We start from the raw sequence: 51,341 nt of genomic DNA, 5'->3' as shown, positions 1-51,341 counted from the left end.
GCTGAATCCTTCGCCTGAAGATCAGGCCTCTCAGGAGGTGAAATTAGAGGCAGCGTAATCGAGTGATCGCGACATCTTCTTTGACAAACACCGGGTCTGCGGTACCTGCAGCTCCAGCTCTCCCACACGGGTACGCATGCGCTTGGGCTTGAAGCCGTTGGCGTGGCCTCTACGCCCCTCTGAGCGCTCGTAGGCAGCGGCACCCAAGTACTGCTCTCGCTCTATCAGCATCAGCTCGTTGAGCAGCACTTCCAGAGCTGAAGCCAGGCCATCAAATCCTTGCTCGGATAGGATTTCAGCCATAGCGGTAATTGCGGTATTCTCATTGTCGCAGGTCACGGTTATTTCCTTTTGTGGACTGAACGTTTGGCGACAATCAGTCTAACCGTGGCCTGCTCCTAAATCATGTACAGGCGAATTTACAGAAGGGATGGTGCACTACCTATTTGGTGCCGCCCACCACGTATTCGGCGAACGCCTTGATAACGGCCGCTCTCTCGGTTGATTGGTGCCACCCCGACTAGCGCGGCGATCTCTTTGTTGTTCAGGGTGCCCAGTTCTGGTAGGTCGCTGAGCAGCGTGTAGGCCATAACTTTACCGACACCGGGTACGCTTTGGAGAATTTCGTTTTTCTCTCTCCACTCGTCGGTTTGGGCGATCATGCCATCAAGGGCTTCGTCGATTTTTTCGATCTGCGCTTTGATGGTTTTCAGCATGGCGTTGATACTGACACGCAGCTCTTTAGGCATGATGGATAGACGATTTTTCTCCATTGTCTGCATCTCCATCAGCTGCCGGCGGCGAGCCAGTAAGTCACTGATTTTTCTCTCGTTTTCTGGTGCGATAGAAGTTTGCCCGGGCTTAATGCTGTCGCCAAAATGGGTGATCAGCTGAGCATCGATTTTGTCTGTTTTCGCGAGCTGCCCAATGGCGCCAGCAAACCGTCGTACATGAAGAGGATTGGCGACCACTACAGGTAAATTCTGTTTGGCTGCGGCGAACACGAAGGTGTGTTCCAGGCGACCTGTGGCTTCAATAACGATACGTGTCGGCTGATGTGCTTTGATTCGCTTGATGGCTTCACGAACCCCCTTCGCATCATTGCTGACGGTAAAGTATTCGCCGACAGGGCGGATATAGATATCGAGCTGGGTCTTGCCGGTATCAATGCCGACATTGATTTCATTGTCTTGTGAGATATTCATTGGTAAGTTAACTCTTGCTTGCTATACGAGCTCGAGGCCCTGATGACTATTCGAGTTGTTACTTAGAGTTTATGCGGCGTTCCCACTTGTTAACGGTCTCTCGACAGAGGAGCCAGGCAGGCATCGAACTACCGCATAAAAGGCCTCTGGTTGCAGCCAGAGGTGGGCCTCAATTTTGCCCGTTTTGGGGAGCATGTACACCATACAAGCCGGGCAGTTTGCTCCAGGCCTTCGGCCCTCCGCGGGACAGCTTACCTTATGCATGTTTTGCGCAGGTCGCTGCGCTCCCATTTTTGCGCAAAACACGCACAAGGCAAGCTGCCCCTGCCGGCGGCGTTACGTGCCACTGAGAATCGAGCATGGAAGTAAAATTAGTTTCTGTAAGTGATGCAGCTCTGCTTTCAAAATTTTACGAGGAAAATGAAGCGCACTTGAGCGCTTGGGAACCTAGCAGAGAGGGTGGCTATCATTCCGTAACGGCTTGGGAGCAGCGCTTGGAGGAGTGGAGTTCGGAGAAACTAAATGGAAATTCGGCACATTTTGTTTTAACCGAACCAAATCAGCTCAAAATTATTGCTATTTGTTCCCTCACAAATATTGTGAAAGGTCCGTTTATGGCATGCAATATGGGTTACGCAGTAGCCCAGAAATATGAAGGCAAAGGTTTCATGAAGTTCCTGTGCCAAAAAACCATAGATTATGCGTTCAAAGAACTATCGCTAAATCGCATAATGGCAAACTATATGCCTAGCAATTATAGATCCGCCAAGTTACTAGAAAGTCTTGGCTTCACTAAAGAGGGTGAGGCTAAGCGGTATCTAAAAATAAATGGGTGCTGGGAGGATCATGTTCTTACATCTCTCCTCAGTCCCGGCAACACGTAACAAAGCGCTGCAGGCCGACGGCCAACTTTGTGGTGCGCCGAGCAAAGCTCAGGCGCAGGGGATGTTGATCGACAAGGAGGATGATTAACGGAAACTGTGCGTTGGTTTCCCGTGGGTGCAAGTCCCACCCGGGCAAGGCTGGTCCCCACCCGGAAGCGAGTCTTGGACTGCGCACGGCGACGTTCGCGGTTAAGCGTAGACAGCGAGTCAGTAGGCCACGGTGATTGAGCACCGAAATAGGCAAATCGTGGGAGCCGACGTTTTCACAAAGACGGAAGGCTATAACCATACTCTGTATCGACCTGGAGTATTGGCTCACCGGTGTCGAAGAGCCTGGCATGCTGGCAAGGAAACCCTGGGAACTCGGGAGGTCTGTTTTGTTCCTTGGTGACAACCACCTATGGCCGGTGGTTAATAAATTGGCCCATCGCAGTCAGGTGCCGGATTGTGATAACGGAATTTCAGGCACCAAACCAAGGTACCGCGGCCGAACGATAAAAAGGACGTCCGCGAGAAGATAAAGCAGAAATCGGAGCTTTCCATAGTACCGTTGAAGTGGGCGAACCGACATCCGCCGGGATGTCCGTACAAAACCAACAAAACCTTGAGTGAATGTTCTGTCAAAAATGCTATGAGTTGGAGAGAGTATTTTCGTAGGGTATTTTCGCTTCGGTCTATGTTCAGTTTTGGCTCTTCGTTCGGGCCTTCGGACCTCCGCAGGACGCCCAGCGCTATGCATGTTTTGTGCGGGTCGCTGCGCTCCCAGTTTCGCACAAAATGTGCATAACATTGGCCGCTCTGCTGTGGGCGTTAAGTATCACAAGGAGTTCAGGTGATCGAGACAGTTTCAAAGGAAAATTTGAATGAGGTTTTACCTCTCTTTAGGGCATATCAAGAGTTCTATAAAGTCCAGGATATATGTGACAAAAGGAATGAGGGGTTTCTTTCGAAGTTCTTCCAACCATCAGAGCTTGGTGGTCAATTTCTATTCCGTAAAGAAAATAAAGCAGTGGGCTTCGCCACTGTGTATTTCACGTTCACGTCAACAATTATTTCTAAGGTCGCTATACTGAATGACCTTTACACTCAGCCTGAAAACCGTGGAGAGGGTATTGGGCGTGAGTTAATCGAGCATTGCCGTGAATTCGCAAAGGATAAAGGTGCAGCAAGGTTACAGTGGGTGACTGCTCCAGAAAACAACGCCGCCCAAAAACTATATGATTCAATGGGCCTCGCTAAGAGTTCGTGGTTCTTCTACACCTACAACACTTAACAAGCGAGTACGTGCACAATCGGTTTAAATCCCAGGCGAGTTGAACTGCCATTGCAGTTTTCTGTCGGGAATTGACAGTAACTCGGGAAGAAATTGAGTTTATGAAGTTGGCGGATTCTAGTTTCTGATTCGGGTCGGCGCTGGCGTGAGGCGCCCGCGCTGATTTTTATGCTGCCAGCGGGCATGGCATGAATAGCTGGCAGAATGATCTGTATCGGATTCTTTGTGGTGGCTCAAGTAATTTCTTTTGGTTTAGTTCTTTAGAAATTTGAAAAATGCTTTGATGTAGCGGTCGAAGGATTCATATTGCGGTACATGGCCGACATTTTCTAGCTCTACCAGTTTCGCGTTTGGTATTGCCGTGGCGGCTTGCTTACCTAGCAGGTCGTAGCGACCGAGCGTTGGCTGTGCTGACTTCGGTGCTCGGTTGCGACCGATGGCAGTTTTGTCACGGGTTCCGATAATCAGCAGTGTGGGTACTCTGATGTCGGATAATTCGTACACCACCGGTTGTGTGAATACCATGTCTGATGTGCGTGCGTCGATAATGGCGATCTTCTCGGCATCCTCTCCTATTGTCCAGCCGCCCTGGATATCCAATAGCGAATTGTATTCTGGCTTCCAATTGCCTGCGAAGTAGGCCTTGGTCATGTAATTTTTGACGCTGTTCGGCGTCTGCAGTTTCTCCGCTGCTATGGCGTCTTCAATGGGTTGATAGGGCACAATCTGCTTCCAATCTTCGAGGCCGATCGGGTTGATCAGAATGAGCTTTTCTACTTGTTGCGGATACATGAGAGCGAAACGGGTGGCGAGCATGCCGCCCATGGAGTGGCCGGCGACCAGCACTTTATGAATGCCCAGGTGCTTTAGTAGGGCGTTGGTGTGGTTCGCGAGGGCCTGGAAGCTATATTGGAAAGTAAGCGGTTTGCTGGATTTCCCGAAACCTATCTGATCCGGGACAATGACCCGGTAACCTTGCTCTCTCAGCGCTTCAATGGTTGTCTGCCAGTAGGCGCCGGAAAAATTTTTTCCGTGTAATAGCAGGATGTTTCCTTTGGAATGATCTCCGCTTGGTGTTATGTCCATATACGCCATGCGCAGCTTATCTTGGGCGTTGTTGGTCGGTTGCTGCGCTGGCAGTGTGAAGAAATTCACCGGGTAAGGATAGGGATAGTTGCTGAGCAGGGCATCGCGAGGTTGTACCTGATAATCCTGTGTTTCGCTCGCCAGGCAAAACGGTGCCTGGAAACTGAGAATGGCACACAATGCGCTGCAGATTCCGAATAGAAACTTTCGGCCTTTCATCTTTTTCACTATTTCGTTCGCGACGACTCGGGACGGAATCAATGGGTGCCGGCGCTCAACATGCCTGCACTCTGATCTGGCAGTGGCAATTGGGGCAGGTCGGATACCGCTTGCATCAATCCCTGCTCATAGAGGCGTGCGGCCTGGTCTTTTTCGCCGAGGGCATACAGCAACCGCGCGAGTTCCGCGGAAGTGGCGGGATCGGAGCGCAGCAGCAGGCTCTTTTCAAAATACTGCCGGGCCTTGCCCCAGATTTCGTTGCGCAGACACAGGCGGCCAAGACAGGTGAGGAGGTCGGCATTTTCACCGTATTCTTTCTGCCAGCCGTCGGCGACGCCCAGTTGCTGGCTGGCATCGGCACCGGTGAGATTGCCGTACAGGCGCACTGTATCGCCGCGCCATTCACGATTGAGAATCCAGCGCAGGTGTTTTTCTGCTTCCATGTCGTCGCCGACTTTGTGCAGCATTTCGCCGTAGAGGTTGCGTAGCTCGATATTGCGCTGCCAGCGGCCATTGAGGCTCTGCCAGATTTCCCGCAATTTTTCCGCATCCTTCCGATTCGCCGCATCCCGCAGTAGGTTCTGGTACACCTCGAGTTCGAGTTGTTGCAGCTGGGATTCCGGCATGGTGCCGTATTTTTCCAACCGTGGCAGCAGTTCGCGCAGGCCGTTCCATTCGCCGATGTGGTAGTAGGCTTGGCGCAGCAGTTGCAACAGTGCGGGGTGATTGGGCTCCTGCTGCATGGCGCGCTGCAGGCTGGCGATGCATTGCTCGTAGTGCTTGTCGAGCAGTTGCATACGCGCCTGGCTGATGGCGACGGCGAGCTGGGTGTCGTCGCCGGTGGCCTCTGCTTTCGCGAGCAGTTCGTTGGCTTCGTCGCGGTAACCCAGCTCGAAGGCGCTGCGCGCGGCGGCGAGGTAATTGATGATTGGCGCATCGGAGCGAGCGGCGCTTTTCAGCAGCAAGCGGCGCGCGCGCGCCCAGTTGCCTTCCATGTATTCGACGAGGCCGTTGGTGAGGCGGCGTCGCGCGGTGCGACTGCGGCCAAAGCGGATCCGACTGACGCTGCCCTCAATGACGCGCGCAATGCTGCGCAACAGCCAGATGAACAGGAACAGTGCGAGGATTGCCAGTGCAAGTCCGCCCACGGCAACCCAAAGGTTCATTTCAATGCGTTTGCCGCTTTCACCGCCCACCATCAATAGCAGATAGCCAGGGTAGGAGCGCATGGCTTCTGCCAGCAGCGCGCCACCCAGCAACAGAATCAGGGTGAAAAATAAAAAGCGTTTCACGGTTGAATGCCTCCGTTACTGCTGTCCGGTAATTGCCCGGAGGAGACCTTGTGCATTCTGTCGATGTAATTGCGCAGAGCGCTCTGTGAGGCACTGAGATTTGGCAGGTCGGTTGTGATTTTTTCCTGGGCCAGTGACTCCAGTTCGCCCAGAATCACCTGGCGCTGAGGGTTGTCGACACCGTAGTCGAGCAGTAACTGGCGGGCGTGGTTGAGAGAGTCCTTGTACACGGCTTCGTCGGCGCGCAGCACCGCGAGTTCCGCTTGTTCCATGTTCAGGCGCAGGCTCTGGCGGAAGCGGGTTTCGCTTTGGGGCGACAGCAACACCGGGTCCACCTCGCCATCGCGAATGCGCACGGAGCCCTTGAGAAAATCGACGAAGTTGCTCCAGCTGGAGCGGAAGTGATTTTCGCCCACATCCTTGTTTTCCGCCTGATATTGCGCGGCGGCGGCGTCGTGTTGGGCGAGATCGAACTGGGGCTGGATATTCAGTTTGGTCATCTGCTCTTCCAGCGCGCGCAGGCGCAGATATATGCCTTCGCGGTCGACATTTTCCGCGAGCTTGAGCGCGGTGATGTCGCGAGCGAGCTGCTGGCGCACGCCGTACAGATCCGGAAGGTCCACATTCCGCACGATGGTATCCACTTCCTGCAGCAGGCCGAGGGCGGCGCGACTGTCTTGTTCCAGCATCAGGCGCTGGTTGGCGAGCCGCAGCAGGTAATCGGCCTCCGCCAGCTGCCAGTCCTCGCGGCTGGCATTGCCCAGTTGGCTGAGGCGGTTGCCCTGGGCGGTGACGTTGCGCTGTAGTCCCGCGAGCTGCTGCTGCAGTTGTTGAATGGTCTGAGCTTGCTGCGCGAGCTGCTGGCGTAATTCACCGATTAGCTGTGCGCTGTGGTCCTGGGGAGGAACCGGTGCCGTTGCCGTAGGGGGTGTGGGGCGGGGGGTGTCTGGCTGCGGTATCGGTTGCTCTGGTGTCGATTGTGCGGTGGCAGGTGCGTCGGCGTTGGGCTGGTCGGTGGTTGGCGGTGTCACCGGCGCGCTTTCGGTCTGGGCCGTTGGATTGGTGCCCGACACACTACGCGCGTCGCTGGTGCTCGCGGTGCGTTCATTTGTCGTTAAGTAGCGGCCGATCACGGGCAGGGTTTGCAGTTGCTGGCTGACCTGTTGACGCATGCCGGGAAGCAGGTACCAGGCGGCGACCGCGGCGGCGATCAGGGTGAGCAGCAGCAACCACAGCCAGAGCCAGCCGCTGCGTTTTTTTGCGGTGCGCGTTTTCGAAGAGGTCTCCGTCGTTTTCCCGCTGTCGGCTTTGGCGAAATTACTTTTGGGTTCGGCCTTGCGGGTGACCAGCGGAATCTCTTGCCTGGCATCCGGGGTGCCGCTGCTTGCGCCGGTGTCCGTACGGGAGGAGGGCGGGACTTTTTTATCGCTCATGTCTATCGCTCAAAGACTTGTCTGCTCAGGGTGGGCGCCGGAAGGCGCGAACTTATGCCGGATGTGTCACAGGCGGCGCGGATGCCGAAGAAATTTTGTCGCCAAATTATAGCGACTGAAGCCAGTCTTTATACGAAGTCTGGCGCGGAAATGAAATTTTTTACCGAGGATGGCGCGAAACCGGGAATCGCGGGCGGGCTGTTAGACGGGGTGCCCAGCGGCGAGCACCGATTCCAGCGCTGCCAGCATGGCGTTGTCGCCGGCATTGGTGGCCGCGTGGGCGCTGGCGAAGCCCAGTTCTCGGGCGCATGTGGCGACACGCTGACTGGGGCAAATTAGCGGGCACTGCAGCAATGTCTGACGGCCGGTGGCGCTGAGGGCGGCGGCGAAGTTGTCGAGGGTTTCGCCACTGTGTACGGCGATGGCGTCGGGCAGATGCGCATAGGCGCGCAGTTGTTCTACGGCGTCGGCGGGGAGCAGGCGCTGGTACAGCTCGCAGTATTCGAGGCGCGCGCCGCGGGCCTTCAGGGTATCGCCCATCAAGGTGCGCCCGCCCTGGCCGCGGAAAATCACGACACGCTGGCCCTGCGGATTCCGCAGCGCGGGCAGATCCAGCAGCGCTTCCGAATCCATCGGGCTTGCGTCCGCTTCGAGCGGGTCGCTCTCCGGCTCGGCGCCGCGCGCGCGGATGGCGCGGGCGGTGGCGGCGCCGATGGCGTAGTAGCGCGGTCCCTGGGGCAGCTGCGGCCAGAAGTCATCCAGCCAGTCGAAGGCGTACTGCACCGCGTTCTGGGATACGAAGATAGCGTGTTCGAACTGGTCGAAATCCATCACCAGATTGCGGATCGCCTGGGCCTCGTCGCCGCCGGTAATCGGCGCAATTTCCAGCAGCGGAATGGAATCCACCCGGGCGCCGCGCGCCCGCAGCAGATCGCGAAAGCCATCGCTCTGGTGGGCGGGGCGGGTGATCAGGATGCGCCGGTCGGCGAGTGGGCTGGTCACGGGGGCGCAATCAGATCGCGGCGAGTATTTCGTCGGCGCCGGCCTGCAGTAGTTGCTCGGCGAGGCGGATGCCGAGGGCTTCGGCCTCTGTCGCATCGCCGTGCACTTCCGCATGCAGCATGGTGGTGCCATCGGGGCTGCCCACCAGGCCGCGCAGGTGGAGGCCGCCGTTGCCGTCGAGCAGCGCGTAACTGCCGATGGGCACCTGGCAGCCACCGTTCAGGCGGCGCACTACGGCGCGCTCGGCGGTTAGGCGGATGCTGGTGTCGGCGCAGTGCAGGGGGGCGAGCAGCGCTTCCAGCGCCGGGTCGCGGCGGGATTCGATGCCCACGGCGCCTTGGCCGCCGGCGGGCAGCAGCACTTCCGGTTCGATATAGGCGGCGATCCGCGCGCGCATTTCCAGGCGCAGCAGGCCGGCAGCTGCGAGGATGATGGCGTCGTAATCGCCGGCATCCAGTTTGGCCAGGCGGGTGTTGACGTTGCCGCGCAGGAACTTCACATGCAGGTCCGGACGCACCGCCAGCAGCTGGCACTGGCGACGCAGGCTGGAGGTTCCAACCACCGCACCCTGCGGCAGCGCTTCGATAGAGTCGAAGTGATTGCTCACAAAGGCATCGCGGGGATCTTCCCGTTCACAGATGACCGGCAGGTGCAGGCCTGCGGGGAACTCCATCGGCACATCCTTCATTGAGTGCACGGCGATGTCGGCCTGGCCGTCGAGCATGGCTTTCTCAAGTTCTTTTACAAACAGGCCCTTGCCACCCACCTTGTTGAGGGGAATATCCAGCAGCTGGTCGCCGCGGCTGGTCAATGGCAGCAGTTCCACGCTGAGCTCGGGGTGGTGCAGCTCCAGCTGTTGTTTGACGTAGTTGGCCTGCCACAGGGCGAGGGCGCTCTCGCGGGTGGCGATGCGGATCTTGCGGATGGTGTGGTTTGCGGGGGAATCGGACATGCGCGGGACTGTCGTGGTTGGGAATTCGCGCGCAAGTTTACCAGTTTGCGCGCGGGATTACTGACCGCTGTACTGGCGCAGCCAGTCCTCGAGGAAGATGCGCGCGGCGATGGAGTCCACCGGGTCGCTGGCGTAATGGCCGCGGTGGCCGCGCCCGCGGGCCTCCTCCTTGGCGGCGTGGGTGCTGAGGCGTTCGTCGGCGTACTCGACCGGCAGCCCGAGGCGGCCGTGCAGGCGCTGGCCGAACTTGCGCGCGCGCGCGCCGATTTCGCTCTCGCTGCCGTCCATGTTGAGCGGCAGACCCACCAGCAGTAGTCGCGGCTGCCATTCGTCCACCAGGCGTTGCACCTTGTTCCAGTCTGGTTGGCCGTCCTTGGCGCGCAGCGGATCCAGCTCGCGGGCGCTGCCGGTGAGGCTCTGGCCGTAGGCGACGCCAATGGAGCTGGTGCCAAAATCGAAGGCGAGGACGGTGAAGGGTTTGCTCATGGGAAAGAGGCTTGTCGGGTGCGTTTGTTGTCGGTCTTCAGGTGATGTCGGTGTTCAGGTGATGTCGGTGTTCAGGCGTGACCAGACTGGGAGCTTATTCCAGACAGATCGATTCCATGGCGTGCGGCGGCGGTGTGCCAGCGCTTTTCCATGGGCGTGGCGAACAGAATTTCCGGTTCCGCCGGCAGCGTCAGCCAGGCGTTCTCGGCGATTTCCTGCTCCAGTTGCCCGGGGCCCCAGCCGGCGTAGCCCAGTGCCAACAGCACATCGTCCGGGCCGCGGCCGGCGGCGAGGGATTCGATGATGTCTTTTGACGCGGTGAGGCTGATGTCGTCGGAAACCTCGGCGGTGGAAGCGAATTGCATACCGCGCCCATGCAGTACAAATCCTTGTTCCTGTGCCACGGGGCCGCCCACCAGTACCGGTTCCTGACCGCGCAGGCTGGCGTCTTCCAGCTCCAGCTGGCTGAACACCTCGCGCCAGGTAATGCGGCTCGGTGCGTTGACGACGATGCCCATGGTGCCTTCGCTGCTGTGCTCACAGATGAACGTCACCGCCTGCTTGAATCGCGGGTCCTGCATGCCGGGCATGGCGATGAGGAACTGGCCGCGCAGGCTGTTGTGGGTGAGATCGCTGTCGAGGTTCTGCGGATGTTTAAAATGCATGGGGCTTAGTTTAGCTGTTTCGCTGCCGCGGGTGCGGCGAATATGCGTGAAGGTCGCGGATCAGCCGCGGCCGGGGGTGTCCTCGGCGGCGGTGGAAAATCCAGTCATTTCAAAGCGCCAGGTGCGGATGATCTCAAGACGGTCGGCCTGTTTGCGGATTTCCGGTGGGAAGGGCGCGAAGGGCGCGGCGAGACGCACGATTTGTTGGGCGGCGTCGTCGAGGATGCGTTCGCCGGAGGATTCAAGGATTACCACTTCCTCCACCGCGCCGGAAGGCAGTAGTCGCACCATCATGCGCAGGTCTCCGGTGATCTGGCGCGCCAGCGCTTCTTCGGGAAAGTTGTCGTTGCCTATGGCCTCCACTTTCTGGCGCCAGTCGTGCAGATACGCTGCGTCTGCCGCGGCCTTGGTGGCGACCGAAGTGAGTCTGCGCACCCGCGGGCGCTGGGCGATGGTCTGGCGAATTTTATCGAGGCGCGCCTGCAGGCTGGCGATTTCGGGGTTGGTGGGTGGCAGGTCGCTGGGGGCGTCGCCGCGCTTTTCTTCCGAGCGCTTGTCTTCCGCCGGCAGTTCCGGCGCCTGCTCGGGGCTGTCGTCGACAGTGGTGATCAGCTGGCGCAGTTGGTCCGCAGGGCGCGCGGCTTGCTGTTGGGGCAGCGGGTTGACCTGGCGGATGCTGGTGTCGGCCATTTCCGCCTGGCGGTCGGTGGAAAGTTCTTTAGGGGCTTCGGCGGTGCCGCTCGCCTGCTGATTGTGCTGGGCCAGATAGTCGGCGTCTTCTGGGGCATCCAGGGAGCGATGCTGGGCGAGAGTGACCTCAAGGGTAGGCGGGGCCTCTTTCGCTTCGGGTGCGCTAAAGGCCACGCCAAAGATCACCAGTGCGTGCAGCGCGCAGGCCAGAAACAGGGCAAAGGTAAAGCGGTCGCCCTGGCTGGGGGGCGTCGTGCTGACGCCCGGATTGGTATGGAGTTGGCTGGCGGCTGCGGTCATTGTGGTTATTGCTTTACTGCTGCTTTGTTATCGGAGGCTGCGGTCGTTGCTACCGTGCGTGACGACAGGCGCCAGTTTATCCCTTTTTGGCCAGCCGGTCTGTGATGGCGCGCATCAACAGTCCGCCGATGTCGGTGCCGTAGGCGGTGTCGATTTCGCGCACACAGGTTGGGCTGGTGACATTGACTTCGGTCAGGTAGTCGCCGATCACATCCAGGCCCACAAACAACAGACCTTTTTCCTTTAGCGTGGGGCCGACTTTGCGGGCGATTTCAAGATCGCGCGCGGTCAGTGGGCGCGCCTCGCCGCGGCCTCCGGCGGCCAGGTTGCCGCGGGTCTCCCCCGCTTGGGGGATGCGCGCCAGACAGTAAGGTACCGGCTCTCCATCCACCATCAGGATGCGCTTGTCGCCGTCCTTGATTTCGGGAATATACCGCTGGCCCATGATCTGGCGCTTGCCGTTGTCGGTGAGGGTTTCCAGGATCGCCCCTAAATTGCCGCCTTCTGGTTTGACATGAAAAATGCCGGTGCCGCCCATGCCGTCGAGGGGTTTGAAAATGGCGTCCTTGTGCTCGGTGTGGAAGGCGCGCAGTTGTTGCATGTCGCGGCTGACGATCAGCGGCGGAATGCAGTCCGCGAAGTGGGTGGCGAAGATTTTCTCGTTGCAGTCGCGCAGCGACTGGGGCTTGTTGGCCACCAGGGCGCCGGCGCGCTCGGCGGCTTCGAGAATATACGTGGAATAGATGTACTCATTGTCGAAGGGTGGATCGACCCGCATCAGAATTACATCAAGTTCGCCCAGTTCCACCGGCCGGCGCTCACCGAGTGTGAACCAGTTTTGCGGGTCTTCGAACACTTGTAGTGGCGAACCGTTACCCATGGGCTTGCCGCCGTCGAGATACAGGTCGGACTGCAAAAAATACTGCAATTCAAAGCCTGCGCGCTGGGCTGCCAGCAGCAGGGCGAGGGTGGTGTCTTTTTTGTAGGTGATGTTGGCGATGGGGTCCATGACCACGCCGAGAGTCTGGCTCATACCGGTTTCCGTATGCTGAATCTGCTGTGATGAATCCGAAGCGACCGGATTGCCAAGCCTGGAGAAAATGCCGGCGGTCGCGGGGGAGAATTCAGAGTCTGCCTCTGAATGTGTCTGGTGGCAAAGGTAAGAGCAGCGGGCGAGGTCTGCAAGCTCGTGTGTGGCAATGTCATCGGGTGGAACTGCGGTCTTGCTCACAAATTAATCATTGCCTGCCGTACACCCCGGCCGTCGCTAGATTCACTGTGGTATCTGTGATAAAAGTTTCCCCCTGATCTGCGCCCGCCGGCCGCGGCCATACGCAGCGACGATCGGACCCCGTCAAGAGGTTGCACATAAAGGCATGAATGCATCAGCAGCGTGTCTTAAAAATAAGTAAAGGGGACTTGGGAACACACTATGGAGCTCAACTGGGAAAGTCTCACCGTGATGGTGATCGACGACAGTAAAACCATTCGTCGCACCGCGGAGACGCTGCTGCAGAAAGCGGGCTGTACGGTGGTTACCGCCACTGACGGCTTCGACGCCCTGGCAAAGATCGCGGATTCGCGTCCGGACATCATTTTTGTAGACATCATGATGCCGCGACTCGACGGCTATCAGACCTGTGCGCTGATCAAGAACAACAGCGAATTCCGCAGCACGCCTGTCATTATGCTGTCGAGCAAGGATGGCCTTTTCGACAAAGCCAAGGGACGCGTGGTGGGCTGTGATCAGTACCTCACCAAGCCGTTCAGCAAGAGTGAGCTGCTGGGCGCGATTTCTGCACACGCCAAACCGCACCACGCTGCCTGAGAGATGGATCTCTCCGCGAGTGTGATACTTTCCGCGAAAATGGCGTAGACTATCGCGTCTGCCCTTCTTGATGTGCTGCGCACTCATAGAAGGGCAGGAAAGTTAAGAAAGTTAGCACCAAATAACAAAGTGTGTGGTCGCGCCCGATAGTTTTGAGCGCGATCGGTACCAACAACAACCGCCGGGCAAAAGAGCGATGCCGCAGGCGGAAACACCATCTCGGGGGAAATGATGGCCACTGTGCTTATCGTCGATGATTCGCCAACTGAAACTCACAAGCTGACCACAATTCTTGAGAAGAATGGCCACTCCGTACTGACCGCCACCAACGGCGAAGCCGGTGTTGGCGTTGCCCGCGAACAGCGTCCCGACGTAATCCTGATGGATATCGTCATGCCGGGGCTGAATGGGTTCCAGGCCACCCGCCAGCTGAGTAAGCACGGGGAAACCAGTGGTATTCCCATCGTTATTGTGACCACCAAGGATCAGGATACCGACCGTGTGTGGGGCATGCGCCAGGGCGCGCGTGCGTATCTGACCAAGCCTGTGGACGAGAGCAAACTGCTCGGCACTATTGAGGAGGTGTTGGCCTGAGGCCGACGTTGAGTGCCCGTGCAACCAACACTTACCCCCTATCTTGCGCTGGTTGATATTGCCAACCGTGCAAAAGCACAGTCAAAGGGGCTGCCCGCCCGCCAGGAGGTCAAGCCCTACTGGACGGGCATCGGATTTTCGATCCTGGGGCAGCGCTTCGTTGCCTCCATGGAAGACGTGGTGGAACTGCTGGAAGTACCTCAGTACACCTTTATTCCCGGAGTTCAGCCCTGGGTACGCGGGGTCGCCAACGTGCGCGGGCGCCTGCTTCCGCTGATCGATCTGGCGGCATTCTTCGGCGGACACCTGACCAGTCCGCGTCAGCGCCGCCGGGTGCTGGTGCTGGAGCAGGAAAAACTCTATGTCGGCCTGATTGTCGACGAGCTTCACGGTATGCAACACCTCGCGTTGGAATTCGGCAAACTGCCCCCGGCAGATCTCACCGACTCCTTTGCGCCCATGATCAGCGGCCAGTTTGAATTGCAGCAGGGGCGCTGGCTGGTATTTGACCTGCAGGCCCTGGTCAACGATTTTCAATTTGCGGATGCCGCGGCTCACTGAGCGGCGGTTTTCTGTTTTCGGGCACTCCTGTTTCAGACCGCTCTGGATCCGGGTGCCACTGAGGTGGGGCGCAATGTGTGCGCCAAACCGGTTGCAGTGGGTGGCTCAGGCTACTCAACCGCACAAAACCCGTCGTCGGCAAGCGCCGTTTTGGGGTACCCACAACGTTGGGTGAAAGGGGATGTGAGGCCGCGAGGTCTCGAAAGTGGTAATAACAAGAATTTGGCCTTGGGCACAGGTCCGCCAGGAGTAAATTATGAAAACAGGCTCCCAGAGTTCATTTTCCGCGCTGCGCAGTAACCCTGCCGCGCTGTTTATGGGTTTGCTGGTACTCGCCACACTGGCGGGACTGATCGTCAGCATCTACTTGGTGCAGAGCTACGGCGACCGGGACCAGAGTTACCAGGAAGATGTGGCGGAACTGCGCGCTCTATCCTACCAGATGGTGTCCTACGCACCGGCCGCTACTGCCGGTGATGAGCAGGCCTTCGCCGACCTGGAAAAAGTAGTCAACCAGATGGCCGCGACATGGAACGAGCTGCAGGGTATGGATCAGGGCAGTAAGCGCGCCCTGGAGCAGGAGCTGGCGGTCTACGGCCAGGTGTGGCGGCAGATGCGCGAGCAGGCCGACACCATTATCGGCAACAAGGATTCGATCATCTTCCTGAACGATGTGGCGAGCACCCTGAACGACTCGCTGCCGGAGCTGCAGGCGGAGCACAACAATATCGTGGAAATCCTGCTGGCCAACAATGCCCCGGCCAACCAGGTGGAGCAGGCCCAGCTGCAGGTATGGCGTGCCGAGCGTATCGGCCGGAACATCGACAAGATGCTGCGCGGTGGTGACGACGCGGAATCTGCCGCGGACCAGTTCAACACCGATGCCAGTCTGTTCGGTAAAGTGGTTGAAGGCATGAAGGGCGGTGACGTGGTGATGGGTATTTCCCGCGTAACCGACACTGAGGCGCGCGAGTCGCTGGATGAAATTACCGAGCTGTTTGAGTTCGTAAGCTCCTCCGTGCGCGAAATCTTCGAAGCCACTCCGGCACTGTTCGCCACCCGCCAGGCGGCGGATGGTATTGCGGCCTCCTCGCCGCAATTGCTGGAAGCCCTGTCTGTACTGAACGACCGTATCGGCGGCCTGTCCGGCGAGCGCCAGCCCAACAACCAGACCATCTTTATCGTTGCCGCCGTCTTCGTACTGTTGATCTTCGTGATGATGATCCAGGCGTTCTCCGGCACCCGCCGCAGCCTGCGCGCAGAATCCGAGACCAACGAGCGCAACCAGCAGGCGATTATGCAGCTGCTGGACGAACTGGCGGACCTGGCGGACGGTGACCTGACCACGTCCGCCACCGTAACCGAGGCCTTCACCGGTGCGATTGCGGACTCCATCAACTACACCATCGACCAGCTGCGCGTACTGGTAAGCCGAATCAACGGCGCGGCGCAGGAAGTGTCGTCCCTGTCCCAGGAAACCCAGCAGACCGCCCTGCATCTGGCCGAGGCATCCGAACACCAGGCCCAGGAAATTGCCGGCGCCTCCGCGGCGGTGAACGAAATGGCCGTGACCATTGACCAGGTATCTGCCAACGCCGCCGAATCTGCCCAGGTAGCGGAGCGCTCGGTACAGATCGCGAGCAACGGCGCCAAGGTGGTACAGAACACCATCAAGGGCATGGATACCATTCGCGAGCAGATTCAGGACACGTCCAAGCGGATCAAGCGACTGGGTGAATCTTCCCAGGAGATCGGTGACATCGTAAGCCTGATTAACGACATTGCCGACCAGACCAACATTCTGGCTCTTAACGCGGCGATCCAGGCCTCTATGGCGGGCGACGCGGGCCGCGGTTTCGCGGTGGTTGCGGACGAGGTTCAGCGCCTCGCGGAACGCTCCGCAGCGGCTACCAAGCAGATTGAAGGCCTGGTAAAAGCGATTCAGTCCGATACCAACGAAGCGGTTGTGTCGATGGAATCCACCACCACCGAGGTGGTGCGCGGTGCCCGTCTGGCGCAGGACGCGGGTGTTGCCCTGGAAGAGATCGAAACGGTATCCACCAACCTCGCGTCGTTGATTCAGAACATTTCCAACGCGGCACGCCAGCAGGCCTCTTCCGCAGGTCACATCTCCAACACGATGAACGTGATTCAGGAGATTACCTCGCAAACCTCCGCCGGTACCCAGGCCACCGCCCAGTCCATTGGTAATCTGGCCCAGACCGCTTCCGCTCTGCGCGACTCCGTTGCCGGCTTCAAACTGCCGAGCAGTGACGAAGTGGAGGCTGATGGTGAGCTGTACGATGGCGACCTGGCCCAGCTCTCGGAGGAGTTCCCGATGCTGGACGACGAGGCCGCAGATGACGAGCTCGATATGCTCACCGCGGAAGAGCGCAGCGACCGGGCGATGGCCTGAGCGACCGCAGATACTGATAACGCAAAGCGGACCTCCCCGCGGCCCGCAGGTGCGGGGGAGGTGCAGAGCAGCAGGCGCGCAGAGTAAGCAATTTCTAGCCCCTGCCAGCGAGCAAACTGAATTACCGAGGACCTGGCGTGAGTCGCGACAATCCCAATTTTGTGGCCCTGGATTGGCTGATAGGCGAAATCAACGAGACGCTGGCCCTCGCGCGCCAGCAACTGGAAACTTTTGCCTCGGATTCCTCTGCAACTGACGCCTCTGCCGACGGTTCAGCGCTGCTGAAAAATTGCCTGGGCCTTATCCACCAGGTTCACGGCAGCCTGCACATGGCGGAGCTCTCCGGCGCTGCCATGCTTGCCGAAGAAATGGAGCAGCTGGTACACGCCCTCGCCAGTGGCGATGTGGAAAACAGCGATGAAACCCGCGAGTTCCTCATGCGCGCGCTGTTGGAACTGCCGCTCTATCTGGAAAAAATCGCCTTCCAGCGCCGGGACAACGCAGTGCTGTTATTGCCCCTGCTGAACGACCTGCGTGCGGTACGCCGCGAGCGCCTGATCACCGAAGGTGCGCTGTTCGCACCGGATCTGTCCGCACTGGCCATTGCCGAGGGTGCGCGGCAGCCGCTGCTTGGCAATAACGCCAAATTGCAGGAGCTGGTGGCCAAGCTGCGCAAGATGTACCACGTGGCCGCCGCATCCCTGATTCGCGACGTCAACAGCGGCGAGAGCATCGCCTATCTCAATAAAGTGTGCGAAAAGATGGCGCTGCTCTACAGCGGCAGCCAGCGCCAGCACCTGTGGGAAATCCTGCGCGGCCTGCTCGAAGGCATTGCCGACCACCGACTCACCGTATTGCCGGCGCTGCGCCAGCTGCTGCGCCGCATCGACGTGGAGTTCCGGTTGCTCAGCGGTCAGGGCGCACGGGTGCTGGATGCCCGTCCGGATCAGGATCTGATTCGCAACCTGCTGTTCTACGTCTATCTCTCCGGCCCCAATGGCCCGCGCGCCACCGCGCTGTATCGGAAATTTGCCCTCGACCGCGCGGTGCCGGGCACCCCGCGCCCGGATACCGAGGACGCGCTGGCCATGGGCCCCGAAGCCATGGGCACTGCCGTGGCAGCCCTGCGCGAAGAGCTCGCCAATGTACGCGAAGCATTAGACCCGAGCATTGCCAATGGTGAGCGTGCGTCGCTGTCGGATACCGCCATCGTTGCCAAGCGCATCGCGGACACGTTGGGCGTGCTGGGTCTGGAAAACCAGCGCACCCGCGCCCGTGCCATCTACGAACATCTGCGCGACGCCTCGCGCAGTGCTGACCCCGACGAACTGCTGATGCAGGCCGCCGCGGAGCTGGTGCAGCTGGATTCCGGTCTCGCCGCCGTGGTGGAGCGCGATCGACGCAACGACAGTGAATCGCCGCTGATGGGGGAGGCCACTGCCCGTGTGCTGCGCGAGGCCCGTATCGGTCTCGAAACCGTGAAGGAAGCCGTGGTCGAGTACATCGCCAGCCACTGGGATGCCGGGCATCTGTCGCTGGTGCCAAAGCGTCTGCAGGAGGTTTGTGGTGGCCTGGATATGGTGGGCTACCAGCGTGCGGCGGAAATTGTCGGGGCGTGCAAAAACTATATCGACGAGCGCTTGATAGGCGCCGGTGACCAACCCGATTGGAAGCTGCTGGACACTCTCGCCGACGCGGTGACCAGCGTTGAGTACTACCTTGAGCGCCGCGCCGATGGCATAGAGGACGCGGACATGTTGCTGGCGCTGGCGGAAGACAGTGTAGCGACACTTGGCTACGCGGTCGCCAATGGCGAGGGCGCGATTGAGTCGCAAGACGCGGTTGTACAAGACGGTACCGCTGAAGGCGCTGCAGAGCTGGTATTCGAAGACACCGATACCGCGGTGTACGGTTCCGGTGCCACTTCGTTCGATGAGCATTCGGTTGACGACGCTGCGGCCACTGTGCCGCCGGATCTACCGGCAAATGAAGAACCGGCTGCGCCCGATCATATTGAATTCAGTCTCGATCTCGACGATGTCGAATCCGTAAAAGACGACATTCCCGCAGCCGAACCTGCCTCTGTGGACACCGCCGAAGATCCCCTTGCGGGGCTCTCCGCGTCGCTGCTCGCAGAGACCGGCGCAGAGCCCGCCATCGCGCCCGGCGAGGATTCTTCGCTGCTGCTGGAAGAGAGCTGGTTTGCGACCGGCGAATCCGCCGACGTTTCTGACGTTTCTGAGCACGCCACTGAGGAAACCGCCGCAGTAGCAGCCGCGCCCGAAATTCCTGCGGCCGCCTCCGCGGTGCTGGAAGACGACGATGACACCAGCATTATCGACGAGGAAATTCTTGAGATCTTCCTCGAAGAAGCCGGTGAGGTGCTCGAAACCATCGATCACTACTTCCCGCTGTGGGCGGCGAACTTTGACAATCGCGACGCGCTGGTGGAATTCCGCCGCGGCTTCCATACCCTGAAGGGCTCGGGTCGTATGGTGGAGGCGCTGGAGATCGGCGAGCTGGCGTGGGCGGTGGAGAACATGCTGAACCGGGTGCTCGACGAAACCGTTTCCCCCGGGCGCGCGCACGTACTGCTGATTCAACAGGTCATAGCCAAGCTGCCATCCATGGTGGAGGGCTTCCGCACCCAGAGTGGGGATCCCGAGCCGGCGCGCACCGCCGAACTCGAAGGTTGGGCCGCGCAGTTGTCTCAGGGAGAGGTGCCCGAGGCGCTGCTGGCGGAACCGGGCATCGCGGTGCCCGAAATCGCCGAATCCATTGACGATGCCGACGACAATATCGACGACAACGTCCAACTGTGGGAAATCTTCGCCCAGGAGGCGGAGACCCATTTGTCCACGGTGGCTGAATTCCTGAGTGAAATGGAGCGTGCCGCGCCAGTCTACGGTATTCCCTCTGATCCGCTGCACCGCGCACTGCACACTCTGAAAGGCTCCGCACACATGGCGGAAGTCACCCCGGTGGCAGAGTTGATGGCACCGCTTGAGCGCTTCGTGAAGGAGTTGCGTACCTATCAGGTGGCGATCGACAGCGACATCTTCGAGCTGATCAGCGACGCCGCCAGCTATGTAAAAAGCGTGCTCAACCAGATCTACTGTGGTGAACCGCTGTTTGTGGAGCGCAGCGAGCAGTACCTCGCGCGGGTCGCCGAGCTGCAGGAGCGCGCGGTGGGGCACCTGATCCGCGAGCGCGAAGCCAACGAGCCGAAAGCGGTCGATCCGCAGTTGCTGGCGGTCATCATGGCCGACGGTATGAAGGTGCTGCTGGATGCGGACCAGATGCTGAATCAATGGCGCCAGCATCCAGGTGACAAATCCATTCTGCTGCCGGTGGCAGAGGAGCTGGATGTGCTGCAGCAGGCTGCCGGTCAGGCGCAGCTGCCCGCATTGCAGGAACTGTCGCAGTTATTGCTGGCGGTATACCGCCAGGTGATTGAAGGCCACCTGGAGGAGGAGCCCGCGCTGTGGGCGGCACTGGAGCAGGGGCACAATGAATTGCTGGATCTGGTGGATGCGGTAGCCGCGTCTACGGATCTGCCGCCAGTGAGCGAGGTAGTGGGTGAAGCGCTGCGCTATCTCGCGCAGGGCGACGACGGTGTCAGTGACGAGGATATTGACCTCGCGGAATACGGCATCGACAGCAGCGAGTTCAGCTTCGGCGACGAGGATGTTGTCGTCGCGGACGCCGCTATTGCCACCGAAGCTAACGTTGAGACCGAAGTCGAAACTGAAGTTGAAACCCAGGCCGAAATTGATGTGACGGCAGTGACTGCCGCCGGTGAAGATGACGAACTGCTGCTTGCGGATCTGAACTTTGACGATCTGCTGGCAGCAGAAATGGATATTGCGGCTCCGCTGGCGGCAGAAGAGATTGCCCTTGCGACACCCGCCGACAGCGAGAGCGAGTTTGACGACAGTGTGTCCGCTGCTGCGGGCGGTATCGAATTCGCCGATGTGGAGGCAGATGTCAGCAGCGAGGTCGCGGAGTCTGAATTCGCGCCTGCGGTAGAAACTGCGCCGACTCCGCACGCTCCGGAAACCGTCGTGCTGGAGGCGGGCGACGATGCCAATGCGGCCATGCTCGCCGATGTCGATCCGGACGTGGTGGAAGTCTTCCTTGAGGAGGCCGGCGATCTGATGGACGAACTGGAGGAGCTGATCCAGAACTGGGAGCAGTCGCCAGAAGACCAAACGGCGCCGGAGGCGCTCAAGCGGGTGCTGCACACGTTCAAGGGCGGCGCGCGTATGGCGGCGCTGATGGGACTCGGCGAAGTGGCGCACCGCTTTGAAACCGTGATCGAAAATCTTCCGAGCGGCAGCTCGCCGTCTACGGCCTTTTTCGTCGATGCTCATCGCATTTACGACCGCTTGGCAGCCGGTGTGGACACCGTGCGCGGCTGGATGGGCGGTGAGGCGCTCGAGCCTTTCTGTGCACTGCTGGAAACCCGCTGGGCGGACGGGCAGATTGCGGAGGACGCGGCCCCGGCGGAAGAGCCGCTCCCGATGGTAGCGGTTGCCGAAGAGAGCACACCGATCGAGATAGAAGACGCACAAGAGGCCTCCGCCGACGACAGTTATGCACCGCCGGTGGAAGTGATCGAAAAAGCCTCTGTACCGGTACCTGTCGAGGCTCCTGCCAGCAATGTGCTGCCGTTTGTACGCAAGTCGAAAAACGTCGGTGAACACGGCGGTGGGCAGCCCCGCAACCAACCCCAGGAAATGGTGCGGGTCGCGTCCGAATTACTGGAAGAGCTGGTCAACCTCGCCGGGGAAACGTCGATTTCCCGCGGGCGCCTGGAAGAGCAGGTGTCGGAGTTCGGTCTTGCCCTCGATGAGATGGACTCGACCCTGAGCCGTCTAAACGAGCAGTTGCGTCGCCTCGACAAGGAAACCGAAGCTCAGATCCATTTCCGCCAGGAGCAGTTGGCGGAACAGGACGTGGACTTCGACCCGCTGGAAATGGACCGCTACTCGTCTATTCAGCAATTGTCGCGCTCGCTGCTGGAATCGACCTCGGATTTACTGGAATTGCGCCAGACTCTGGGCAACAAGGCGCGGGATACGGAAACGCTGTTGCTGCAGCAGTCGCGTGTAAACACGGAATTGCAGGAAGGCCTGATGCGCAGCCGCATGGTGCCTTTCTCGCGCCTGGTGCCGCGGCTGCGCCGTATCGTGCGTCAGGTAAGCGCCGAACTCGGCAAACAAGTGGATCTGGTGTTCTCCAACGTGGAGGGCGAACTGGACCGCTCGATGCTGGAGCGCATGGTGGCGCCGCTTGAACATATGCTGCGCAACGCCGTTGACCACGGTATTGAGCCGCCGCGGCAACGTCGCGACGCTGGCAAACCGGAGCGCGGTCGCATTGCCGTGGCGCTGGCGCGGGAAGGCAGTGAGGTGGTCATTACCATCAGCGACGACGGCGCCGGCATCAATCTGATGCGGGTGCGTGAAAAGGCCATTGAGAGCGGTCTGATGCGCGCGGATGCCGAGTTGTCCAACAACGAGATCATGCAGTTCATCTTGCAGGCGGGATTCAGTACTGCGGAAAAAGTGACGCAGATTTCCGGCCGTGGTGTGGGCATGGACGTGGTATCTGCAGAGATCAAACAGATTGGCGGCAGCGTTACCATCGGCTCTCAGGTCGGCAAGGGCACGGAATTTGTGGTGCGCCTGCCGTTCACCGTGTCGGTCAATCGCGCGCTGATGGTAAAAGTGGGGGACGACCTGTTCGCCCTACCGTTGAACACCATTGAGGGTATCGTGCGGCTCAGCCCGTTTGAGCTGGAGCACTACTATCGCACCCCGGAGGCGCGCTTCGAGTACGCCGGTGAACCCTATCAGGTGAACTATTTCGGTAGTCTTTTGCAGTCCAGTGCGCAGCCGCGGCTGGCGGTGGAAGATATGCAGATGCCGGTACTGCTGGTGCGTTCAGAAAACACCGCGATGGCACTGCAGGTTGACGCGATCATGGGCAGTCGCGAGATTGTGGTAAAAAGTCTCGGACCGCAGTTTGCGACGGTGCAGGGGGTATCCGGTGCCACCGTGACCGGTGACGGTACTGTGGTGGTCATTCTCGACGCCCATGCGTTGTTGCGTAAGCACGCCGCGCTGCTGGCGCGCCCGGAGACACCGCTGCTGCAGGAAATTACCGCCACCGGTGGCCGTGAAGAACCGCAGGCGCAGAAGCTGGTGATGGTGGTGGACGACTCGGTAACCGTGCGCAAGGTGACCACCCGCTTCCTCGAGCGGGAGGGTTACCGGGTGATCACCGCCAAAGACGGCCAGGATGCCATTATTCAGCTGCAGGACGTGATTCCGGATGTGATGTTGCTGGATATCGAGATGCCGCGTATGGATGGCTTCGAGGTGGCGCGCAACATCCGCGGCAGTCATCGCCTGCGGGAGATTCCGATCATCATGATCACCTCGCGTACCGGCAAGAAGCACCGCGACCATGCGCTGTCACTGGGGGTAAACCACTATCTGGGCAAGCCCTACCAGGAAGAAATTCTGCTTGGCGCAATCCGCGACTACACCGAAGCAGGGGTGAGCGCCTGATGCCGGTGCCTGTCATTTACGAACCTGTTGAAGCCCGAGTGCGTGGCGGAGAGTACACAGCATGAGCGGACCAGACGCCCTGCCAACCACTGAACTGCCGCAGGAAGTCAGCAGCCTGTTGTTGCCTCTGGCGGACGGCCACCTGTTGGTGCCGGTGGATACCCTGTCTGAAATCATCGCCCTGCAGAGCCCGGTATCTGCCTTCGACGCGCCGGACTGGTATATGGGGGAGCTGCACTGGCGGGAGCTGCGCCTGCCGTTGGTATCGTTCGAGGTGATGCGTGGCAATCCCATGCCGGTGCTGCGCAGTAACTGCCGTATCGCAGTGCTGAGCAGCGGTAACGGTGAGGGCGACCTGCCGTTTTTTGCCGTAGTGCTGCAGGGAACACCCCGTCTGGTGCGGGTCACTCCGGAAGAGCTTGCAGCCCGTGAGGGCGAATGCGCCATGGGTGAATTGATGCATGTGGCGCTGTCTGGTGAGGTGGCGGTGATTCCGGATCTGCTGGCGATCGAAGAGGCCTGTCTCGAGTACCGCAACCGCCGCTGATTGTATCCACTGAATACCAGCCACAAAAAAACCGCCGGAAGGGCGGTTTTTTTGTGGCTGGTATTCCATTGGCCGGTGTTGGCGGGGCACATTCGCCTCAGAAGATTTCCTCTGGCAACCCTTCCTGGGTCTGCTGTTCACCGGCTGCGGGCGCCTCAGCCCCATTGGAGTATATGGATGGGTAATTACTGTAGGTCTCGCGTCCCGGCACCTTGTCGGCACGAAAAATCTCGAAAATACCGCCGCTAGAGGTGCGCAGCCCAGTGCGCGGGTTGATGCGCATGGTGACGATGGTGTCCGGCTGCGCCAGGTGCCGCTCCGGCTGGCCTTCGAGCGCGGTACTCATGAAGTCGATCCAGATTGGCAGCGCTGCAGAGCCGCCATACTCGTTGCGTCCGATGGTGGAGTTATCGTCAAACCCGACCCAGGCGCTGGTGGCCAGGTGGGGGCTGTAGCCGGAGAACCAGGCGTCGCGCGGACCGTTGGTGGTACCGGTCTTGCCGGCGATATCGCCGCGCTTCATTACCAGCGCCTTGCGCCCGGTGCCGCGCTTGATGACGTCTTTCAGCATGGAATCCATGATATACGCAGTTTCCGCAGACATGGCCCGGGGGGCGCGCGGCCGTGCCTGTTCGTCGGCCTGCAGCGGCGCCACTGGCAGAGTGCGCAGTTCGATGGGCTCGCGCTCTGTTGCCGTTGAGGTGTCCTGCTGCAGAGCCTGCAGGTCGATGGGCTCGGGCTCCGGGCCGTACACCTCGCTCTCTTGTCCGATTTCCGGGCACTCCTGGCAAACAGTCAGCGGCAGCGCCTGGTAGACGGTATCGCCGTGCACATCCAGCACTTGGTCCACCAGATAGGGTTCTACGCGGAAACCGCCGTTGGCAAAGGCGGCGTAGCCGCGCACCATTTCCAGCGGAGTGAGCGCGGAGCTACCGAGGGCGATGGACAGGTTGCGCGCCAGTTTGTCGCGCTCAAAGCCGAAGCCCTCGACAAAGGTGAGCGCGCGGTCCAGGCCCAGCGACTGCAGCAGGCGGATGGAGACCATGTTGCGCGACATGTACAGCGCCTTGCGCAGGCGGGTTGGGCCGAGGAAGTCACCGCCGTCGTTCTCCGGGCGCCACACATCCTGCAGGTTGGTCTGTTCGAAGATGATGGGTGCGTCGTTGATGATGCTGGCGGCGGTGTAGCCGCGTTCGATGGCGGCCGAGTAGATAAAGGGTTTGAAGCTGGAGCCGGGCTGGCGCGCGGCCTGGGTGACGCGGTTGAAGTGGCTCTGGCGGAAGTCGTAGCCGCCAACGAGCGCGCGGATGGCGCCGTCTTCCGGTTGCAGTGACACCAGTGCACCCTGTGCGGTGGGCACCTGGGTCAGGTGCCACTCCTCGCGGGCCTGGGGTGCCTCGAGCGCCTCCTCTTCCGTCAGACCTTCCGGTGTGGAAAAGGGGTCATCGGTGATTTCGGTGCCGGCAAGACTCTCGGCGGCATTTTCTATCGCTGCGGCACGGGCCTTTTCCCGCTCCTCCGCAACTTGATCGGCGGAGATCACTACGCGGCGCAGCCGCACCACATCGCCGGGGGCGAACATTTCGCCGGCAGACTTAATGGTCGCTCCGCGGGCGTTCTCGGAGATGTAGGGGCGGATGCTGCTGAGGCCGTGATCCCATGGGATCTCGATCACGCGACGGTCGCGCAGCTGCACGCTGATGCTGCGGTCGGCGACCGCGGTGACGACGGCCGGCTGCAGGCCGCCAAGCACTGGAATTTCCTGCAGCAGGTCCACCAGCTGGTCGTTGTCGGCCAGCAGCTCCGGGGCCAGGCGCTGTTCGGGACCGCGGTAGCCGTGACGGCTATCGTAGGTCTCCAGTCCTTTCTGCAGGGCCTTGCGCGCGGCATCCTGCAGCTTGCTGTCGACGGTAGTAATGACCTGGTAGCCGTCGGTATAGGCTGCATCACCGAAGAGCTCCACGGCTTCCTTGCGCGCCATTTCCGCCACATAGGGCGCGCTCATATCCAGATCGCGGCCGTGATAGCGGGCCGTGACCGGTGCGGTAATAGAATTCTTGTACTCGTCCTGGCCGATATAGCCCAGGTCCAACATGCGCTTCAGGATCCAGTTGCGCCGCACCAGCGCGCGCGACGGGTTGGCCAGCGGGTTGTAGGTGGATGGTGCCTTGGGCAGGCCGGCCATCATGGCCCACTGGGCCAGGTTCAGTTCGTTGATGTCCTTGCCGTAGTACACATGGGCCGCGGCCTGGAAGCCGTAGGCGCGGTTGCCGAGAAAGATCTTGTTGATATACAGCGCGAGGATTTCGTCTTTGCTGAGTTCCTGCTCGATCTGCAGCGACAGCAGGATTTCGTTGAACTTGCGGATAAAGCGCTGTTCCCGGGTCAGGAAGAAGTTGCGCGCCACCTGCATGGTGAGGGTGCTGCCGCCGGACTGGATGGAACCGCTCGCCACCAGTTGCCGGAAGGCGCGCATCAGGCCCTTGATGGATACGCCGCTGTGGGAGTAGAAGCTGTCATCTTCCGCTGCCAGGATCGCCTTGATGAACATCTCCGGCGTCTGCTCGATAGTGACCGGGCTGCGGCGCTTCTCGCCGAACTCGCCAATCAGTTTCATGTCCCGCGAATAGATGCGCAGCGGCGTTTGCAGGCGGATATCGCGCAGGCTTTCCACCGAGGGCAGGCCCGGCTTGAGGTACATATAGATGCTGGAGAGTGCCATGGCGCCAGCGGCGGCACCGGCCAGAGCCAGCCACAACAGAGACAGCAGGCGGTTGCGGGCTTTTTCGGTCATGGAAATGCTTCTGTTTACGTCTTGATCAAAATTGTCGGCACTGTTCGACAATTATACGAAGAATGTGCGCTGTTACCTATGCAAAAGGCGGTTGCGACGGTAATTTAAAGTGCTATACCATCAAACCTCCATAACCCACGGAAAAGATAAGAAAAATGGGGATGCTCCCTTTTCTCAACAAGGGCCCGAAAGCCATGCTTGGGCTCGATATTAGCTCCACCTCGGTAAAGTTGCTTGAACTGAGTCGCAGCGGCGACAAATACCGCGTGGAAAGCTATGCAACCGAGCCTCTGCCTCCGAATGCGGTAGTGGATAAGAATATCAATGACGTGGGTGCAATCGCCGAGGCCATTCGCAAGGTGGTGCGCCGCTCCAAGACCCGCCTGCGCCAGGCTGCAGTGGCGGTATCGGGCTCCGCGGTCATTACCAAGACCCTGGAAATGCCGGCGGACCTCTCCGACGACGCGCTGGAAGCGCAGATTGCGCTGGAAGCCGACCAGTACATTCCCTACCCGCTGGATGAAGTGAATCTCGATTTCGAAGTTCAGGGACCTTCCGAAAGAGGCGAAGGCCAGGTCGAGGTATTGCTGGCGGCATGCCGCAGTGAAAACGTTGAGCAGCGTGTTTCCGCGCTGACCCAGGCGGAGCTGCAGCCGGGCGTGGTGGATGTGGAGGCCTACGCCATCGAGCGGGCCTACACCCTGATGGAAAACCAGTTTCCCGCGCAGGAACAGCTGGTGGTGGCGGTTGTGGATATCGGCGCCACCATGAGTGCGCTGTCGGTGATGGTCGATGGCCGTATCGTCTACACCCGCGAGCAGCTGTTCGGCGGGCGCCAGCTCACCGACGAGATCCAGCGGCGCTACGGTCTGTCGTCGGAAGAGGCTGCATTGGCCAAGCGCCAGGGCGGTAGCGGCCTGCCGGATGATTACTATCCCGAAGTTCTGGAGCCGTTCCGCGACGCGGTGGTGCAGCAGGTCACCCGCTCCCTGCAGTTTTTCTATTCCTCCACCTCCTACAGCGATGTGGATTACATCCTCCTCGGTGGCGGTGTTGCCGCGATGGATGGTCTCGCCGAACTGGTGGGGCAGAAACTGAACAAACCCACCCTGGTGGCCAATCCCTTCCGGGATATGAGTGTCGCGTCCCGGGTCAATCGCCAGTCGCTGGCCGGCGAGGCGCCGTCGCTGATGATCGCCGCCGGCCTCGCGATGCGCGAGAGGGAATTCTAAAACATGGCAAAGATCAACCTACTCCCCTGGCGCCAGGAATACCGGGCGCAGAAACAGAAAGAATTCCAGCAGGTTGCGGCGCTGGTGGTTATTGCCGCCGGCTTTTCCGTGTTCATGTGGATGAAAACCGTGGACGCGCAGATTGCCAATCAGAATGAGCGCAACCAGCTGCTGACCACGGAAATCGCCGCTCTCGACAAGCAAGTGCGCGAGATCAAAGACCTCAAGAAGCGACGCCAGGAGCTGATCGACCGCATGCGGGTGATCCAGGAGCTGCAGGGCAACCGCCCGCTGTCGGTGCGCTACTTCGACGAGATGGTGCGCGCGGCGCCGGAGGGGTTGTGGCTCACCAACCTGAAGCGCACCGGCAAAACCCTGAAAATCTCCGGTGTGGCGGAATCCAACAACCGGGTTTCTTCCTTTATGCGCAGCCTCGACCAGTCCGAGTGGTTTGAGTCGCCCAATCTGACCGGGGTAACCGCCAAGCCGGAGTTTGGTGAGCAGGCGAGCGCATTTGAAATGACGGTCAGCGTCAGCAGCCGCAAAAAAGAAGATGGCGACTCCGCCAACAATGGAGCGTAACCGTGGCGCTTGAAGATACTCTCAAACAGCTGAATCAGCTGGATATCAACGATATCGACTTTTCCCGTGTCGGTGTCTGGCCGCTGGCCGGGCGTGTGGCACTGTTGATCGTGATCGCCGCCGTGCTGGTGGGTGGTGGCTACTTCTTTATGATCAAAGATCGCTACAGCGAGCTGGAGTTCGCCGCCAACAAGGAGCGTGAGCTGTTTACCCAGTTTGAGCGCAAATCCTTTGAAGCGGCCAACCTGGATGCCTATCGCGAACAACTGGCGGAAATGGAAGAGACCTTCGGTGCACTGTTGAAACAGTTGCCGAAAGACACCGAAGTGCCCGGTCTCTTGGAAGATATCGACGAGTTCGGTCGCGGCAGCGGCCTGACCATCCAAAAAGTGGCCCTTGAAGGTGAACAGGTGGGTGAGTTCTACGTGGAGCTTCCCATCCGCATCGAGGTGCAGGGTGGATATCACGAATTCGGTGCCTTCATCAGCGGCATCGCCGGTATGCCCCGTATCGTCACCCTGCACGACTTTGACATCCAGACCGGCAAGGATGGGGCGGCACTGTTGAACATGGTGATTAACGCAAAAACCTATCGCTACAAGGATCAGGGAGAAGAAGGATGAAAAAATACTTCGCTCTGACCGCGGCGCTGCTGGCACTTGCCGGCTGCAGCCTGGACGGCACTCACGGTGACCTGCGCGACAAGATGGCAGCGGTCAAACACAAGCCCAAGGGGCAGATTGAACCGATTCCGACCTTTACCCCCTACAGCCCTTACGTATACAGTGCGGCCGCCCTGCGCAGCCCGTTCCTGCGCCCGGTGCTGGAGGCGGACCAGCGTCTTGTCGGTCGCAAGCTCGACGTGGCGCCGGACCTGAACCGGCAGAAAGAATTGCTCGAACGCTATCCCTTTGACGCTCTCTCCATGGTGGGCACCCTGTCCCGCGGCGGCCAGCTGTGGGCACTGATCAACGATAGTGAAGGCGGTATTCACCGCATCACCATCGGCAACTACATGGGCAAAAATCATGGGCGTGTGGTCAACGCCTCATCGTCACAGATCGATGTACTGGAAATTGTGCCGGATGGCACCGGTGGCTGGATTGAGCGGCCGCGGGCTCTGACTTTGGAAGAGAAGGACAACTAAAAATGATCACCAAGCAACTCACCAGCGTATTGGCGCCGGTCGCCAAGGCACTGCCGCGCGCCACAGCGCTGCTGCTGGGCCTGCTGATTCTTCCGCTGGCAGCGCCGTCTCTGGCCAGTCAGCTGAACGATATCCAGTTCTCCGAGCTGCCGGGCAGCCGCCTGCAGCTGCGCCTGACCTTCAGCGATGTACCTCCGGAACCCACCGGCTACACCATCGAGCAGCCCGCGCGCATCGTCATGGACTTTGCCGGTGTGGAGAGCGTGCTGCCGGAGAAAAAATACAGCCTGGATATCGGCGCCGCGCGCAGTGCGGTGATCGTCTCCGGTGAAGATCGCACCCGCCTGATCCTGAACCTGGATGAACTGCCGGTATACACCAGTGAGCGCATCGGCAATCAGGTGGTACTGGAAGTAGGCGCTGACAGTGCGGCTACCGCCAGCGCGGCGGCCGCGCCGGTGCACAGCAGCACCAATATCGGCGGCAGCACCCAGTTCAAGGCGGCGAGTGGTGTAAGTATCAACAACGTGGACTTCCGGCGCGGCCAGGGTGGTGAGGGCAAAGTCATTGTCAGCCTGACCGACCCAGCGGTAAATATCGACGTGGAGCGCACCAAGGGCAAGATCGTGCTGACGTTCCTCGGCGCCGAGCTGCCGCCGGCGCTGCGCCAGCGTCTGGATGTGACCGATTTCGCCACACCGGTTAATGCCATCAGTGTGGACTACGACGGCCGCAACACCGTCATCACAGTTGATCCGCACGACGGCGACTACGACTATCTCGCCTACCAGGCAGACACCGAGTACGTACTGAGCGTCAAGCCGCTGACCGTGGCACAAGTGCGTGAGAAGCAGAAGGAATTCCAGTTCAGTGGCGAAAAACTGTCGCTGAACTTCCAGGACATCGAAGTGCGCTCGGTGTTGCAGCTGATTGCGGACTTCACCGATCTCAACCTGGTGGCCAGCGATACCGTACAGGGCCGTATCACCCTGCGCCTCGACGGTGTGCCCTGGGATCAGGCGCTGGAGCTGATCCTGAAGGCCAAGGGTCTGGACAAGCGCCAGGAGGGCAACGTGGTGATGGTGGCGCCGGCGGCGGAAATCGCCGAGCGCGAACGCCGCGAGCTGGAAACCCGCAAGCAACTGGAAGAGCTGGCGCCCCTGCGCACCGAGTACATCCAGATCCGCTACGCGGATGCCCGTGAGCTGTTCACCCTGTTCGCTGGCAACCAGGGCGGTGGCCAGGGCGGTGGCTTTGGCCAAGGCAGCTTCGCCGGCGGCCGCGAAGACCAGGAAGGCCGCAGTATTCTGTCGTCCCGCGGCAGCGCCATCGTGGATGAGCGCACCAACACCATCATCCTTACCGATACCGAAGACAAGATTGCCCAGTTCCGCGATCTGATCAACGCCATCGACATTCCCATCCGCCAGGTGATGATCGAGGCGCGTCTGGTGACCGCGAACACCGATTTCGAGAAGAGCCTCGGGGTGCGCTGGAGTTATCTGGAAGATCACAACATCGGCGACGACGCCATTGGTATTGGTGGCGGCAGCCAAGTCGGATTGGTTTCCGATGGTGATGGCAGTGGTCCTGATCTTTCCGCACCAGAAACCCTGCACGACCCGATGTTGGTGGACCTGGGTGTTGGCAACCCGGCTGGCAGCATTGCCTATGCCATTCTGAAGGAAGATTTCCTGCTGGGCCTCGAACTGTCGGCGCTGGAGGATGTGGGCAAGGCGGAAATCGTATCCCAGCCCAAGGTGGTGACCGGCGACAAACAGGAGGCGACCATTCGCTCCGGTGTGGAAATTCCCTACCTGGAGGCTACTTCCTCGGGTGCGGCGTCTGTGACCTTCAAAGAGGCGGTGCTGTTGCTGAACGTGACCCCGCAGATCACCCCGGACGACAACATCATCATGAACCTGAATATCGACCAGAACAGTGTCGGTGAGCTGTTTACAAACGTGATTACCGGTGCGCAGATTCCGGCGATCAATGTGAACTCGCTGCAGACCAAGGTGCTGGTACGCAACGGTGAAACCATCGTGCTCGGCGGCATCTTTGAGGCGCAGTCCATTGAGGGTGAAGTGAAAGTGCCGTTCCTCGGCGACATCCCCTTCCTCGGCCGCCTGTTCAAACAGACCACCAAGCAGGAAGACAAGCGCGAACTGCTGATCTTTATCACCCCGCGCATCATGCAAGACGAGTTCATGTCTTTCAGCAAGTGATCAGTCAGCCCATCTTTCTCGTCGGCCCCATGGGGGCCGGCAAATCCACCATCGGCAAATTACTGGCAGCCCAGCTTGGGCTGCCTTTTGCCGATTCTGACAAAGTCATCGAAGACCGCAGCGGCGCCGATATCCCGTGGATTTTTGACGTGGAAGGCGAGGCTGGTTTTCGCCGTCGCGAGAGTGCGGTTCTGCATGATCTTTGTGGCGGTGAGTCTCAAGTGGTCGCCACCGGGGGAGGCATTGTGCTGATGCCGGAAAACCGCGCGCTGCTCAAAAACCACGGATTCGTGGTCTACCTGCGCGCAAGCCTGGATCAGCTGGTGGAGCGCACCTCAAAAAACAGCAATCGCCCACTATTGCAGGTCGCCGATCCGCGCGCAAAGCTGCAGGAAATTCTGCTTCAGCGGGAGCCGTTCTACGACGAGGTGGCGGATCTGGTGTGCGATACCGACGATTGCACGCCGAAGCAGGCGGCGCAGATGGTGGTTGATCGCCTGACGGCCATATCCTCCGGCTGAGTTTTCCGTCTCGCAGCTCAACATCGCTCCCCCTGGGTGTTAGAGTGCGTCCCCGCAAGAATGAATCCACCGTCTAAATCCGTTTGTGCACCTGAGGGAATCGCTATGCACAGTCTCCAAGTCGATCTGGGTGATCGCAGTTATCCCATTCTGATCGGTCCCGGTCTGCTGGGGGAGTCCGCGCACTTTACCAATGCCATCCGCGGCCGCCAGGTGCTGGTGGTCACCAACGAGACCATTGCGCCGCTGTATCTTGAGAAGGTGCTCGCGGCTCTGCAGGGTTTCGATAAGGTGGACAGTGTACAGCTCCCCGACGGCGAGGCGTTCAAGACCCTGGATACCCTCAACCGGATTTTCGATACCTTGCTGGAGAGGCGCCACGACCGCAGCACTACCATCATCGCGCTGGGCGGCGGTGTGGTCGGGGACATGAGTGGCTTTGCCGCCGCCTGTTACCAGCGCGGGGTGGACTTCGTGCAGGTGCCCACCACACTGTTGTCGCAGGTGGATTCTTCGGTGGGGGGCAAGACCGGGGTCAATCACCCGCTCGGCAAGAATATGATCGGAGCCTTCTATCAGCCGCAGCTGGTACTCATCGATATCGACACCCTCACCACCCTGCCGGACCGCGAATTGTCCGCCGGTCTCGCGGAGGTGATCAAGTACGGCATGATCTGCGACGCGCCCTTTTTCGAATGGCTGGAAGCCAACATGGACGCGCTGTTGGCGCGCGATCCCGCAGCCCTGACTTACGCGGTGGAGCGCAGCTGTGCGGACAAAGCCGCTGTCGTCGCAGAAGACGAACGCGAGTCCGGGCGTCGCGCTATTCTCAACTTCGGCCACACCTTCGGCCACGCCATTGAGGCGGTGCAGGGTTACGGCAAGTGGTTGCACGGGGAGGCAGTCGCGGCGGGAATGGTAATGGCCGCGGAGCTGTCGCGACTGCGCGGCTGGATCTCTGCAACCGAGACGGAGCGTTTGCGCGCGCTGCTAACCAAAGCCAATTTGCCGCAACAGTCTCCCGAAGATATGGTGGTAAACGATTATCTGCAGGCGATGTCGGTGGATAAAAAGGTGCAGGATGGCAAATTGCGACTGGTACTGCTGCATGCCATCGGCGATGCACAGATTGTTGCCGATACGCCCAAGGAGCAGCTGGTTGAGGCTTTGCGCGCCTGCGGTGCGCGATGATGAATCGGCAGTTTTTTTAGTAGACTGAGGATTCTTTGACGGTAAAGATGTTTCAAAGAAGATAAATCGGTTAAAAGGCGCGACAACAGCGAAAAAAACTGGCGAATCTTGCAATTGCAGGGGGGCGCTTGTAATATTGCGCGCCCCCTCGGTAAAAGCCGGGGAAATGAGCCGATAACAACAAGCCGAGGCTCGCTGTCAGCGAGTAACACCCAAGCCCCTCACGCGGGCTTTTTTTGTCACTGGGGGTCCGAAAACTCAGTGGAATCTGCGGCACCTTCGGCTCGAAAGTAGATAAATATACCCCCGAGGCAGCCCTTGAGCCTGGCGAGAGTGCTGCGATCTGATGGATGGCCTGAATTGGCGTACCGTCAGGGCGTAACGGGTAGCGATAACACTTTGAGGAATTCTATGGGTAGCGGTCTGTATCGATTGGATGAGTTCAAAGATAACTGTGGCTTTGGACTGATTGCCCACCTGAAGGGCGAAACCAGCCACAAGTTGTTGCAGACAGCGATTGAATCGCTGACCTGCATGACTCACCGCGGCGGTATTGCCGCCGATGGCAAAACCGGGGATGGCTGTGGCCTGCTGCTGCAGAAGCCGGACGCATTCCTGCGCGCCGTGGCCAAAGAGGCGTTTGGTGGCGAGCTGAGTGAAAATTATGCCGTCGGCGCCATCATGCTGCCGCTGGACGATGCCAAAGCGGCTGCCGCGCGCGCTATTCTCGAGCGCGAAGTGGAAGCGCAGGGCCTGAACGTGGCTGGCTGGCGTCCGGTGCCCACCAATGCCGACTGCCTCGGCCCGATTGCGCGCGAGTCGCTGCCGCGCTTCGAGCATCTGCTGATCAACGACGCCGAACAGCCGCTGGGAGACCAGAAGTTTGCCGCGCGCCTGTTCGTGGTCCGGCGCAAGGCGGAACAGCAACTGGGGGACGATACCTACATCGCCAGCCTCTCCACCGGGGTGGTTTCCTACAAGGGCCTGATGATGCCGGCGGATCTGCCGGCGTTCTTCCCGGATCTGGCAGACCCGCGCCTTGAGACCGCCATCTGTGTGTTCCACCAGCGCTTCTCCACTAATACCATGCCGCGCTGGCCGCTGGCGCAGCCGTTCCGCATGCTCGCGCACAACGGCGAGATCAACACCGTTACCGGCAACCGCAACTGGTCCGTGGCGCGCACGCCCAAGTTCAACACCGAGTTGCTGCCGGAGCTGAATGAGCTGGCGCCGCTGGTCAACCGCACAGGCTCCGACTCCTCCAGTCTCGACAACATGCTCGAGCTGTTGATGGCGGGCGGCATCGACATGCACCGCGCCATCCGCATGCTGGTCCCGCCGGCATGGCAGAACGTGGACACCATGGATTCCGAGCTGCGCGCCTTCTACGAATACAACTCCATGCACATGGAACCCTGGGACGGCCCCGCCGGCCTGGTACTGACCGACGGTCGCTACGCCGTGTGCACCCTGGACCGAAACGGCCTGCGCCCGTCCCGCTGGGTGATCACCAAGGACGACTTCATCACTGTTGCGTCCGAGGTGGGTACCTATCAATACGATCCCGCCGACGTAGTGGCCAAGGGCCGTCTCGGCCCGGGCCAGATCCTGTCGGTGGATACGCTCGAAGGCAAACTGCGCCACACCGCCGAAGTGGATGGCGAGCTGAAAAAAGCGCATCCCTACAAGCAGTGGCTGAAGGCCAAAGCGCGTCGTATCCGCTCCACTCTGGTCACCGCGCCGGTGGACAACAATTTCTCGTTCGAGCAGTTCAAGGTCTACCAGAAGCTGTTCAGCTCCTCTCTTGAGGAGCGCGACCAGGTGATCCGCCCGCTGGCGGAATCCGGTCAGGAAGCCGTGGGCTCCATGGGCGACGACACCCCGATGGCGGTGCTGTCGCAGGGCAACCGCTGTCTGTACGACTTCTTCCGCCAGCAGTTCGCGCAGGTCACCAACCCGCCCATCGACCCGCTGCGGGAAACCATCGTCATGTCCCTGGAAACCTGCCTGGGCCGTGAGAAATCCGTGTTTGAGGAAACCCCCGAGCACGCCGACCGCGTAATCCTGTCGTCGCCGGTACTGTCGCACATGAAGTACACCGCGCTACTGGACCTCGGCCGCGAGGAGTTCAAGGCGAAGGTATTCGACCTGAACTACGATCCCGCACAGTTGGACCTGAAGGGCGCCATCGAGAAACTGTGCCAGGACGCCGCCGACTCGGTGCGCAACGAGGGCACCGTGATCGTGGTGCTGTCGGATCGCAATATCGAAGAGGGCAAACTGCCCATCGATGCGCTGCTTGCCACCGGTGCGGTACACCACCACCTGGTGCACAACGGCCTGCGCTGCGACTCCAACGTGGTGGTGGACACGGCCACCGCGCGCGACTCGCATCAACTGGCGTGCCTGATCGGCGTTGGCGCCACTGCGGTGCACCCGTACTTCTCCTACAGCATCATCAACCACCTGATTGAAACCGGTGAACTGTTGCTGGACGCTGCCACCGCGCAGAAGAACTACCGCAACGGCATCATCAAGGGTCTGCTGAAAATCCTGTCGAAGATGGGTATTTCGGCCGTAGCCTCTTACCGCGGCGCGCTGCTGTTCGAGCTGGTGGGGCTGTCCCAGGACGTTATCGATCTGTGCTTCCCGGAAGCACCAGCGCGTGTGCTGGGCGCTGGTTTCGCGGAGTTGGAAGACGACATGCGCGCGCGCGCCGAGCTGGCGTGGAAGCCGCGCAAGAAGGTATCCGCCGGCGGTCTGCACAAGTTTGTCTACGGCGAGGAATATCACGCGTTCAACCCGGATGTGGTCAAAACCCTGCAGGAAGCGGTGCGCTCCGGCGACTACAGCACCTGGCGCGACTACGCGGCGCTGGTAAACCAGCGTCCTGTCGCCACCCTGCGCGATCTGCTGGGGCTGAAAAAAGACGTGCAGCCGATTCCGCTGAGTGAAGTGGAACCGGCGGAAAGCATCCTGCGCCGCTTCGACAGCGCCGCCATGTCCCTCGGTGCGCTGTCGCCGGAAGCCCACGAGTCCCTGGCCCAGGCCATGAACCGCCTCGGCGGCCGCTCCAACAGCGGTGAGGGCGGTGAGGACCCGGCGCGCTTCGGCACCGATAAGGTGTCGAAGATCAAGCAGATCGCCTCCGGCCGCTTCGGCGTCACCCCGCACTATCTGGTGAACGCGGAAGTGCTGCAGATTAAGGTCGCTCAGGGCGCCAAGCCCGGCGAGGGCGGCCAGCTGCCCGGCGGCAAGGTCAACGAACTGATCGCGCGCCTGCGCTACTCGGTGCCCGGCGTGACCCTGATTTCCCCGCCACCGCACCACGATATCTATTCGATCGAGGATCTGGCGCAGCTGATCTACGACCTGAAGCAGGTCAACCCGGACGCGCTGGTATCGGTGAAGCTGGTTTCGCGCCCCGGCGTCGGCACCATCGCCGCCGGCGTGGCCAAGGCCTACGCGGACCTGATCACCATCTCCGGTTACGACGGCGGCACCGCCGCGAGCCCGATCACTTCGATCCGCTACGCCGGTTCGCCGTGGGAGCTGGGGCTGGCGGAAACCCACCAGACCCTGCGCGCCAACGACCTGCGCGGCAAGGTGCGGGTGCAGACCGACGGCGGCCTGAAGAGCGGCCTCGACGTGGTCAAAGCGGCGATCCTCGGCGCCGAGAGCTTCGGCTTCGGCACCGCGCCGATGGTGGCGCTGGGGTGTAAATACCTGCGCATCTGCCACCTGAACAACTGCGCCACCGGCGTGGCCACCCAGAACAAGGACCTGCGCGACGAGCACTACATCGGCACCGTGGAAATGGCGATGAACTTCTTCAAGTTCGTGGCCGAGGAGACCCGCGAGTGGATGGCGAGCCTCGGCGTGCGCTCCATCGAGGAACTGGTGGGCCGTGTGGACCTGCTGGAAACCCTTGAGGGCCAGACCGCCAAACAGAAGACCCTCGACCTGTCGCCGCTGCTGCACACCGATGCACTGCTCGACAGCAAGCCGCAGACCTGCCAGCAACCGAAGAACGAGCCCTGGGACAAGGGCCTGCTCGCCGAGCGCATGGTGCAGGAAACCCTGCCGGCAATCGAAGCCCTGAGTGGTGGCGAGTTCAGCTTCAAACTGACCAACTGCGACCGCTCCATCGGTGCGCGTCTGTCCGGTGAGATCGCCAAGCGCCACGGCAACCAGGGCATGGTGGACGCACCGCTCAAACTGAACCTGACCGGCGTTGCCGGCCAGTCCTTCGGTGTGTGGAACGCCGGCGGCCTGGAGATGTACCTGGAAGGCGACGCCAACGACTACGTGGGCAAAGGTATGGCCGGCGGCAAGCTGGTAATCCGTCCGCCGCGGAACAGCAGCTTTGCCTCGCAGGAAACCAGCATCATCGGCAACACCTGCCTGTACGGCGCCACCGGCGGCAAACTGTTCGCCTCCGGCTGTGCCGGCGAGCGCTTCGGCGTGCGGAACTCCGGCGCCTTTGCGGTGGTGGAAGGTGCGGGCGATCACTGCTGCGAATATATGACCGGCGGCATGATTGCCGTGTTGGGCAAGACCGGCGTCAACTTTGGCGCCGGTATGACCGGTGGCTTCGCTTACGTGCTGGATATGGATCGCGACTTCTTCGACAAGTGCAACCACGAGCTGATTGAGCTCAGGCGCATCAGCAGCGAGGCACTGGAGGAGTACCAGAGCCATCTGCGCGAAGTGATCGAAGAGTTTGTCGCCGAGACCGGCAGCGCCTGGGGCCAGGAACTGCTGGATAACCTCGACGACTACCTCAACAAGTTCTGGCTGGTGAAGCCGAAGGCGGCCAGCCTCGCCGGACTGCTGTCCGATGTACGCAAGCGCGGCGAATAAGGGGGAGATTTACCTATGTCACAGCGTCTGAACAACGATTTCCAGTTTATCGACGTTGGCCGGGTCGACCCCGCCAAGAAAGACATCATCACGCGTACTAACCAGTTCGTGGAGATCTACCAGCCGTTCACCGAGCGGCAGGTAGCCAGCCAGGCGCACCGCTGCCTGGACTGCGGCAACCCCTACTGCGAGTGGAAGTGCCCGGTGCACAACTACATCCCGAACTGGCTGCGCCTGATCAGTGAAGGCAACATCATGGAAGCGGCGGAGCTGTGTCACCAGACCAACTCCCTGCCGGAGGTATGCGGCCGCGTATGCCCGCAGGACCGCCTGTGTGAAGGCGCCTGTACCCTGAACGACGGTTTCGGTGCGGTGACCATCGGCAACGCCGAAAAATACATCACCGACACCGCGTTTGCCTTGGGCTGGCGCCCGGATCTGAGCGCGGTCACCAAGACCGACAAACGCGTTGCTGTGGTTGGTGCCGGCCCCGCGGGCCTCGCCTGTGCGGATGTATTGGTGCGCAACGGTGTGCAGCCGGTCGTGTTCGACAAATACCCTGAAATCGGGGGCCTGCTGACGTTCGGTATCCCCGAGTTCAAGCTCGAAAAATCCGTGATGCAGCAGCGCCGCGCCATCTTTACCGATATGGGCGTCGAGTTCTGCCTGGAAACCGAAATCGGCAAGGACATCACGTTTGACCAGTTGCTCGCAGACTACGATGCGGTGTTCCTGGCCATGGGTACCTACAACTACATGAAGGGCGGTTTCCCCGGTGAGGACCTGCCCGGTGTATACGACGCGCTGCCGTTCCTGGTGGCGAACGTGAATCGCAATCTCGGTTTCGAGAAGAGCCCCGAAGACTTCATCTCGGTGGAAGGCAAGCGTGTGGTGGTGCTGGGCGGCGGTGACACCGCCATGGACTGCAACCGTACCTCCATCCGCCAGGGCGCCAAGCGCGTGACCTGCGCCTACCGTCGCGACGAGGAGAATATGCCCGGCTCCCGCCGCGAGGTAGCGAACGCCAAGGAAGAGGGCGTGCGCTTCCTGTTCAACCGTCAGCCAGTGGAAATTGTCGGCAACGGCAAGGTGGAAGGCGTGAAAGTGGTCACCACCCAGTTGGGCGAGCCGGACGAGAAAGGCCGCCGTCGCCCGGAAGTGGTACCAGGTTCCGAAGAAATCATCCCCGCGGAAGTGGTGCTGGTGGCCTTCGGCTTCCGCCCGAGCCCGGCGGACTGGTTCGGCGACCACAATATCGAAGTGGCCGAGTGGGGCGGCGTAGTGGCACCGGAGCAGCAGCAGTTCAAGTTCCAGACCAGCAACGAGAAAGTCTTTGCTGGCGGCGACATGGTGCGCGGCTCCGATCTGGTGGTTACCGCGATCTGGGAAGGCCGCCAGGCGGCTGAAGGTATCCTTGATTACCTGAAAATCTGATTGCTGGAATTTGGCCGGCAACCAAAATGAAAAGGGGCGCGCAAGCGCCCCTTTTCATTTGTGCGGAAAGTGGATGGTTCACACCACCGTGTAACCCAGCACCACAAAGCCCACACTGGCAATCAGCGCCGCCATGATGGCGTAGGGCAGCTGGGTTAGTGCGTGGCTCATCACGGTACAGCCGCTGCCCTGGGCCGCCAGCACCGTGGCGTCGCCGTAGAAGCAGGCGTGGCTGCCGAAGGCGCTGGCGGAGAGCAGTGCGCCGAGCGCCAGCGGCAGCGGGCAACCCACGGCCTGGGCGAGCGGAATGATGATGGGTATGGTGATGGTGAAAATGCCCCAGGAGGAGCCGGTCGCAAAGGAAATCAGCGACATCGACAGGAACGCCACCAGCGGCAACCACTGCGCGGTCATCAGCGGTTTCAGGGATTCGATCACATACTGCGGCATGCCCAGGCTGTCGTTCACCGACTTGAACATGAAGGCAGCAACAATGATGGAGAGCGCCGGAATCATCAGCTTGAAGCCGTCCATCATCGTATCAAGCATCTCGTTCCAGCCGATCACTTTCTGCAGCCCGAACAGCGGAATGGTGATGGCGAGCGCGATGATCACACCCTTCAGCACGTCGATGTCGTAATACCAGCTGAAAAACAGCAGGCTCACAATCGGAATGATGAAATTCCAGGCGTGGTGTCGCGGCCCCACCGGTGCCGGGCCGGCCGCGTGTGCCGGCAGCTCGTCGGCGGAAATATCCGGATCGCCCGCGGCGGTGCGCGCCTCGGCCCGCTTCATCGGGCCGATCAGCGGAATGCGGCCGGTGGCCACCAGCGGTACCAGTATCAGCGCCAGCCACGAGTAGAGCATGAACGGGATGGCGCTGATGTACATGCTGAGGCCCTCACCCTGTCCGGCGATATCGGCGGATTCCAGGATGCCGGAGAAGAACACGGCCCAGGTGGAAATCGGGATCAGGAAACACACCGGCGCGGCGGTGGAGTCGGCGACATACGCCAGCATCTGCCGGGAAACCTTGAATTTGTCGGTGACCTTCTTCATCGACGCGCCAACCGCCAGCGCATTCAGGTAATCGTCGATAAAGATCACCAGGCCCAGGAACCAGGTGCTGAGCAGTGCGCGGTTGCGGGTGTTGGCCCGTTTCGCCAGCACCTCGGCGAAGGCATTGGCCGCACCCGAGCGGATCAGCAGTGCGATCAGGCAGCCGAACAGGCCGCATACAAGAATGACCCAGCCAATGGTCTCATCGGCCATCACCGCCAGGGCGGTTTCGGTGAGCGGGGTCATGATATCGCTCGGGTCGAGCATTATCAGTGCGAGGATAACACCGGTAATCAGGGCCGCCACCGGGCGCTTGGTGATCACCGCAGTGGCAACCACGGCTACGGTGGGAATCAGGCTGAGTGCGCCATAAGTTTCCATTCAATCGCTCATTGTTCAAATAAGAAAAAGAATCCGGCAGCCGCGACCGGCGCCAGCCACTGAACGTGGGGCGTCTTGCTGTCAGAGCAGCGGGCGGGCGAACGGTGTTCGGGTAACGCGAGTTGCGCCAGGGTGGGAGCCTTGGGGCGCGTTATTGTACGTGACGTTTGGGAAATCTGTATCCGCAAGAGTTTTGTTTTCCCGCTCCGCTCCCGGCTACAATGGCCGCCTTTTAGCCAGTGGCTCTTTATGCCTGTTGCACATACCGGGGTCTATCCTGATGTGCACCGAGCCGTCCAGCGAGATACCCATGCCCGAGAACCAGTTTGCTCCGCTCCAGAACGATCGTTTCCTGCGCGCTCTGCTGCGCCAGCCTGTTGACCGCACACCGATGTGGATGATGCGCCAGGCCGGACGCTACCTGCCAGAGTACCGCGCGACCCGCGCCAAGGCAGGCACCTTTATGGATCTGTGCCGCAACACCGAACTGGCCTGCGAGGTGACCCTGCAGCCACTGGAGCGCTATCCACTGGATGCGGCGATCCTGTTTTCCGACATCCTCACCATCCCTGACGCCATGGGGCTCGGCCTTTATTTTGAGGAAGGCGAGGGCCCGAAATTCCGCAAGCCTGTACGCACCAGTGCGGATATTGCCGCGCTGGAAGTGGTCAACACCGCGCGGGATCTGGACTACGTTACCAACGCGGTCACCACCATTCGCCGCGAGCTGAATGGCCGGGTGCCGCTGATTGGTTTCTCCGGCAGCCCGTGGACACTTGCCACCTATATGGTGGAGGGTGGTTCCAGCCGGGATTTCGCGCGTATCAAGGAGATGCTCTACAACCGTCCTGAAGATCTGCATCAGCTGCTCACGGTGCTGGCGGACTCGGTGATCGACTACCTCAATGCCCAGATTCGCGCCGGTGCCCAGGCGGTGCAGATTTTCGACACCTGGGGAGGCGCGCTCAGCCATCGGGCCTACCAGGAATTCTCCCTGCAATATATGGCCCGCATTCTGCAGGGCTTGATCAGGGAACACGACGGGCGCCGGGTGCCGGCGATTCTGTTCACCAAGGGTGGTGGCCAGTGGCTGGAATTGATGGCCGACGCCGGTGCCGACGCCCTGGGCCTCGACTGGACGACGGATATCGCCCGCGCCCGCGCCCGGGTTGGCGACCGTGTGGCCCTGCAGGGCAATCTGGACCCGGCGATCCTGCTCGCGAACCCCGCGCGCATCCGCGAGGAAGTGGCGCGGCTGCTGGAAGATTTTGGCCGCGGCAGTGGGCATATTTTCAATCTCGGACACGGCGTCACGCCGCAGGTAGATCCCGCCCATGCCGGCGCCATGTTTGAGGCGGTGGCAGAACTCTCGCCGCAATATCACCGGTAACGGGAAAGGAAACGGGTTTGTTAGTACTCGCTGACGGATTTTCCGTGATTGTTGTCACAAATCAATTGTCAACCAGCGAGTAGACTTGTGTGACAATTCCGCCCCGCTCCGGTTTGACCGGTGCGGGGTCTTTGTGTGCGGGTGCGCCGATATCCGGCGGTTGCCCGAGACCGTCGAGAAGAATACTCAGAACAAAAACGCGCGGCAGCAAATCAGTGGCAATCCAACAGGCGAAGGTATTCGTGGAAGACCTGCAGCGGGGCATGTTTGTGTCCCGTCTGGATCGCCCGTGGACGCGCACCCCCTTCGCCCTTCAGGGCTTCTATATCCGCGATCTGGAGGAAATCCGCCAGCTGCAGAAATACTGTCGCTATGTGTATGTGGATGTGGTCAAGAGCGTGGGCGACGTGGGTGTCAAACTGCGCAAGATCGTCCGCACCGCCGGTGAGCAGAACGCAGGGCCGCAGACACCCGCAGCGAAAGGCGGTCACCGGCGTATTCCCGTTGCCATCAATTGCAAACCGGTGCAGATACGCCACAACACTTACGCAGTGCCTGAACCGGCGCGCCGCGAGGCCCCCAGGGCCAGGCAGCTGCACGACCGCATCATCCGCGGTATGCACGAAGTCATGGTGCAGCTGAAAACCGACCGCCCACTGCCCACCACTCAGGTGAACCAGACCGTGGGCCTCATGGTCGACAGCGTGCTGCGCAGCCCGGATGCATTCTCCTGGTTGGCGCGGGTGCGCGAGAAGGACGAGCACACCTATAGCCACTCGGTGCGCGCCAGCGTGTGGGCGGTGGTGTTTGGCCGCCACATCGGTTTGCGGCGCCAGGAGCTGGTGCAGCTGGGCGTGGCGACGCTGCTGAAGGATGTGGGCAAGCTGTACCTGCCGGACGACGTACTGAAAGCCGACAAGCGCCATCCCCGCGCGGAACTCGAATATCGCAAATTCGTGGATTACAGCGTGAAACTGCTGTCCAGCGATCCAAATATCGACCACCAGATTCTCAACATCGTGCAGGCCCATAAAGAGCAGTACGATGGCAGCGGCTACCCTCGTGGCTTGCGCGGCGGGCAGATCCCGATATTGGCGCGCATGTGCGGCATCGTCACGTTCTACGATGAAGCCACCAATCCCCGCGGAGCGGAGTTTCCGCTGCCGCCGTCAAAGGCGGTGGCGCAGCTGTACGAGTTGCGCGATTGCGCGTTTCAGGAGCAGCTGGTTCTGGAGTTTATCCAGTCCATCGGCCTCTATCCCACCGGTACTCAAGTGGAACTCTCCACTGGCGAGCTGGCGGTGGTGGTTGAGCAGAGCCACGAGCGCCGCCTGAAACCCAAGGTGATGCTGGTGACGGACCGCAGCAAAAAACTGCTGGATAAACCGCGTCTGTTTGACATGGCCGCGGACGACGATCGCAAACAGGCGCTGGTGAACAAGGGCAAGAAATCCCTGGCGGAAGTGGGGCTGATCACTATCACGCAGGATCTCGACCCCAGTCAGTATCCGCATATCGACGTGGCCAAGGTGCGCGACCAGTACCTCTACGAGCAGCGCCTGCCAGCATTTATCACACGCTTCCTGCCTGGCCGCTAACGCGGATCCACTCTCAAACTTCAATGATCTTCTGCGCTTTTGCGTGAAGTGCGCACCCCCGCGAGGTATGCGGGGGCCGGGCGCATTCAGATCAGGTCGCCGAAATGTTCACCCATTTTCACTGGGGTTTCGGCGGTGAGCTCTTCCAGCCAGTTCACCTTGTCGGCGCCGAACAGCAGTACGACGGTGGAGCCGAGTTTGAAACGTCCCATTTCCTCGCCTTTTTTTAGCGCGATGGGTTTCTGCTCGTCGTAGCGGGTGGTGCGGATCTGGCGCTTGAGCGGGGCGACCTGACCGGCCCAGACGGTTTCGATGGCGGCGACGATCATGGCGCCGACGAGGACCATGGCCATGGGACCGGCGGCGGTGTCAAAAATGCACACGAGGCGTTCGTTGCGGGAGAACAGGCGCGGGACGTTGGCGGCGGTGGTGGTGTTCACCGAGAAGAGTTCGCCGGGGACGTAGATCATGCGCTGCAGCACGCCGTCGAGCGGCATGTGCACGCGGTGGTAGTCTTTGGGTGACAGGTAGATGGTGGCGAATTTGCCGCCGGTAAACTGTGCGGCCACTTCGGGGTCGCCGCCGACGAGTTCGAGCAGGCTGTAGTCCTGACCTTTGGCCTGGAAGATTCTACCGTTGTGGATGTCGCCCAGCTGGCTGATGGCGCCGTCGGCGCAGCCGGCGATGGTGTTTTCACCTTCGACGATGGGACGGGCGCCTTGTTTGAGGGCGCGGGTAAAGAAGTCGTTGAAGCAGGTGTAGGCGGTGTAGTCCTCTTCCTGTGCCTCGCTCATGTCGACTTGGTATTTTTCCACGAACCATTTGGTGAACGGGTTTTTGATGCCGCCGATGCGGGTTTCGGCGAGCCACCCCGCGGCTCTGGAGAGCAGGTGTTGGGGGGTGATGTATTGCAGGAAAATAAACAGTTTCGGGTTCATGTAGTTCTTTGGTCCCGTTGGTTTTGGTTCGGTGCCAGATCCGTGTAGAGCTTTGGCAACCTTGAGTGGCGGTCAGGCACCGGGTATTCGTTTTCGAAACCGCTGTGAATACATCCCTGTACGCTGCGTCGGCAACATCCCTGTTGCCGACGCTTTCGAAAACGAATCCCCGCCACCTGTCCTTCGAGTCGAAGGAATTTACTTCGTTAGAAAGCGTGCTAACTCAATTCATCTTCATTCCCGCGCAGGCGGGAATCCAGAAGTCGACAGCACTGAGTCTAGTTTTCGATCGGCGTATCCGGCAGGTTGCCCCATTCACTCCACGATCCCGGATAGGCTTTGATGGGAAATCCCAGAGATTTCCCCACCAGCCAGGTAAACGCCGAGCGGTGGTGGCTCTGGCAGTGGGTGGCGATTTCTGTTTCGCCGTCAATGCCGAGCGCGGCGAGGAATTCTCTGGCATCGGCGCGGATGCGCAGGTCGCGTTGCGGATCCATGAGCTGGGTCCACTCGCAGTTGATGGCGCCGGGGATGTGGCCGCCGCGCATGGCGACGAGGCGTGCGCCGGTGTATTCCGCGGGTGAGCGGGCGTCCCAGATCTGCAGGTCGTTTTGACCCAGGCGCTGCTGGATTTGTTCCGCGTCGATCATCGGTGCGTCGTCGGCGATCTGGATGTGGATATCGCTGGGGGCAACGACGGTGTCTTCGCTGGTGAGCGGCATGCCGGCGTTTTTCCACGCGATCATGCCGCCATTCAAGTAGCTGTATTTCTTGTGGCCGATGACGTCGAGGGTCCACAGCAGGCGTCCGGCCCAGCCGCCGCCTTCATCGTCGCAGGCGACGATGTGGGTGTCGGGGGTGAGGCCGATGGCCTGCATGACTTCGGTGAGGCGCTCAATTGAAGGCAGTTTTCCGGGTGCCGGTGGGGTGCCGGCGAGCAGCGCCTGGAAGGGCAGGCCGATGGCGCCGGGGATGTGGCCGGCGAAATAGTTGGCCGGGGAGCTGAGGTCAACCACGCGGATTTCTTCGTGTTCCAGCAGTGGGGCGAGTTGCTCCGGTTCGAGGATCAGGGGGATTTGACTCACTGACGTTTCCTAATCTGTGTGGGCCTGCTATTCATTTTCCAGGCTGTTGCGCAGATGCTGGTAGCTGTCCATGCGCCGCTGGCTGATGTCGCCGCGCTTGAGGGCGTTTTTGATGGCACAGCCGGGTTCGCCCTGGTGGTTACAGTCGCGGAAGCGGCAGTGGCCGATAAACGGGCGGAATTCCACGAAGCCTTCCAGCAGTTCCTGTTCGCTCATGTGCCAGATACCGAATTCGCGGATGCCGGGGGAGTCTATCAGATCGCCGCCACTGGGCAGGTGAAACAGTTCCGCGGCGGTGGTGGTGTGGGTCCCTTTGCCGGTGGCTTCCGACAGCGCGCCGGTGCGCGCGTCGGTACCGGGCAGCAGGCCGTTGATCAGCGACGATTTGCCCACGCCCGACTGGCCGACGAACACACTGGTGCCTTGGGCGAGGGTGGCGAGCAGGCCGTCGAGACCTTCGCCGGTTTTGGTGGAAAGCTTGAGTACCTCGTAGCCGAGACCGGGATAGGGGGCCAGCAGTTGTTCCAGGCTGTCGCGGTTGCTGTCGTCGATCAGGTCTATCTTGTTCAGCAGCAGCAGCGGCTGTATGCCGGTGGTCTCCGCGGCCACCAGATAGCGGTCGATGGCGTTGGCGAAGGGCTCGGGGTAGGGCGCTATGACAATGAGAATGCGGTCGATGTTGGCGGCAACGGTTTTCATGTCGCCGTAGCGGTCCGGGCGCTGCAACTCGGAATGGCGCGGCAGGCGCGCGCCGACGACACCGAGGCCGCCGGTGGATTCGCCGGTGGCCGGGCGCCAGGCAACCTGGTCACCGGTTACCAACGTGTCGATATTTGCGCGCACATGGCAGCGCTGTCGCAGTGTGCTGCCGGCTTCACCTTCCACCAGCACCTGGCTGCCGTAGTTGGCGATGATGAGACCGGTCTGTTCCGGCCCCAGGTCACCCTCTTCTTCCGCGTGCTCGAAGCTCGCGTCGCGTTTGCGCGCGCGGGCTTCCCGTTCTTCCTGAATCTTGGCGATGCGCCACCGTTGGCGGCGGTTGAGTTTGCGTTTGCTCATAGATCCTGATTCAGGGGCCGGGGCGGCGCTCGGTTTGTGGGGGGGCGGCGGATTATAACTTGCATCACTGTAGGATTGCGGTACCTTGCCAATCTTGTAGATTCCAGCCCATTCGTCCATGCCATATTCATTTGCCGCCGGGTCTGGCGGCCAGACAGGAGACTATTGTGGATCAGAATAATCTGATCTGGATCGATCTGGAAATGACCGGTCTCGATCCCGAGAGAGAGCGCATCATCGAGATTGCCACGGTGGTGACGGATTCGCGCCTGAATGTGCTGGCGGAGGGGCCGGTGATGGCGATCCACCAGAGCGATGCGCTGCTGGCGGCGATGGATGACTGGAATACGGAGCAGCACGGGGGATCGGGGCTGGTGGCGCGGGTGAAGGAGTCGTCGTTCAGTGAGCGGGAGGCGGAGCGGGAGACCATCGAGTTCCTGAGCCACTGGGTGCCGGAGGGCGCCTCGCCCATGTGCGGCAATTCCATTGGCCAGGATCGCCGCTTTCTGGTGAAGTACATGCCGTTACTGGAGCGGTACTTCCACTACCGGAATCTGGATGTGAGCTCGGTGAAGGAGCTGGCCCGGCGCTGGCGGCCTGACGTGTTGGAAGGCGTTAAGAAGACCTCTTCACACCTGGCACTGGATGATATTCACGATTCGATCAATGAACTGAAGCATTATCGCGAGCACTTTTTTCGCATGAGTTGAGGTTTTGACCTCTTTTTGTGTTGGTGGCTTGGAAGCTGGGGTGGTGGCGGCCGCGCACCGGGTAAGGGTTTTCAGGACCGCTGCGAGTACATCCATGTACGCTGCGTCGCAAACGTCCCTGTTTGCGACGCTCCTGAAAACCCTTACCCGGCACCCGACCTTCGCATCGTTGCGCGGAACTTCGTACGCCAAATCCAATAGCTCGCGGGAGCTAAACGCTTACGGAGTGAAAAACTCGATTTGAAGGTGGAGTGACGGGGATCTGTTTCCAAAAGCGTCGGCGACAGGGACGTCGCCGACGCAGCGTACAGGGATGTATTCACAGCGGTTTTGGAAACAGATACCCGGCGCTTCGCCGCCACCAAACCTAAATCAAAGCTCCCAATGCTTCGGGCCAAAAACTCAAGATGCAGCCCGTTTGATTTTCCGTTTTCTACGCCGCCCACTACGCAACCGCTCCAAGGCCCACTCAATATGCTCTGCAACCAATGGCGTAGTAGTGCCCAGCGCCTGCTCCAACACCGAAACGGTTTGCGGGGCGGGATCAGAATTTCCTAGAGCCACCGCCAGATTCCGCTGCCACCGCTCAAACCCAATCCGCCGAATCGCCGACCCCTCGGTTTTCCGCAGAAATTCCTCCTCGGTCCACTTGAACAGATCCACCAGCGCACCACTATCCAGCCCATGCCGCGGGTGGAAATCGGACTCACCGGTGGATTTGGCGAATTTGTTCCACGGGCAGATGATCTGGCAGTCGTCGCAGCCGAATACCCGGTTGCCCATGGGCTCACGGAATTCCTCCGGGATCGGGCCCTTGTTCTCGATGGTCAGGTAGGAAATGCAGCGGCGCGCGTCGAGTGTATACGCGTCCACGAAGGCATCGGTTGGGCACACCTTCAGGCATGCGGTGCACTCGCCGCATTGGTTCGGCTGCTCGCTCACATCCAGCGGCAGCGGCAGGTTGGTGTAGATCTCGCCGAGAAAAAACCAGCTGCCGGCACTGCTATTGATCACCATACAGTTCTTGCCGATCCAGCCGAGCCCGGCTTTCTCCGCCAGCGCCCGCTCCATTACCGGTGCACTGTCGGTAAACGCGCGTCCGCTCGCCGCGATGCCGCGCTCGTCACAGTAGCGGTCGATCTGCTGCGCCAGTTGCGCCAGGCGTTTGCGGATCAGCTTGTGGTAGTCGCGGCCGTTGGCGTAGCGGGATACGTAGGCCTTGCCCGGGTCTTTCAGTACCTGCACCGGCTGGGTGTCCGGGGGTAGGTAGTCCAGGCGCACACTGATCACCCGCAGTGTGCCTTCTTCCAGCAACTCCGGTCGCCAGCGCTTGGCACCGTGTGCGCCCATCCACTCCATATCGGCGTTGTAGCCCGCGTCCAGCCACGCTTGCAGCCGCTCGCCGTGTTGCTCGAGCTGGCAGTCGGTAATCCCCACCTGCTGAAAACCCAGCTCGCGCCCCCACACGCGGATCTGCGCGGCGAGGTCGGCCATGGTCTGTGGATCTGGGGAGTTGCTCATGGAGGCGTGGTCACAAAATTGGCGGTGGCGGTGTGCGGCGGTTTGGGGGTGGAGACGGTATAATCGCCGGTATTTTGCCACAGTTTAAAAATTGACCACAGGCCGCCTTTAGAAATTGTGCGAACAGATGCCGTCAGGCGCATGCGCAGCAGATTTTTAGAGGTGCCCCAAAGCTGGAATGCAGTAGCCACTTATGTCGGACACTATGGACAGTCAGAATCCCTCCCCAACAGAACCGCAAAAACTCTACCGCGCCGAGGCCGTGCGCCAGTTGGACGGACTGGTGATCAGCCAGCAGCAGATTCCCGCTATCGCGCTGATGAAGCGCGCCGGTCGCGCGGCGTTTGATGCGCTGCGCAACCGCTGGCCTGAGGTGAGTTCGATCCAGGTGTTCTGCGGCGGTGGCAACAACGGTGGCGATGGCTATGTCATTGCCGGGCTTGCCGCCCAGCGCCAGATTCCGGTGACCGTGTATGTGGGGGTGCCCGCCGACAAACTGAAAGGCGAAGCACTGGAAGCCCACGGTTTTGCCGAGCGCGAGGGCGCAACCCTGGTAACCAGTCTCGCCGAGCTGCCGGCGGTGGAGAAAAACACCGTACTGGTGGATGCGCTGCTGGGCACCGGATTCAGTGGCGAGCTGCGCGCGCCGCTGGATGCCGCCATTGAACATATCAACCGCTCCCCTGCGCCGGTGTTGGCAGTGGACCTGCCCTCGGGCCTGAACGCGGACAGCGGTTTTGCCGCAGACGCGGTGAGTGCGAATGCCACAGTCACCTTTATCGGCCGCAAGGCGGGCCTGTTTCTGGGGCGCGGGCCAGCGCTCGCGGGCGATGTAATTTTCGAGGATCTGGGTGCTGCGCCGGCGGTCTACGCGCAGGTGCCGGCGCAGCTCACCCGCTATAGCGGCGGCAGTCTGGAGCGGCTGCCCGCGCGCGCCGCCGACAGCTACAAGAACCAGTTTGGCCATGTGCTGATCGTCGGTGGCGACCACGGCTTAGGCGGTGCCGCGCTGATAGCATCGGAGGCGGCGGCGCGCACCGGCAGCGGCCTCATTTCGCTCGCCACCCGCCCGGAGCATGTAGTGGCGTCGCTCAGCCGCCGCCCGGAGGTAATGGCGCACCCGGTGGTGTCCGGGCAGGAACTGGAACCCTTGTTGGAATCGCCGGATGTGATCGCCGTCGGCCCCGGTCTCGGCCACTCCCCCTGGAGCGAGCAGCTGCTGGCGCGCGCCGGGCGGGCGCCAGCAAAACTGGTGCTGGACGCGGATGCACTGAATATTCTCGCCGGCGGCCGCGTGCTCGCCGGCATCAAGCGAGACGATTGGGTGTTGACCCCGCACATTGGCGAGGCGGCGCGACTGCTGGGAATTCCGACCGCGGAGGTGAGTGCCGATCCGGTGGCCGCCGCGCGCGCGATTCAGGAAAAATTCAGTGGCGTGGTGGTATTAAAGGGCGCTGGTACCCTGATCGCCCATGCAGACGGTGTGGACGTGATCAATACCGGCAATCCGGGCATGGCGTCCGGCGGCATGGGCGACCTGCTCACCGGTATTATTGCGTCGTTGATCGGTCAGGGCCTGGCGCTGCCGGCGGCGGCG

Annotated in this window: 38 protein-coding genes and 1 pseudogene (1 of these 39 only partly in view); 21 read left to right on the top strand and 18 right to left on the bottom strand. The window is 60.6% G+C overall.

Annotated elements, in window-relative coordinates; translation table 11 throughout:
- Positions 1-30: 30 nt before the first annotated feature.
- Both FDY93_RS19750 and FDY93_RS07945 read right to left on the bottom strand, forming a co-directional pair.
- Positions 31-339 carry a transposase gene (locus FDY93_RS19750; protein WP_136783858.1) on the bottom strand — a complete coding sequence of 103 codons (309 nt, stop codon included), beginning with the start codon at positions 337-339 and terminating at the stop codon, positions 31-33.
- Positions 340-434: 95 nt separating this feature from the next.
- Positions 435-1,205 (bottom strand): annotated as a pseudogene (locus FDY93_RS07945) (IS110 family RNA-guided transposase); the annotation flags it as partial.
- A gap of 359 nt (positions 1,206-1,564) precedes the next feature.
- Here FDY93_RS07945 and FDY93_RS07940 point away from each other — a divergent pair.
- Together FDY93_RS07940 and FDY93_RS07935 are read left to right on the top strand one after the other, a co-directional pair.
- Positions 1,565-2,089, top strand: a complete 525-nt coding sequence (locus FDY93_RS07940) for a GNAT family N-acetyltransferase (RefSeq protein WP_136783856.1) — start codon at positions 1,565-1,567, stop codon at positions 2,087-2,089.
- A gap of 832 nt (positions 2,090-2,921) precedes the next feature.
- The gene (locus tag FDY93_RS07935; protein ID WP_138235221.1) at positions 2,922-3,362 is read left to right on the top strand and encodes a GNAT family N-acetyltransferase; all 441 of its coding nucleotides are present in this window, start codon (positions 2,922-2,924) and stop codon (positions 3,360-3,362) included.
- 252 nt (positions 3,363-3,614) lie between these two features.
- Here FDY93_RS07935 and FDY93_RS07930 read toward each other — a convergent pair whose 3' ends face one another.
- The 9 genes from FDY93_RS07930 to gshB all read right to left on the bottom strand — a co-directional run bounded on the left by FDY93_RS07930 (position 3,615) and on the right by gshB (position 12,520).
- Positions 3,615-4,667 carry an alpha/beta fold hydrolase gene (locus FDY93_RS07930; RefSeq protein ID WP_138235225.1) on the bottom strand — a complete coding sequence of 351 codons (1,053 nt, stop codon included), beginning with the start codon at positions 4,665-4,667 and terminating at the stop codon, positions 3,615-3,617.
- Positions 4,668-4,705: 38 nt separating this feature from the next.
- Complete coding sequence (locus FDY93_RS07925; RefSeq protein WP_138235220.1) at positions 4,706-5,959, bottom strand: heme biosynthesis HemY N-terminal domain-containing protein; 1,254 nt, start codon at positions 5,957-5,959, stop codon at positions 4,706-4,708.
- Positions 5,956-7,392, bottom strand: coding sequence for a uroporphyrinogen-III C-methyltransferase (locus FDY93_RS07920; protein WP_138235219.1), 1,437 nt, complete (start codon positions 7,390-7,392; stop codon positions 5,956-5,958). Before FDY93_RS07920 ends, FDY93_RS07925 begins: the two co-directional genes overlap by 4 nt.
- 201 nt (positions 7,393-7,593) lie before the next feature.
- On the bottom strand, positions 7,594-8,394 hold the full coding sequence (locus FDY93_RS07915) for a uroporphyrinogen-III synthase (RefSeq protein ID WP_138235218.1): 801 nt from the start codon (positions 8,392-8,394) through the stop codon (positions 7,594-7,596).
- Between the two features lie 10 nt (positions 8,395-8,404).
- On the bottom strand, positions 8,405-9,346 hold the full coding sequence (hemC, locus tag FDY93_RS07910; protein ID WP_138235217.1) for a hydroxymethylbilane synthase: 942 nt from the start codon (positions 9,344-9,346) through the stop codon (positions 8,405-8,407).
- A 57-nt stretch (positions 9,347-9,403) separates the two neighbouring features.
- Positions 9,404-9,832, bottom strand: a complete 429-nt coding sequence (gene ruvX, locus FDY93_RS07905) for a Holliday junction resolvase RuvX (RefSeq protein ID WP_138235216.1) — start codon at positions 9,830-9,832, stop codon at positions 9,404-9,406.
- 71 nt (positions 9,833-9,903) lie between these two features.
- Positions 9,904-10,497, bottom strand: coding sequence for a YqgE/AlgH family protein (locus tag FDY93_RS07900; RefSeq protein WP_138235215.1), 594 nt, complete (start codon positions 10,495-10,497; stop codon positions 9,904-9,906).
- 60 nt (positions 10,498-10,557) lie between these two features.
- Complete coding sequence (locus tag FDY93_RS07895) at positions 10,558-11,487, bottom strand: energy transducer TonB (protein ID WP_138235214.1); 930 nt, start codon at positions 11,485-11,487, stop codon at positions 10,558-10,560.
- Positions 11,488-11,563: 76 nt separating this feature from the next.
- A complete protein-coding gene (gene gshB, locus FDY93_RS07890; RefSeq protein WP_138235213.1) occupies positions 11,564-12,520 on the bottom strand; it encodes a glutathione synthase in 957 nt (318 codons plus the stop codon).
- Positions 12,521-12,919: 399 nt separating this feature from the next.
- On the opposite strand from gshB, the gene pilG reads away from it, so the two are divergent.
- From pilG to FDY93_RS07860, 6 genes are all read left to right on the top strand, one after another.
- Complete coding sequence (gene pilG / locus FDY93_RS07885) at positions 12,920-13,315, top strand: twitching motility response regulator PilG (protein ID WP_105102769.1); 396 nt, start codon at positions 12,920-12,922, stop codon at positions 13,313-13,315.
- A 231-nt stretch (positions 13,316-13,546) separates the two neighbouring features.
- The gene (gene pilH / locus FDY93_RS07880; RefSeq protein ID WP_138235212.1) at positions 13,547-13,909 is read left to right on the top strand and encodes a twitching motility response regulator PilH; all 363 of its coding nucleotides are present in this window, start codon (positions 13,547-13,549) and stop codon (positions 13,907-13,909) included.
- 18 nt (positions 13,910-13,927) lie between these two features.
- Positions 13,928-14,470, top strand: coding sequence for a chemotaxis protein CheW (locus tag FDY93_RS07875; protein ID WP_138235211.1), 543 nt, complete (start codon positions 13,928-13,930; stop codon positions 14,468-14,470).
- 256 nt (positions 14,471-14,726) lie between these two features.
- Positions 14,727-16,886 (top strand): methyl-accepting chemotaxis protein, encoded by a 2,160-nt coding sequence (locus FDY93_RS07870; RefSeq protein WP_138235210.1) that lies wholly within the window; start codon positions 14,727-14,729, stop codon positions 16,884-16,886.
- A gap of 137 nt (positions 16,887-17,023) precedes the next feature.
- Positions 17,024-23,464, top strand: coding sequence for a hybrid sensor histidine kinase/response regulator (locus tag FDY93_RS07865; RefSeq protein WP_138235209.1), 6,441 nt, complete (start codon positions 17,024-17,026; stop codon positions 23,462-23,464).
- A gap of 61 nt (positions 23,465-23,525) precedes the next feature.
- Complete coding sequence (locus tag FDY93_RS07860) at positions 23,526-24,011, top strand: chemotaxis protein CheW (RefSeq protein ID WP_138235208.1); 486 nt, start codon at positions 23,526-23,528, stop codon at positions 24,009-24,011.
- 97 nt (positions 24,012-24,108) lie between these two features.
- Here FDY93_RS07860 and FDY93_RS07855 read toward each other — a convergent pair whose 3' ends face one another.
- Positions 24,109-26,805, bottom strand: coding sequence for a penicillin-binding protein 1A (locus FDY93_RS07855; RefSeq protein WP_138235207.1), 2,697 nt, complete (start codon positions 26,803-26,805; stop codon positions 24,109-24,111).
- Between the two features lie 155 nt (positions 26,806-26,960).
- Between FDY93_RS07855 and FDY93_RS07850 the strand changes: the two genes are divergently transcribed.
- The 9 genes from FDY93_RS07850 to FDY93_RS07810 all read left to right on the top strand — a co-directional run bounded on the left by FDY93_RS07850 (position 26,961) and on the right by FDY93_RS07810 (position 40,003).
- A complete protein-coding gene (locus tag FDY93_RS07850) occupies positions 26,961-28,037 on the top strand; it encodes a pilus assembly protein PilM (RefSeq protein ID WP_138235206.1) in 1,077 nt (358 codons plus the stop codon).
- 3 nt (positions 28,038-28,040) lie between these two features.
- A complete protein-coding gene (locus tag FDY93_RS07845) occupies positions 28,041-28,619 on the top strand; it encodes a PilN domain-containing protein (RefSeq protein ID WP_138235205.1) in 579 nt (192 codons plus the stop codon).
- Between the two features lie 2 nt (positions 28,620-28,621).
- A complete protein-coding gene (locus tag FDY93_RS07840; protein WP_138235204.1) occupies positions 28,622-29,242 on the top strand; it encodes a type IV pilus inner membrane component PilO in 621 nt (206 codons plus the stop codon).
- Entirely contained in the window at positions 29,239-29,766 is a 528-nt protein-coding gene (locus FDY93_RS07835; RefSeq protein ID WP_138235203.1) for a pilus assembly protein PilP, read from the top strand. Before FDY93_RS07840 ends, FDY93_RS07835 begins: the two co-directional genes overlap by 4 nt.
- Before the next feature lie 2 nt (positions 29,767-29,768).
- Positions 29,769-31,994, top strand: a complete 2,226-nt coding sequence (locus FDY93_RS07830; RefSeq protein WP_138235202.1) for a type IV pilus secretin PilQ — start codon at positions 29,769-29,771, stop codon at positions 31,992-31,994.
- Complete coding sequence (aroK, locus tag FDY93_RS19745; protein ID WP_138235201.1) at positions 31,991-32,515, top strand: shikimate kinase AroK; 525 nt, start codon at positions 31,991-31,993, stop codon at positions 32,513-32,515. Before FDY93_RS07830 ends, aroK begins: the two co-directional genes overlap by 4 nt.
- Before the next feature lie 105 nt (positions 32,516-32,620).
- The gene (gene aroB, locus FDY93_RS19740) at positions 32,621-33,706 is read left to right on the top strand and encodes a 3-dehydroquinate synthase (RefSeq protein ID WP_138235200.1); all 1,086 of its coding nucleotides are present in this window, start codon (positions 32,621-32,623) and stop codon (positions 33,704-33,706) included.
- A gap of 411 nt (positions 33,707-34,117) precedes the next feature.
- Positions 34,118-38,569 carry a glutamate synthase large subunit gene (gene gltB / locus FDY93_RS07815; protein WP_138235199.1) on the top strand — a complete coding sequence of 1,484 codons (4,452 nt, stop codon included), beginning with the start codon at positions 34,118-34,120 and terminating at the stop codon, positions 38,567-38,569.
- 15 nt (positions 38,570-38,584) lie between these two features.
- Complete coding sequence (locus tag FDY93_RS07810) at positions 38,585-40,003, top strand: FAD-dependent oxidoreductase (protein ID WP_138235198.1); 1,419 nt, start codon at positions 38,585-38,587, stop codon at positions 40,001-40,003.
- 78 nt (positions 40,004-40,081) lie between these two features.
- On the opposite strand, the gene FDY93_RS07805 is transcribed toward FDY93_RS07810, so the two are convergent.
- Positions 40,082-41,443 (bottom strand): Na+/H+ antiporter NhaC family protein, encoded by a 1,362-nt coding sequence (locus FDY93_RS07805; RefSeq protein WP_138235197.1) that lies wholly within the window; start codon positions 41,441-41,443, stop codon positions 40,082-40,084.
- Between the two features lie 310 nt (positions 41,444-41,753).
- Here FDY93_RS07805 and hemE point away from each other — a divergent pair, with 310 nt between their 5' ends.
- Positions 41,754-42,833, top strand: coding sequence for a uroporphyrinogen decarboxylase (gene hemE, locus FDY93_RS07800; RefSeq protein ID WP_138235196.1), 1,080 nt, complete (start codon positions 41,754-41,756; stop codon positions 42,831-42,833).
- 215 nt (positions 42,834-43,048) lie between these two features.
- Positions 43,049-44,431 carry a cyclic di-GMP phosphodiesterase gene (locus FDY93_RS07795; RefSeq protein WP_138235195.1) on the top strand — a complete coding sequence of 461 codons (1,383 nt, stop codon included), beginning with the start codon at positions 43,049-43,051 and terminating at the stop codon, positions 44,429-44,431.
- Positions 44,432-44,517: 86 nt separating this feature from the next.
- Here the strand turns inward: FDY93_RS07795 and asd are convergent, their stop codons facing one another.
- The 3 genes from asd to rsgA form a co-directional block, all read right to left on the bottom strand.
- Complete coding sequence (gene asd / locus FDY93_RS07790) at positions 44,518-45,369, bottom strand: archaetidylserine decarboxylase (RefSeq protein WP_138235194.1); 852 nt, start codon at positions 45,367-45,369, stop codon at positions 44,518-44,520.
- Positions 45,370-45,647: 278 nt separating this feature from the next.
- Positions 45,648-46,454, bottom strand: coding sequence for a sulfurtransferase (locus FDY93_RS07785; protein ID WP_138235193.1), 807 nt, complete (start codon positions 46,452-46,454; stop codon positions 45,648-45,650).
- 27 nt (positions 46,455-46,481) lie between these two features.
- Positions 46,482-47,513 carry a small ribosomal subunit biogenesis GTPase RsgA gene (gene rsgA / locus FDY93_RS07780; protein WP_138235192.1) on the bottom strand — a complete coding sequence of 344 codons (1,032 nt, stop codon included), beginning with the start codon at positions 47,511-47,513 and terminating at the stop codon, positions 46,482-46,484.
- Positions 47,514-47,680: 167 nt separating this feature from the next.
- On the opposite strand from rsgA, the gene orn reads away from it, so the two are divergent.
- The gene (gene orn, locus FDY93_RS07775) at positions 47,681-48,223 is read left to right on the top strand and encodes an oligoribonuclease (protein WP_220446135.1); all 543 of its coding nucleotides are present in this window, start codon (positions 47,681-47,683) and stop codon (positions 48,221-48,223) included.
- Between the two features lie 402 nt (positions 48,224-48,625).
- Here the strand turns inward: orn and queG are convergent, their stop codons facing one another.
- Entirely contained in the window at positions 48,626-49,744 is a 1,119-nt protein-coding gene (gene queG / locus FDY93_RS07770; RefSeq protein ID WP_138235191.1) for a tRNA epoxyqueuosine(34) reductase QueG, read from the bottom strand.
- Positions 49,741-49,935, bottom strand: coding sequence for a hypothetical protein (locus tag FDY93_RS07765; protein WP_138235190.1), 195 nt, complete (start codon positions 49,933-49,935; stop codon positions 49,741-49,743). The genes queG and FDY93_RS07765 overlap by 4 nt, the downstream gene beginning before the upstream one ends.
- A gap of 2 nt (positions 49,936-49,937) precedes the next feature.
- Between FDY93_RS07765 and FDY93_RS07760 the strand changes: the two genes are divergently transcribed.
- Positions 49,938-51,341, top strand: partial view of an NAD(P)H-hydrate dehydratase gene (locus FDY93_RS07760; protein ID WP_138235189.1) — the 5' portion only. Its footprint extends 111 nt past the window's final position; only the first 1,404 of its 1,515 coding nucleotides appear in the window; its start codon is at positions 49,938-49,940; its stop codon lies beyond the right edge, outside the window.

The organism is Microbulbifer harenosus (genome assembly GCF_005771435.1).
Taxonomy (GTDB): Bacteria; Pseudomonadota; Gammaproteobacteria; order Pseudomonadales; family Cellvibrionaceae; genus Microbulbifer; species Microbulbifer harenosus.
This window is presented reverse-complemented; position numbering and strand designations above follow the sequence as displayed.

Bases quoted from the DNA above. Each gene is read 5' to 3' on its own strand.
- FDY93_RS07870 (WP_138235210.1), top strand. From the start codon at position 14,727: ATGAAAACAGGCTCCCAGAGTTCATTTTCCGCGCTGCGCAGTAACCCT.
- FDY93_RS07895 (WP_138235214.1), bottom strand. From the start codon at position 11,487: ATGACCGCAGCCGCCAGCCAACTCCATACCAATCCGGGCGTCAGCACG.
- FDY93_RS07835 (WP_138235203.1), top strand. From the start codon at position 29,239: ATGAAAAAATACTTCGCTCTGACCGCGGCGCTGCTGGCACTTGCCGGC.
- FDY93_RS07940 (WP_136783856.1), top strand. From the start codon at position 1,565: ATGGAAGTAAAATTAGTTTCTGTAAGTGATGCAGCTCTGCTTTCAAAA.
- rsgA (WP_138235192.1), bottom strand. From the start codon at position 47,513: ATGAGCAAACGCAAACTCAACCGCCGCCAACGGTGGCGCATCGCCAAG.
- pilG (WP_105102769.1), top strand. From the start codon at position 12,920: ATGGAGCTCAACTGGGAAAGTCTCACCGTGATGGTGATCGACGACAGT.
- gshB (WP_138235213.1), bottom strand. From the start codon at position 12,520: ATGAGCCAGACTCTCGGCGTGGTCATGGACCCCATCGCCAACATCACC.
- FDY93_RS07850 (WP_138235206.1), top strand. From the start codon at position 26,961: ATGGGGATGCTCCCTTTTCTCAACAAGGGCCCGAAAGCCATGCTTGGG.
- FDY93_RS07830 (WP_138235202.1), top strand. From the start codon at position 29,769: ATGATCACCAAGCAACTCACCAGCGTATTGGCGCCGGTCGCCAAGGCA.
- FDY93_RS07920 (WP_138235219.1), bottom strand. From the start codon at position 7,392: ATGAGCGATAAAAAAGTCCCGCCCTCCTCCCGTACGGACACCGGCGCA.
- aroB (WP_138235200.1), top strand. From the start codon at position 32,621: ATGCACAGTCTCCAAGTCGATCTGGGTGATCGCAGTTATCCCATTCTG.
- FDY93_RS07805 (WP_138235197.1), bottom strand. From the start codon at position 41,443: ATGGAAACTTATGGCGCACTCAGCCTGATTCCCACCGTAGCCGTGGTT.
- pilH (WP_138235212.1), top strand. From the start codon at position 13,547: ATGGCCACTGTGCTTATCGTCGATGATTCGCCAACTGAAACTCACAAG.
- hemE (WP_138235196.1), top strand. From the start codon at position 41,754: ATGCCCGAGAACCAGTTTGCTCCGCTCCAGAACGATCGTTTCCTGCGC.
- FDY93_RS07810 (WP_138235198.1), top strand. From the start codon at position 38,585: ATGTCACAGCGTCTGAACAACGATTTCCAGTTTATCGACGTTGGCCGG.
- hemC (WP_138235217.1), bottom strand. From the start codon at position 9,346: ATGTCCGATTCCCCCGCAAACCACACCATCCGCAAGATCCGCATCGCC.
- FDY93_RS07845 (WP_138235205.1), top strand. From the start codon at position 28,041: ATGGCAAAGATCAACCTACTCCCCTGGCGCCAGGAATACCGGGCGCAG.
- FDY93_RS07855 (WP_138235207.1), bottom strand. From the start codon at position 26,805: ATGACCGAAAAAGCCCGCAACCGCCTGCTGTCTCTGTTGTGGCTGGCT.
- asd (WP_138235194.1), bottom strand. From the start codon at position 45,369: ATGAACCCGAAACTGTTTATTTTCCTGCAATACATCACCCCCCAACAC.
- ruvX (WP_138235216.1), bottom strand. From the start codon at position 9,832: ATGAGCAAACCCTTCACCGTCCTCGCCTTCGATTTTGGCACCAGCTCC.
- FDY93_RS07900 (WP_138235215.1), bottom strand. From the start codon at position 10,497: ATGCATTTTAAACATCCGCAGAACCTCGACAGCGATCTCACCCACAAC.
- FDY93_RS07930 (WP_138235225.1), bottom strand. From the start codon at position 4,667: ATGAAAGGCCGAAAGTTTCTATTCGGAATCTGCAGCGCATTGTGTGCC.
- FDY93_RS07860 (WP_138235208.1), top strand. From the start codon at position 23,526: ATGAGCGGACCAGACGCCCTGCCAACCACTGAACTGCCGCAGGAAGTC.
- gltB (WP_138235199.1), top strand. From the start codon at position 34,118: ATGGGTAGCGGTCTGTATCGATTGGATGAGTTCAAAGATAACTGTGGC.
- queG (WP_138235191.1), bottom strand. From the start codon at position 49,744: ATGAGCAACTCCCCAGATCCACAGACCATGGCCGACCTCGCCGCGCAG.